The organism is Bowdeniella massiliensis (assembly GCF_023634005.1).
GTDB classification, from domain to species: domain Bacteria; phylum Actinomycetota; class Actinomycetes; order Actinomycetales; family Actinomycetaceae; genus Bowdeniella; species Bowdeniella massiliensis.
This window is the reverse complement of the sequence record NZ_JALIQR010000010.1, coordinates 1-57,671: the sequence shown is the minus strand read 5'-3', so window position 1 is coordinate 57,671 and position 57,671 is coordinate 1. Positions and strand designations below refer to the sequence as shown.

The 57,671-nt window shown below is 62.2% G+C and carries 50 protein-coding genes, 3 tRNA genes and 1 other RNA gene (1 of these 54 running past the window's edge); 28 read left to right on the top strand and 26 right to left on the bottom strand.

The annotated features are described in order from the left end of the window. Positions 1–671 carry the 3' portion of a tRNA dihydrouridine synthase DusB gene (gene dusB / locus MUN85_RS08190; protein WP_250506262.1) on the top strand. Its footprint begins 538 nt before the window's first position, so 671 of the gene's 1,209 nt are visible here — the last part of the coding sequence; its start codon lies beyond the left edge, outside the window; the stop codon is at positions 669–671. On the opposite strand, the gene MUN85_RS08185 is transcribed toward dusB, so the two are convergent. Together MUN85_RS08185 and MUN85_RS08180 are read right to left on the bottom strand one after the other, a co-directional pair. Beyond that, the gene (locus tag MUN85_RS08185; RefSeq protein WP_250506261.1) at positions 668–2,323 is read right to left on the bottom strand and encodes a glycoside hydrolase family 13 protein; all 1,656 of its coding nucleotides are present in this window, start codon (positions 2,321–2,323) and stop codon (positions 668–670) included. The genes dusB and MUN85_RS08185 overlap by 4 nt on opposite strands. A 7-nt stretch (positions 2,324–2,330) precedes the next feature. Continuing rightward, positions 2,331–3,338, bottom strand: coding sequence for a LacI family DNA-binding transcriptional regulator (locus MUN85_RS08180; protein WP_250506260.1), 1,008 nt, complete (start codon positions 3,336–3,338; stop codon positions 2,331–2,333). A 134-nt stretch (positions 3,339–3,472) separates the two neighbouring features. Here MUN85_RS08180 and MUN85_RS08175 point away from each other — a divergent pair, with 134 nt between their 5' ends. The 3 genes from MUN85_RS08175 (at position 3,473) to MUN85_RS08165 (ending at position 7,317) form a co-directional block, all read left to right on the top strand. Further along, a complete protein-coding gene (locus MUN85_RS08175) occupies positions 3,473–4,732 on the top strand; it encodes a sugar ABC transporter substrate-binding protein (RefSeq protein WP_250506259.1) in 1,260 nt (419 codons plus the stop codon). Between the two features lie 61 nt (positions 4,733–4,793). Beyond that, positions 4,794–6,401 (top strand): ABC transporter permease subunit, encoded by a 1,608-nt coding sequence (locus tag MUN85_RS08170; RefSeq protein WP_250506258.1) that lies wholly within the window; start codon positions 4,794–4,796, stop codon positions 6,399–6,401. 1 nt (position 6,402) lies between these two features. Further along, positions 6,403–7,317, top strand: coding sequence for a sugar ABC transporter permease (locus tag MUN85_RS08165; protein WP_092561293.1), 915 nt, complete (start codon positions 6,403–6,405; stop codon positions 7,315–7,317). On the opposite strand, the gene MUN85_RS08160 is transcribed toward MUN85_RS08165, so the two are convergent. After that, complete coding sequence (locus tag MUN85_RS08160) at positions 7,314–8,468, bottom strand: alpha-amylase family protein (RefSeq protein ID WP_250506257.1); 1,155 nt, start codon at positions 8,466–8,468, stop codon at positions 7,314–7,316. The genes MUN85_RS08165 and MUN85_RS08160 overlap by 4 nt on opposite strands. A gap of 95 nt (positions 8,469–8,563) precedes the next feature. On the opposite strand from MUN85_RS08160, the gene MUN85_RS08155 reads away from it, so the two are divergent. The 5 genes from MUN85_RS08155 (at position 8,564) to MUN85_RS08135 (ending at position 16,311) form a co-directional block, all read left to right on the top strand. Further along, entirely contained in the window at positions 8,564–9,853 is a 1,290-nt protein-coding gene (locus tag MUN85_RS08155; protein ID WP_250506256.1) for a deoxyguanosinetriphosphate triphosphohydrolase, read from the top strand. Positions 9,854–9,861: 8 nt separating this feature from the next. Next, positions 9,862–11,763, top strand: a complete 1,902-nt coding sequence (gene dnaG, locus MUN85_RS08150; protein WP_250506255.1) for a DNA primase — start codon at positions 9,862–9,864, stop codon at positions 11,761–11,763. Between the two features lie 108 nt (positions 11,764–11,871). Next, positions 11,872–15,102, top strand: coding sequence for a bifunctional lysylphosphatidylglycerol synthetase/lysine--tRNA ligase LysX (gene lysX, locus MUN85_RS08145; RefSeq protein ID WP_250506254.1), 3,231 nt, complete (start codon positions 11,872–11,874; stop codon positions 15,100–15,102). 28 nt (positions 15,103–15,130) lie between these two features. After that, on the top strand, positions 15,131–15,763 hold the full coding sequence (locus tag MUN85_RS08140) for a DUF998 domain-containing protein (protein WP_250506253.1): 633 nt from the start codon (positions 15,131–15,133) through the stop codon (positions 15,761–15,763). Beyond that, on the top strand, positions 15,676–16,311 hold the full coding sequence (locus MUN85_RS08135) for an alpha/beta fold hydrolase (RefSeq protein WP_250506252.1): 636 nt from the start codon (positions 15,676–15,678) through the stop codon (positions 16,309–16,311). The genes MUN85_RS08140 and MUN85_RS08135 overlap by 88 nt, the downstream gene beginning before the upstream one ends. Here MUN85_RS08135 and MUN85_RS08130 read toward each other — a convergent pair. The 5 genes from MUN85_RS08130 to MUN85_RS08110 form a co-directional block, all read right to left on the bottom strand. Next, complete coding sequence (locus tag MUN85_RS08130; protein WP_250506251.1) at positions 16,308–16,808, bottom strand: DUF3145 domain-containing protein; 501 nt, start codon at positions 16,806–16,808, stop codon at positions 16,308–16,310. The genes MUN85_RS08135 and MUN85_RS08130 overlap by 4 nt on opposite strands. Positions 16,809–16,900: 92 nt before the next feature. After that, a complete protein-coding gene (def, locus tag MUN85_RS08125; protein WP_250506250.1) occupies positions 16,901–17,386 on the bottom strand; it encodes a peptide deformylase in 486 nt (161 codons plus the stop codon). A gap of 2 nt (positions 17,387–17,388) precedes the next feature. Next, entirely contained in the window at positions 17,389–17,673 is a 285-nt protein-coding gene (locus MUN85_RS08120; RefSeq protein WP_250506249.1) for a hypothetical protein, read from the bottom strand. 67 nt (positions 17,674–17,740) lie between these two features. After that, positions 17,741–17,812 (bottom strand) — tRNA-Asn (locus MUN85_RS08115). Between the two features lie 90 nt (positions 17,813–17,902). Beyond that, positions 17,903–18,400: a hypothetical protein gene (locus MUN85_RS08110; protein ID WP_250506248.1), complete on the bottom strand. Its 498-nt coding sequence runs from the start codon at positions 18,398–18,400 to the stop codon at positions 17,903–17,905. A gap of 171 nt (positions 18,401–18,571) precedes the next feature. Here MUN85_RS08110 and MUN85_RS08105 point away from each other — a divergent pair, with 171 nt between their 5' ends. From MUN85_RS08105 to MUN85_RS08095, 3 genes are all read left to right on the top strand, one after another. Continuing rightward, complete coding sequence (locus MUN85_RS08105; protein ID WP_250506247.1) at positions 18,572–19,927, top strand: GntP family permease; 1,356 nt, start codon at positions 18,572–18,574, stop codon at positions 19,925–19,927. A 9-nt stretch (positions 19,928–19,936) separates the two neighbouring features. Further along, positions 19,937–21,418 (top strand): gluconokinase, encoded by a 1,482-nt coding sequence (locus MUN85_RS08100; RefSeq protein ID WP_250506246.1) that lies wholly within the window; start codon positions 19,937–19,939, stop codon positions 21,416–21,418. Positions 21,419–21,570: 152 nt separating this feature from the next. Beyond that, the gene (locus MUN85_RS08095) at positions 21,571–22,248 is read left to right on the top strand and encodes a DUF8692 domain-containing protein (protein ID WP_250506245.1); all 678 of its coding nucleotides are present in this window, start codon (positions 21,571–21,573) and stop codon (positions 22,246–22,248) included. Here MUN85_RS08095 and MUN85_RS08090 read toward each other — a convergent pair. The 6 genes from MUN85_RS08090 to MUN85_RS08065 all read right to left on the bottom strand — a co-directional run bounded on the left by MUN85_RS08090 (position 22,249) and on the right by MUN85_RS08065 (position 27,132). Continuing rightward, positions 22,249–22,322 (bottom strand) — tRNA-Ile (locus tag MUN85_RS08090). Between the two features lie 38 nt (positions 22,323–22,360). After that, positions 22,361–23,599: a beta-ketoacyl-[acyl-carrier-protein] synthase family protein gene (locus MUN85_RS08085; protein WP_250506244.1), complete on the bottom strand. Its 1,239-nt coding sequence runs from the start codon at positions 23,597–23,599 to the stop codon at positions 22,361–22,363. A 26-nt stretch (positions 23,600–23,625) separates the two neighbouring features. Next, the gene (locus tag MUN85_RS08080) at positions 23,626–23,874 is read right to left on the bottom strand and encodes an acyl carrier protein (protein WP_073717535.1); all 249 of its coding nucleotides are present in this window, start codon (positions 23,872–23,874) and stop codon (positions 23,626–23,628) included. Positions 23,875–23,912: 38 nt separating this feature from the next. After that, a complete protein-coding gene (locus MUN85_RS08075; protein WP_250506243.1) occupies positions 23,913–24,926 on the bottom strand; it encodes a beta-ketoacyl-ACP synthase 3 in 1,014 nt (337 codons plus the stop codon). Continuing rightward, positions 24,923–25,858, bottom strand: a complete 936-nt coding sequence (locus MUN85_RS08070; RefSeq protein ID WP_348647967.1) for an ACP S-malonyltransferase — start codon at positions 25,856–25,858, stop codon at positions 24,923–24,925. Before MUN85_RS08070 ends, MUN85_RS08075 begins: the two co-directional genes overlap by 4 nt. 77 nt (positions 25,859–25,935) lie before the next feature. After that, positions 25,936–27,132 (bottom strand): PucR family transcriptional regulator, encoded by a 1,197-nt coding sequence (locus MUN85_RS08065; RefSeq protein ID WP_250506241.1) that lies wholly within the window; start codon positions 27,130–27,132, stop codon positions 25,936–25,938. A 131-nt stretch (positions 27,133–27,263) separates the two neighbouring features. Between MUN85_RS08065 and MUN85_RS08060 the strand changes: the two genes are divergently transcribed. The 6 genes from MUN85_RS08060 (at position 27,264) to MUN85_RS08035 (ending at position 34,585) form a co-directional block, all read left to right on the top strand. Beyond that, positions 27,264–28,031 (top strand): hypothetical protein, encoded by a 768-nt coding sequence (locus MUN85_RS08060; protein WP_250506240.1) that lies wholly within the window; start codon positions 27,264–27,266, stop codon positions 28,029–28,031. A 263-nt stretch (positions 28,032–28,294) separates the two neighbouring features. Then, positions 28,295–28,987, top strand: a complete 693-nt coding sequence (locus MUN85_RS08055) for a succinate dehydrogenase cytochrome b subunit (protein ID WP_250506239.1) — start codon at positions 28,295–28,297, stop codon at positions 28,985–28,987. Next, entirely contained in the window at positions 28,984–30,951 is a 1,968-nt protein-coding gene (locus MUN85_RS08050) for a fumarate reductase/succinate dehydrogenase flavoprotein subunit (RefSeq protein WP_250506238.1), read from the top strand. Before MUN85_RS08055 ends, MUN85_RS08050 begins: the two co-directional genes overlap by 4 nt. Beyond that, entirely contained in the window at positions 30,948–31,697 is a 750-nt protein-coding gene (locus tag MUN85_RS08045) for a succinate dehydrogenase/fumarate reductase iron-sulfur subunit (protein WP_250506237.1), read from the top strand. Before MUN85_RS08050 ends, MUN85_RS08045 begins: the two co-directional genes overlap by 4 nt. A 40-nt stretch (positions 31,698–31,737) precedes the next feature. Next, positions 31,738–33,180: an aspartate ammonia-lyase gene (gene aspA, locus MUN85_RS08040; RefSeq protein WP_250506236.1), complete on the top strand. Its 1,443-nt coding sequence runs from the start codon at positions 31,738–31,740 to the stop codon at positions 33,178–33,180. 100 nt (positions 33,181–33,280) lie between these two features. Continuing rightward, positions 33,281–34,585: an anaerobic C4-dicarboxylate transporter gene (locus tag MUN85_RS08035; protein ID WP_250506235.1), complete on the top strand. Its 1,305-nt coding sequence runs from the start codon at positions 33,281–33,283 to the stop codon at positions 34,583–34,585. Here the strand turns inward: MUN85_RS08035 and MUN85_RS08030 are convergent. Both MUN85_RS08030 and aceE read right to left on the bottom strand, forming a co-directional pair. Further along, positions 34,575–35,711, bottom strand: a complete 1,137-nt coding sequence (locus tag MUN85_RS08030; protein WP_250506234.1) for an LOG family protein — start codon at positions 35,709–35,711, stop codon at positions 34,575–34,577. The two genes, MUN85_RS08035 and MUN85_RS08030, sit on opposite strands and share 11 nt — an antisense overlap. Positions 35,712–35,783: 72 nt before the next feature. After that, entirely contained in the window at positions 35,784–38,534 is a 2,751-nt protein-coding gene (aceE, locus tag MUN85_RS08025) for a pyruvate dehydrogenase (acetyl-transferring), homodimeric type (protein WP_250506233.1), read from the bottom strand. Positions 38,535–38,736: 202 nt separating this feature from the next. Here aceE and MUN85_RS08020 point away from each other — a divergent pair, with 202 nt between their 5' ends. The 4 genes from MUN85_RS08020 (at position 38,737) to MUN85_RS08005 (ending at position 43,311) form a co-directional block, all read left to right on the top strand. After that, positions 38,737–39,159 carry a DUF3052 domain-containing protein gene (locus MUN85_RS08020; protein ID WP_250506232.1) on the top strand — a complete coding sequence of 141 codons (423 nt, stop codon included), beginning with the start codon at positions 38,737–38,739 and terminating at the stop codon, positions 39,157–39,159. Positions 39,160–39,195: 36 nt separating this feature from the next. Then, positions 39,196–39,269: transfer RNA gene (locus MUN85_RS08015), tRNA-Val, on the top strand. Positions 39,270–39,738: 469 nt separating this feature from the next. After that, the gene (locus MUN85_RS08010) at positions 39,739–41,601 is read left to right on the top strand and encodes a DUF2207 domain-containing protein (protein WP_250506231.1); all 1,863 of its coding nucleotides are present in this window, start codon (positions 39,739–39,741) and stop codon (positions 41,599–41,601) included. A 75-nt stretch (positions 41,602–41,676) separates the two neighbouring features. Next, a complete protein-coding gene (locus tag MUN85_RS08005; protein WP_250506230.1) occupies positions 41,677–43,311 on the top strand; it encodes a hypothetical protein in 1,635 nt (544 codons plus the stop codon). Positions 43,312–43,314: 3 nt separating this feature from the next. On the opposite strand, the gene MUN85_RS08000 is transcribed toward MUN85_RS08005, so the two are convergent. The 6 genes from MUN85_RS08000 to MUN85_RS07975 all read right to left on the bottom strand — a co-directional run bounded on the left by MUN85_RS08000 (position 43,315) and on the right by MUN85_RS07975 (position 48,255). Then, on the bottom strand, positions 43,315–44,250 hold the full coding sequence (locus MUN85_RS08000) for an ABC transporter substrate-binding protein (RefSeq protein WP_250506229.1): 936 nt from the start codon (positions 44,248–44,250) through the stop codon (positions 43,315–43,317). Next, on the bottom strand, positions 44,237–44,968 hold the full coding sequence (locus MUN85_RS07995; RefSeq protein ID WP_250506228.1) for an ABC transporter permease: 732 nt from the start codon (positions 44,966–44,968) through the stop codon (positions 44,237–44,239). The genes MUN85_RS08000 and MUN85_RS07995 overlap by 14 nt, the downstream gene beginning before the upstream one ends. Beyond that, the gene (locus MUN85_RS07990; protein WP_250506227.1) at positions 44,965–45,612 is read right to left on the bottom strand and encodes an ABC transporter permease; all 648 of its coding nucleotides are present in this window, start codon (positions 45,610–45,612) and stop codon (positions 44,965–44,967) included. The genes MUN85_RS07995 and MUN85_RS07990 overlap by 4 nt, the downstream gene beginning before the upstream one ends. Then, positions 45,609–46,421: an ABC transporter ATP-binding protein gene (locus MUN85_RS07985; protein ID WP_250506226.1), complete on the bottom strand. Its 813-nt coding sequence runs from the start codon at positions 46,419–46,421 to the stop codon at positions 45,609–45,611. Before MUN85_RS07985 ends, MUN85_RS07990 begins: the two co-directional genes overlap by 4 nt. 71 nt (positions 46,422–46,492) lie before the next feature. Further along, positions 46,493–47,422 carry an acetamidase/formamidase family protein gene (locus MUN85_RS07980; protein ID WP_250506225.1) on the bottom strand — a complete coding sequence of 310 codons (930 nt, stop codon included), beginning with the start codon at positions 47,420–47,422 and terminating at the stop codon, positions 46,493–46,495. 56 nt (positions 47,423–47,478) lie between these two features. Then, a complete protein-coding gene (locus tag MUN85_RS07975) occupies positions 47,479–48,255 on the bottom strand; it encodes a TSUP family transporter (protein WP_250506224.1) in 777 nt (258 codons plus the stop codon). A gap of 41 nt (positions 48,256–48,296) precedes the next feature. Here MUN85_RS07975 and MUN85_RS07970 point away from each other — a divergent pair, with 41 nt between their 5' ends. From MUN85_RS07970 to MUN85_RS07960, 3 genes are read left to right on the top strand one after another with little or no spacing between them, the layout of a single operon-like run. Further along, positions 48,297–49,127, top strand: a complete 831-nt coding sequence (locus MUN85_RS07970; protein ID WP_250506223.1) for a Nif3-like dinuclear metal center hexameric protein — start codon at positions 48,297–48,299, stop codon at positions 49,125–49,127. Beyond that, positions 49,124–49,855 carry a zinc ribbon domain-containing protein gene (locus tag MUN85_RS07965; RefSeq protein ID WP_250506222.1) on the top strand — a complete coding sequence of 244 codons (732 nt, stop codon included), beginning with the start codon at positions 49,124–49,126 and terminating at the stop codon, positions 49,853–49,855. Before MUN85_RS07970 ends, MUN85_RS07965 begins: the two co-directional genes overlap by 4 nt. After that, the gene (locus tag MUN85_RS07960) at positions 49,852–50,694 is read left to right on the top strand and encodes a ribonuclease HI family protein (RefSeq protein ID WP_250506221.1); all 843 of its coding nucleotides are present in this window, start codon (positions 49,852–49,854) and stop codon (positions 50,692–50,694) included. Before MUN85_RS07965 ends, MUN85_RS07960 begins: the two co-directional genes overlap by 4 nt. Here the strand turns inward: MUN85_RS07960 and MUN85_RS07955 are convergent. Continuing rightward, a complete protein-coding gene (locus MUN85_RS07955; protein ID WP_250506220.1) occupies positions 50,691–51,425 on the bottom strand; it encodes a YaaA family protein in 735 nt (244 codons plus the stop codon). The two genes, MUN85_RS07960 and MUN85_RS07955, sit on opposite strands and share 4 nt — an antisense overlap. Before the next feature lie 32 nt (positions 51,426–51,457). Here MUN85_RS07955 and rnpB point away from each other — a divergent pair. Together rnpB and MUN85_RS07945 are read left to right on the top strand one after the other, a co-directional pair. Next, positions 51,458–51,805: RNase P RNA component class A (gene rnpB / locus MUN85_RS07950), an RNA gene on the top strand. Positions 51,806–51,825: 20 nt separating this feature from the next. After that, positions 51,826–54,597: a DEAD/DEAH box helicase family protein gene (locus MUN85_RS07945; protein ID WP_250506219.1), complete on the top strand. Its 2,772-nt coding sequence runs from the start codon at positions 51,826–51,828 to the stop codon at positions 54,595–54,597. Here MUN85_RS07945 and ppgK read toward each other — a convergent pair. Together ppgK and map are read right to left on the bottom strand one after the other, a co-directional pair. Next, positions 54,594–55,346 (bottom strand): polyphosphate--glucose phosphotransferase, encoded by a 753-nt coding sequence (gene ppgK, locus MUN85_RS07940; RefSeq protein ID WP_250506218.1) that lies wholly within the window; start codon positions 55,344–55,346, stop codon positions 54,594–54,596. The two genes, MUN85_RS07945 and ppgK, sit on opposite strands and share 4 nt — an antisense overlap. 8 nt (positions 55,347–55,354) lie before the next feature. Continuing rightward, the gene (gene map, locus MUN85_RS07935; protein ID WP_250506217.1) at positions 55,355–56,230 is read right to left on the bottom strand and encodes a type I methionyl aminopeptidase; all 876 of its coding nucleotides are present in this window, start codon (positions 56,228–56,230) and stop codon (positions 55,355–55,357) included. Positions 56,231–56,283: 53 nt separating this feature from the next. On the opposite strand from map, the gene MUN85_RS07930 reads away from it, so the two are divergent. Then, positions 56,284–56,466 carry a hypothetical protein gene (locus MUN85_RS07930; protein ID WP_092561375.1) on the top strand — a complete coding sequence of 61 codons (183 nt, stop codon included), beginning with the start codon at positions 56,284–56,286 and terminating at the stop codon, positions 56,464–56,466. Between the two features lie 166 nt (positions 56,467–56,632). Here the strand turns inward: MUN85_RS07930 and panB are convergent, their stop codons facing one another. Then, positions 56,633–57,481, bottom strand: a complete 849-nt coding sequence (panB, locus tag MUN85_RS07925; protein WP_284501046.1) for a 3-methyl-2-oxobutanoate hydroxymethyltransferase — start codon at positions 57,479–57,481, stop codon at positions 56,633–56,635. Positions 57,482–57,671: the final 190 nt, after the last annotated feature.

Genomic DNA, 57,671 nt, shown 5'->3' with positions numbered 1-57,671 from the left:
CGTTCCTGCAGGCCGCCAACGCCGCACGCGACGCTGGGATCGCCGCGGTCGGACTGCATGCCCGCACCGCAGCCCAGCACTATTCGGGCACGGCGCGCTGGCCCGAGATCGCGCGCCTGAAGGACGCAATGGGGGACTACCCGGTGCTTGGCAACGGCGACATCTGGTCCGCCGATGACGCGCTCGCGATGATGGAGACGACAGGCTGCGACGGCGTGGTGATCGGTCGCGGCTGTCAGGGGCGACCCTGGCTCTTTACCGACATCGTCGCCGCGTTCAACGGCTCCGAGCTGCGGGTACGCCCCGGAATGAAGGCCGTCACCGACGTCGTGTACCGCCACGCCGAGCTCATGACCGAGCATTTTGGCGACGAGTTCAAGGCCGCCCGCGAGATGCGTAAGCACATGGGTTGGTACTTCAAGGGCTATCCCGTTGGCGGCACGCTGCGCCATGAGCTCGCGATGATTGACTCGCTCGCGGATTTGCGCGCGAAGCTTGACCAGCTCGATGCGAGCGAGCCATATCCCGGGGCAGCCGTCGAGGGCCCGCGGGGGCGGGCCGGGCATCAGCGCCGGCCCCACCTACCCGACGGGTGGCTCGACAGCCAGGAGTTATCCGAGGCGCACCAAAGGGCGCTGCACGAGGCCGAACTCGGGATCTCGGGCGGCTAGGCGCGCGAAGCCCATACCGTCACATCGGCCGGGACCTCGCCGGACTCGGTGAGATCGTCCGTCGCGAGCTCGATCCGCCAGCCCGCTGGCAGCGGCGCCGCCTTGCCGATCGCCGTAAAGACGAGGTGCTCGGCGCCCGTCTGAGTGCGGGCAACGCCGGCGACGACGTGCTCGGGGACGTCGGTGAGGAAGGCGAAATCCGCTTCGCCGAGCTGCCAGGCCTTGCGCAGATGGAGCAGCGCCCGATACAGATACAGCGTCGAGGTCGGATCCGACAGCTGCGTATCGACGGCGTAGATGTCCCAGTCCTCCGGCTGCGGCAGCCACGTCTCGCCACTGGGCGAGAAGCCGTAGCCGGGCTCGTGCGCGCGCCACGGCAGCGGCACGCGGCAGCCGTCGCGGCCCGCCTCCAGGCCGTTGGTGCGGAAGAATGCGGGGTCTTCGCGCACCTCATCGGGCAACGACGTGTGCTCGGGCAGTCCGAGCTCTTCGCCCTGGTAAAGGTAGGCCGAGCCTGGAAGCGCGAGCATGAGCGCCGTGGCCGCGCGGGCACGGCGCAGGCCGAGTTCGCGATCGGGCTGCGGGTCGGTGGCGAAGATGCCGTTGGGGCCCTTGCCGGTTTCGCGCAGTCCGAGTCGGGAGGCGTGGCGCACCACGTCGTGGTTGGACAGCACCCAGGTCGTGGGGGCGCCAACGGCGGCGAAGGTCGCCATGACCTGCTCGGCGACGGCGCGCAGTTCGCGGGCGTCCCACAGGGCCACGAGGTAGTCGAAGTTGAACGCCTGGTGCATCTCGCCGTCGCGCACGTAGCGGGCGAGGCGTTCAGGCGGATCGACCCACGCCTCGGCGACGAGCATCCGATCCCCGTCGTATTCGGCCAGGACCTTATTCCACCGCCGATAAATCTCGTGGACGCCATCCTGATCGAACATGGGCGGACGCTCGCCGTCATCGCCCTGCACCATCTGGACGTGGCCGGCGTAATCCGGCAGCGCGGGATCCTTCACGAGCCCGTGCGCCACGTCGATCCGGAAACCGTCGACGCCTCGCTCGAGCCAAAATCGCAGGATCCTATCGAAGAGGTCCGCGACCTCGGGGTTGTCCCAGTTAAGGTCCGGCTGCGAGGAATCAAACAGGTGGAGGTAGTACTGCTCATCGTCGGCGTAGGAGCTGCCGGGCGCATCTGCGCGATCTTTGACTCGCGTCCAGGCTGAACCGCCGAAGATCGAGAGCCAGTTGTTGGGCTCGTCGCGAAAGTAGTAGCGCTCACGCTCGGGGGAGCCGGGGCCGGCGGCAAGCGCCGCCTGGAACCATTCGTGGTCCTCCGAGGTGTGGTTCGGCACGAGGTCGATGATGACTTTCAAGCCGCGCTCGTGTGCGGCCTGGATCATCTCGTCGGCATCGGCCAAGGTGCCAAAGCGCGGATCGACGTCGAAATAGTCGGCGACATCGTAGCCCGCGTCGTGCTGCGGACTGCGATAAAACGGCGAGAGCCAGATGGCATCAATCCCTAGGTCGCGCAGGTAATCCAGGTTCTTTGTCACGCCGGCCAAGGTCCCGATCGGACCCTTGGACGAGGCAAAGGAGCGCGGATAGATCTGATAAATGACAGCCGAATGCCACCAGGGGTAGGTAGCTGCAGGCTCAGACATGTATCTCCTAACTAGGGGTGAGGACACCGGTCGATGCGCGTACGACCAGTTCGGGTGCGAACACCAGTGACGCCGCCGATGTGGTGCGGCCATCGATCATCTGGATGAGGGTTCCGGCAGCCGCCCGCGCGATGCGGCCAACGGGCTGGCGGATCGTGGTCAGCGGGGGATCGGTGTAGGCGATGAGCGGTGTGTCGTCGTAGCCGACGATAGAAATATCGTCCGGAACTCGCAAACCGAGTTGACGTACCTGGCGCACGGCACCCATCGCCATCATGTCGGAGGCGCAGATGATCGCGGTGCAGCCGGCGCGCAGCAGCTCGGCGGCGGCGGCCTGGCCGCCTTCCATCGTGTAGAGCGAGGACGAAATGTGCGGCTCGGTGTTCAGTCCCGCACGCTGGTGGGCGGCGGTGAAACCTGCGACCTTCCTTTGCGTGGGAATGAACCGTTGTGGGCCGACGGCGAGCCCGATGCGGGTGTGACCGAGCGTGACGAGATGATCGAATGCGCGCGCGGTCGCGTCCTCATCGTCGCAGGAAAACGACGGCGCGCTGACCTCGGGATTCGGGCCATTGATCGTGACAAACGGGGTATCGGCGAGGTTGGTGTAGCGCTCGGGGTCTGCAGCCGAATCGGCGTGCAAACCCGAGACGAAGATAATTCCCGCGACGTGCCGGTCCAGCAACGTGCGCACGTACTCGTCCTCGGTGATTCCGCCGGGCGACTGGGTGCACAGCAGCGGCATGTACCCCTCGGTGGACAGGACTTGTTCGATCTCCTGGGCGTAGAGCGGGAACACCGGATTCGATAGCTCGGGGACAATGAGTCCAATGAGGCCGCTCGACAGTGGGGCCGACTCGGTGGGGCGCTCGTAGCCGAGGACGTCAAGCGCCGCCAAAACCGCGCGCCGCTTGTCCTTAGCGACGCCAGGTCGATCGTTGACGACACGTGAAACTGTGGCCGTGGAAACCTTGGCGTGCCGAGCGACATCGCTCAGCCGAATGCGTGATGACATGCAACGCGCCTTTCCCCGTTATTGAAACGTGACTGTAAGCATAGCTGAAAACGGATGTAAACGCTTGCAAGAATTGCAGGACGGACGTACGCTCAAGGTGACAACACGTTGATACTCTGAATGGGAGACATCAAATGCGACGGAGCATTGCGGGCGTTTCAGCCCTCGCGCTTACCCTCACTCTGGCCGCCTGCGGTGGCGGATCCGGAACCACCGAAACCGCAACGCCAACCGGCGATGCGACGACGACCGAAGCTGGCGGCGACAAGGGCGGCGAAGGCCAGACCCTGACCGTGTGGGTCGACGAGACTCGCACCAAGCCGGTGGAAGCTGCGGCAGCCAAGTTCAAGGAAGACACGGGCGTCGAGGTTCAGGTCGTCCAGAAGAACTTCGATGACATTCGCGCCGAATTCAACAGCCAGGTCCCCTCGGGCAAGGGCCCGGACATCACCGTTGGCGCTCACGACTGGCTCGGCGAAATGGTCAAGAACGGCGTCGTGTCCCCGATCGAAATCGGCGACAAGGCTGGCGAGTTCCAGGACGTGGCGATCGAGGCCTTCACCTCCGACGGCCAGGTCTACGCGGTTCCTTACGCCGTGGAGAACATCGGCCTGATCCGCAACACCGAGCTCGCCTCGGAAGCCCCCGCGACCTTCGACGACATGGTCAAGATGGGCAAGGATGCCGGGACGCAGTACCCCTTCCTCATCCAGGTGGATGAAAAGGGCGATCCCTACACGATGGCTCCCTTCCAGCACTCCTTCGGGGCCTACGTCTTCAAGCAGAATGACGACGGCTCCTACACCAGCGAGCTCGGCCTTGCCGGCGAGCCCGGCCACAACTTCGCCAACTGGCTGAAGGACAATGGCAAGAACGGCACCGGCCTGCTCTCGACCTCCATCACCTACGACATCGCTACCGAGCAGTTTGCCCAGGGCAAAGCGCCGTTCATCATCGGTGGCCCCTGGATGCTGGAGAAGTTCGCGGATCTGAAGCTCGCGATTGACCCGATCCCGACGACTGGCTCCGAGGTTGCCGCACCGTTCGTGGGTGTCCAGGGCTTCTACATCAGCGCCAAGACCCCGAACGCGATCCTCGCGAATAACTTCCTGCTGAACTACATCGGCTCCAAGGACATCCAGGTTGAGATGTACAAGGCCGGCGGCCGCGTTCCCGCGCTGCAGGCTGCTGCCGACGAAGTGAAGTCCGATCCGATCGTGGCGGGCTACGCCAAGGTCGCGGAAAACGGCATCCCGATGCCCTCGGTTCCCGAAATGGGCGCCGTGTGGAACTTCTGGGGCGTGACTGAAGCCCAGATCATCAACGGCGACGTTGAACCCGTCGCCGGCTGGGACAAGATGGTCGGCGACATCGAAGCCGCCATCAAGAAGTAACGTCATCTGCGGGGCGCGGCACTTAGGCCGCGCCCCGTGGTCGTATGCGTAAGGGGTATCGATGTCGGATCACCAGTCGGCTGCCGATACGAAGGTAGCGAAAAAGCGCGCGAAGGCTGCGCGCGAATCTCACGCGACGAGCATCCAGCCTGGCTTCATCGCCAAGCTCGTCGTCATGGCAATTATTAACGCCCTCGGCGTCTACATCCTGCTTTCCGCTTGGCAGGGTGGACACACGATGATCACGGGCATCATGTTGGCGATCCTCATCGTCGTCAACATCATTTATTTCTCCAAGCGCATGCTCCCCATGAAGTATCTTGCGCCGGGCTTGGTCTTCTTGCTCGTTTACCAGATCTTCGTGGTGCTTTACACCGGATACGTGGCCTTCACCAACTACGGCGATGGTCATAACTCCGATAAGTCGGATGCGATCAGCGCGATCCTGGCGCAAAACCAGCGCCGGGTTGAAGGCAGTGCCGCGATGCCACTGACCGTCATCGACAAGGACGGCGAGCTTGGGTTCGCAGTCGTGCAAGATGGCGCAGTCAAGGTCGGAACCTCGGAGGAACCGCTGGCTGATGCGCCTGACGCAAAGGTCGATGGCACCAAAGTCACCGAGGTGCCCGGCTGGCAGGTGCTGAACTTCGGCGATATCGCCAAGCGGCAAAGCGAAATCACCCAACTTCGGGTACCGGTCTCAGACGATCCCAACCAGGGCTCCGTGGGGACCTCGGACGGCATGACGGGCTATGCCTATACGCCCCAGATGACCTACGACGAAGCGAGCGATACCCTCACCGACCTCGCATCGGGCAAGGTCTACAAGCCCAATAACACGGGCAACTTCCAAGCCGAGGACGGCACCACAATCTCGACCGGTTGGCGCGTGCCCGTTGGCTTTGACAACTTCAAGGAAGCCTTCGGAGACTCGCGCTATGCAGGCCCCTTCGTCAAGGTGCTCCTGTGGACCTTCGCCTTCGCGTTGCTGTCGGTTGCAACGACCTTCTTCCTCGGCCTGTTCTTCGCCATCGTGATGAACGATGAGCGCATGAAGGGTCGCAAGATCTATCGCACCCTCATGCTGCTGCCATACGCGTTCCCCGCGTTCTTGACGGCATTGCTGTTTAAGGGCATGTTGAACCGCGACTTCGGCTTCATTAACCAGGTCCTTCTCGGGGGAGTCGGAGTCGAGTGGCTCAACGATCCATGGCTAGCAAAGTTCGCGATCATCTTCGTGAACCTGTGGATGGGCTTCCCCTACATGTTCCTCATCTGCACCGGCGCGCTCCAGGCCATTCCGGACGACGTGATCGAGGCAGCGAAGATCGATGGGGCCTCGCCCTTCAGGATCTTCCGTTCGGTCACGATGCCGCTGCTGCTCGTCGCGGTTGCGCCGCTGCTGATTTCCTCATTCGCATTCAACTTCAACAACTTCAACCTCATCTACATGCTGACGGGCGGTGGGCCACGCTTTACCGACACGTCGGCCCCGATTGGCGCAACCGACATCCTCATCACCATGGTCTACTCCGTAGCCGGTCTGGATGGCGGCGCAGCGAAGAACTACGGCCTGGCCTCGGCCCTGTCGATCGTCATCTTCCTGATCGTCGCAACGATCTCGCTGATCAGCTTCAAGAAGACCAAGACCCTGGAGGAGATCAACTAACATGGCTACCTCAGATGTCACCACGGTCCAGACTCAGACCGGTGAAAAGGTCACGGTCGAAAACAAGATCTCGCGCAAGCGCTGGTTTCGAGAGATCGGCTGGCGCCACATCGTTGGCGTCCTCGCCGTGATCTATTCGGCCTTCCCCATCATCTATATTCTGTCCGCCTCGCTGAACCCGACGGGCACGATGACCGGGTCGAACAAGCTCTTCAACGAGATCACGTTTGAGAACTTTGCCAAGCTCAACGACACCTACTTCTGGCAGTGGGTCCTCAACTCGCTGCTCATTGGTGGCGTGACGGCTATCGGAACGGTGCTTATGGGAGCTGCGGCAGCCTACGCGTTCTCGCGCTTCCGCTTCACCGGCCGCCGGATGGGGCTCATGAGCCTGCTCGTCATCCAGATGTTCCCGCAGCTGCTCGCCTTCGTGGCGATCTTCCTGCTGCTGCTGGCGCTGGGGGATGCGGTTCCGGTGCTGGGGCTGAACAGCCGGCTTGCACTGATCTGTGTCTACCTTGGTGGCGCGCTCGGTGTGAACACGTTCCTGATGTACGGCTTCTTCAACACGATCCCGGCGTCTTTGGATGAGGCGGCGAAGATCGATGGAGCCTCCCATGCGCAGATCTTCTGGACGATCATCTTGCGCCTGGTTGCGCCGATCCTCGCGGTCGTCGGCCTGCTGAGCTTCATCTCAACCTTCTCCGACTTCATTTTGGCGCGCATCTTGCTGCAGTCAGAAAAGAACTGGACGGTCGCGGTGGGGATGTACCAGTGGGTCTCGGACCGCCTCGATGCGAACTGGGGCCTGTTTGCCGCGGGAGCGCTGATCGCCGCGATTCCGATCCTGCTGCTCTTCTTGTTCCTGCAGAAGTACATCGTTTCCGGTCTGACGGCCGGAAGCGTGAAGGGCTAGCCCTCTTCCGACATCGCGAAGGGCGGAAGCTCAATCATCGCCGCCGCGTCCGACGGGACCACCAGCCTCCCGTCGGACAGGCGGCGAATGTCGGTTGAGGCATGCTGGAGTTTGACTGACTCGGGCAGCAGTACCGGCTCGGCGGCCGTATTCAAGACGATGAGCATGCAACGATTGAGCAGCTCAAGGGTGCCTGATGCGCGATGGGCGCCGTCGACCCACGCCACTGTTCCGGTGCCGAGCTGATAGTCATCACGCAGGCGCAGGCTGCGGCGGTAATGCTCGAACATCGACGTCGGGTCATTGGCCTGGGCCAGTTGCGCTTCGCGGACCTGGGCGACGCGCGCGGCCGGATCGTGGTCGAGCGACCAGTCACGCAGTCCCACTTCCTCGCCCTGCAGCAGGTAGCAGGCGCCGGGTAGCGCCATCACCATGAGGGCCGCCGCACGGACGCGGGCGACGGGCATCCGATCGGCTTGCCACGAGTCGCCGGCCGGGCCGGTGCGGTAAAGCGCGTAGGTGGTAGTCCAGGCGGGGGAGGCGCCCAACGCGTCGCGGGTATCGAAGGTCTTGGTGACGGCGTTGCGGATCTCGTCGGCGTTCCACGGCACATCGGTCAGCGAGTCATCGCGCAGGTGGCCGAGCCAATCCTCGGCGAGGTGGCCCGTGAGATCATCGCGTTCGCGCATGGCACCGGCGAGCAGGCCCTCGTGGCAGTGCTCGGCGATCAGGGCGTGAAACGGCCCCGTCGAGGTCACCTGCTTTGCCGCCAGCGCCGAACGTAGATCAATTCCGTCGACGTGCGCGTTGAGCCAGGTTTCGGCGTCAGCAAGAAGGCCGTCTTGGCCGCGCGAGGGCGCGAGCGAGGCAATGACCCGCAAACCTGCGGCCTGATGGGCCGAAACGATCTGGGCGGCGACCTCCGGCGAGATGGCATCCGGTCCCGATGGCACGACAACACCGTCGACGCCAAGGCGCACCGCGTCGGCGATACATTCGGTTGCTAGCTCCGGCTGGGCGCCCGCAGTAAAGGAGTACTCGTAGAGTACGACGGATCGCCACCAGGCCTGTTCGCCGCGGTCTGCTCGGTGCACGAGTGTCATCGTCTGCAGGTCGGGGCGCAGCGTCGTGGTGTGCGGATCAAGGGTCATGCGCCCATTGTTCCCCATAGAGCCGGATTCGTGCAGGTAGACCGGTTATCCACAGTGCGTGAACCCGCTCGCATAACACTGAGTAGGCTTAGGGTGTGAGTGTTTTCCCCGAAGGTATCTCGGCTGATCGCGCCTATAACGCTGCCTCACAGGAACGCTACGAGGCCGAACCACCGAAGTCCTCGGCGCGCACGGCCTTCGAGCGGGACCGGGCGCGCGTCTTGCACAGCGCCGGGCTGCGGCGCCTGGGAGCCAAGACTCAAGTCTTTGGGCCCAGCCAGGACGATTTTGTGCGGACTCGGCTGACGCACTCCTTGGAGGTCGCTCAAATCGGGCGCGAACTCGGCAAAATCCTGGGGTGCAACCCGGACGTCGTGGAAACGGCGTGCCTCGTGCACGACATCGGCCATCCGCCCTTTGGCCATAACGGCGAACGCGCGCTGAACGAGGTCGCGGCCGACATTGGAGGCTTTGAGGGCAATGCGCAAACGCTCCGGCTGCTGACGCGCCTGGAGGCCAAGACGATGAGTGCGACGCGTAGCGTCGGACTGAACCTGACGCGCGCATCGCTCGACGCGACGTGCAAGTACCCCTGGGCGGAAGGCGCCGCACCGCCGCGCCCCGATGGCACGCGCAGCTCCAAGTACGGCGTCTATCACGACGATGCCGACATCTTCGGCTGGATGCGTACGGGAGCACCCTACGGCGAGCGCTGCATCGAGGCCCAGGTGATGGACCTCGCCGATGATGTCGCCTACAGCGTGCACGACGTCGAGGACGCGATCGCCTCCGGCCGGCTAGCCCCGCACGTGCTTGCTGATGATGCCCTCATCTCGCAGGTTATCGATGCCACGGTCGCCTGGTACGGCTCGGAGGTGCGGGCCGATGATCTCTATGACGCGCTTGGCCGGCTCCGTCGCGAACCGTACTGGGTCGCCGATTTTGCTGGGTCCCGCGCGGACCTCGCGGCGTTGAAGAATATGACGAGCCAGCTCATCGGGCGCTTCTGCTTCGCCGTGGAGAGCGCCACCCGCAGCGCGCACGGCCCCGGCCGGCTCGTGCGCTATGACGCGCGACTTGTCATTCCTGCTCACACGCTGGCCGAGATCACCGTGATGAAGGGCATTGCGGTGCATTTTGTCATGGCGCCGCGTGAGGCAGAACCGCTGTATTTGTCGCAGCGAACGATTCTATTTGACCTGGCCGATACGCTGATGACAAGCGGTGGGGAAGGACTGGAGCCAGCCTTTGCTGGCGACTGGGCGGCCGCGCGCACCGAGGCCGAGCGCCTGCGCGTTGTCGTCGATCAGCTGGCCTCCCTCACCGATACATCGGCACACCAGTGGCATGCACGGCTGTGCGGAATGTTCTCAGAACTGAATTAGGACGAAACGTGGCTGGGTTGATCAAACGAGAGGACATCGATCAGGTACGCGAGCGCACCCGCATCGATGACGTCGTCTCTCAACACGTCACGCTACGTCCGGCAGGCGTCGGCTCGCTAAAAGGGTTGTGCCCGTTCCACGACGAAAAGACGCCATCCTTCCACGTGCGCCCGACGGTGGGCAGATGGCACTGCTTCGGCTGCGGGGAGGGCGGAGATGTCATCAACTTCGTGCAGCGCATCAATGGCGTCAGCTTCGTCGAGGCCGTCGAGCATCTGGCCGACCGCCTTGGCATGACGCTGCGTTATGAGGAAGGCTCCGCGCCCGCAAAAGACCAGGCGGCGCCTGGATTGCGGCGGCGGTTGCTTGCAGCCCACGAGGTCGCCGAAGAGTACTATCGCAGCCAACTGCTCTCACCCGAGGCTCGGATCGCCCGCGAGTTTCTCTCCGAGCGAGGTTTTGATCAGGCAGTCGCCGAACGCTTCGGCATTGGCTATGCGCCGAAGGGCTGGGACAACCTCCTGTCCCACCTGCGCGGCCGCGGCTTTACCGAAAAAGAGCTGGCCGCCTCCGGCCTTGTTTCCCAGGGCAATCGCGGCCATTACGACCGCTTTCGCGGCCGCGTCATGTGGCCGATTCGCGACGTTATCGGTTCGACGATTGGGTTTGGAGCGCGCCACCTCTATGAGGACGATAAGGGGCCGAAGTACCTCAATACCCCGGAGACGATGATCTATAAGAAGTCGCAGGTGCTCTACGGACTCGACCTCGCCAAGCGCGAGATCGCCAAGGAACGTCAGATCGTAATCGTCGAGGGTTACACCGACGTCATGGCCTGCCACCTCGCGGGCGTCGGCACCGCCGTCGCGACGTGTGGCACCGCCTTCGGCTCGGACCATGTGCGAATCGTGCGCCGCTTGCTCGGCGATGCCAAGGACGCAGCCTCGGGGCTGCGTCTCGCGTCCGGACAGGTGCGCGGTGGCGAAGTGATCTTCACCTTCGACGGTGATGCGGCCGGACGAAAGGCAGCGCTGAAGGCATTCAACGAGGACCAATCCTTTGGCGCCCAGACGTTCGTCGCGGTCGAGCCGCGCGGGCTGGACCCGTGCGATCTCTGGCTGGCCGACGGGGATGAGGCCGTCTCCCGGCTCATCGCCCAGCGCCAACCGCTGTTCGAGTTCGTCATTCACTCGGCCTTGGCCGAGCTTGATCTCGATACCGCCGAAGGTCGCGTCGCAGGACTCAAGAGCTGCGCCCCCGTCGTTGCCACGATTCGCGATCAGGCGTTGCGGGGTGAGTACACCCGTCAATTGGCGGGTTGGCTCGGCATGGACGTCGCAACTGTCGCCCACGAGGTGCGTACGGCGCCACGGCTCAGCCATCCTGAGCGTGTGAATCCCGCCGAGCGGCCCGTTGCTGGGCGCGCCGATGCGCCCGCGCAGCCCGATCGCTCCGATCCCGTCGTCAAGCTCGAGGCGCAGGCGCTGCAACTCGCATTGCAAGAACCGGCAACCGCCTATGCGTGCGGCTTCGACTCTTTGCAGGGAGCGGCCTTCGTCGTGCCGATCTACCGTGCGCTGTTTGACGCCATCCAGGCTGTTGGCGGGACCGGCAGTGCAACGGAATCAGAATCGCCCTCCCACTGGCTTGAGGCTGTCGTCGAGGAAATTCCCGACCAGCTGCGCTCGGCCGCCGGAGCGCTGTCGGTCTCACCGATCCCGCTGGGGGATGAACCGCTGCGGGCCTACACGATCGAGGTTCTCAACGCGCTACTGCGCATGGACCTCAATCGCAAGATCGCCCACCTGCGCGGCCAACTCTCGCGGGCACAGCCGCAGGACCCGGACTACGTCGAAATCTTCACCCAGCTCGTGGCGCTGGAAACGGAGCGGCGGCGTCGTCAGGGATAACCCCGGCGGGACAGGTGAGGCGAAGGCCGGAAATGTCCGACTGGAGTCGGAGAGAAATCGGCCCTGGAGCAGGATCACTTCGCCTCGGCGAAACCCTAAGGTTGAAACGTGAATTCCTCTGCGCGTTTTAAAGAACGTATTCCGACGTTTTTCGGTTGGCTTTTTACGGCCTATGGGGTGCTCTACCTACTCGGGATGGGCTTTGTCCATATCGGGCGGCCGATGCGCCATTTCTTGAATCACGTCGACCTTTACCTCTTGCCGGTGCCGCGCGCATCGCTGTCCTGGCTCGTTGTATTGTTCTTACTTGCCGGAGCGATGTTTACGCGCAAACGCGTCGTCCTCATTGTCACGGTGCCTGCCCTCGTCTTGATCCTGCTGACCAACATTTTGGGCCTGTCGTCCGGCGAGCGTGTGCCGCTGACCTGGGTGATCCCCGGGATCGCGATCCAGGTTATCTTGCTGGCGCTGCTGCTTTATGCCCGCAAGGAATTCGTCGTACGGATCCGGCGAGCCAACTTTGTTGGCGCCATCATGGTGCTCGTCGTGGGTCTAATTCTTGCCATCGGCGTCGGCTGGCTCATCGTCATGGCCTTCCCATCCGACGTCCCGAGCTCCCAACGCCTGATCTACACGATCCAGCACATCCTGTCGCTCGGGGCGATGGACTCCATTCGGGAACTTGGCCATGGCACCATCCACCTGCGCGCCACCCTGGGCGTGCTCGGGGCCCTGCCGATCATCGTGGCCGTCGTCACGCTACTGCGCTCTCAGCGGATCAGCAACACTCTCACCGAGGAAGACGAAGATCTCATCCGGACGCTGCTTTCGCACTATGGCGCCAACGACTCTCTGGGCTATTTTGCGACGCGGCGCGATAAGTCCGTCGTGTTCTCGCCGGATGGCCGCGCAGCTATCACTTACCGCCAGGAAGCGGGCAACGCTCTGGCCTCCTCGGATCCCGTGGGCGATCCCGACTCATGGCCGGCCGCCATTGCGCAGTGGCGCGAGGTGTGCCGACGCTATGGCTGGAGCGCGTCCGTCCTGGGCGCTTCCAGCGCTGGCGCCGCGGCATACGCGAAGGCCGGTTTGAAGGTGCTGCGCGTTGGCGACGAGGCCGTCGTCCACCTCACGAACCGATCCGCGCTGCGTTCTCCGGAGGTACGGCGCCACGTTAACGCCAGCCGTAAGCGCGGCATGAGCGTGCGGATTCGTCGGCACAGCGCGATCAGTGAAGCCGAGATGGCGGAGATCGTCGCCGATGCTGACCGGTGGCGCACGGGCGGCGCCGAGCGCGGCTTTTCGATGGCGCTCTCCCGCCTCGGGGACCCGGCCGACGGCAACTGCCTGCTCGCCGAAGTCCTCGATGCGGACGGCACGCGCGTAGCAATGCACTCCTACGTGCCGTGGGGGCCGAACGGGATCTCGCTCGATCTCATGCGGCGAAGCCCCGATGCGCCCGCTGGCGTTAACGAGTTCCTCGTTGCCTCGATCGTGGAGAATGCGGACGGCTTGGGCCTTACCCGGATGTCGCTGAACTTCGCTGTCTTCCGCGAAATCTTCGAAGCCGGGGCAGCCCTCGGCGCGGGATCGATTCTGCGCCTGACGCGACGCATCTTGCTCTTCGCTTCGCGCTTTTGGCAACTCGAGTCCCTCTATCGCGCCAATGAGAAATACGCGCCCGAGTGGTTCCCGCGTTACGTCGCCTACGAAGAAACGCGCACCCTGGGTAGTGCGCTCGTCGCCATGGGGCACGCGGAAGGCTATCTGCCTCGCATCCCGCTGAAGGGGCTGCCATCCAAGGTCACTGGCGCCTACCCCCAGGCCCACCTGGTAGAAACCCCGACCTTCGACACCGAGGTAATCGTTCGGCGGGTACCGGAGCAGGTGCGGGTGCGCACCGATAAGGCGCGCGCACTCATCGACGAGGGAATCAACCCGTGGCCCGTAGGCGCGTCGAGCCCGCAGCACGCGGCGGAACTGCTGGAGGCTGCAGACGGAGCGAGTCTCACGATCTCGGGCCGCGTCATTCGGCAACGAAACTTCGGTTCGGTCGTCTTCCTCGTCGTACGCGACTGGAGTGGACAGTGCCAGGTGATCGTCGATGCTGGCGCGCCCGAAGCGCTCGACTTCATTCGAAGCAACGTCGACCTCGGCGACCTCATCGAGGTGTCAGGTAGTCGCGGTGAATCCCGCACCGGAGAGCCGTCGCTGCTCGCCACCGACGTACGGATGATCGCCAAGTGCCTGCGACCGCTGCCGGATAAGTACCACGGCCTGACTGATCCCGAGGCCCAGGTTCGTCAGCGCCACGTCGACCTCGCGATCAACGATGAGGCTCGCCGGACGCTGGCTGCCCGGTCCGCGATCCTGAACTCGCTGCGCGCCAGCCTGCTTGCCGAAGGTTACCTGGAAGTCGAAACGCCCATATTGCAGCCGATCCACGGTGGCGCAAACGCGCGTCCATTCACGACGCACATCAATGCCTATGACCTCGACCTGTACCTGCGCATCGCGCCCGAGCTCTATCTCAAGCGGCTGTGTGTGGGCGGCGTTGAGCGAGTCTTCGAGCTCGGCCGCACCTTCCGTAACGAAGGCGTGGACTTCTCCCACAACCCGGAGTTCACGATCCTGGAGGCCTACCGCGCGCACGCCGATTACATCGACATGCTCCACACTATTCGTCGCCTCATTCAAAATGCGGCGATCGCCGTCCACGGCGAGTGTGTCGTTCCCGGGCCCGACGGTCAGATGGTCGATATTTCGGGGGAGTGGCCCATCGTACCGATCTACGACGGCATCTCCGACGCACTAGCGGGCACGAGCGTTGCTCATCTCGCACCGATCACGACGGAAACGAGCGTCGAGGATCTGCAGCAGGTATGCGAAGGGCTCGACATCGCCTACCGTCCCGACTGGGATCACGGCGAACTCGTCCTTGAGCTCTACGAACACCTGATTGAGGAACGCACGACGACGCCACAGTTCAACATCGATTTTCCGCTTTCGGTTTCGCCGTTGACCGGGACGCACCGCCACAACCCAAAGCTCGCTGAGCGGTGGGACCTCGTCGCGTGGGGCGTCGAACTCGGCACGGCGTATTCCGAACTCACCAACCCGATCGACCAGCGCGACCGGCTGACCGAGCAGTCGGTCAAGGCCGCCGGCGGCGATCCGGAGGCGATGGAGTTGGACGAGGACTTCCTATCCGCGCTCGAGTTCGGCATGGCGCCGTCAGGCGGACTCGGCATGGGCGTCGATCGAGTCGTCATGCTCATCACCGGCAAGTCGCTGCGAGAAACGCTGCCCTTCCCGCTCGTCAAGCCCGCGGGTGCATAACGTGCGCAAGTCAGCTGCTCTCGCCCTCGTGGGCGCCGCGCTGGCCTATGCCACCTGGGTGATCTCGCCTTGGCTCGTGCCCGAACTCAGCGTCGTCGAAAGCTATGCCTCGGAGCTCGCGGCCGACGGGCTCGGGCATGCCGAGATCTTCCGGTGGGGCGATCGCATCGCAAGCGTCTTCCTGCTCATTGCGGCAGCCCTGCTACGCGGGCCGCGGATCACCTGGCTACGGGCGCTGCTCGCCGTGTGGGCAAGCGCCACGCTCATCGATTCGTTCTTCCCCATGTCGTGTGCGCAATCGCTTGATACCGGTTGCGTCCTGCGTCATTCAACATTCCCGACGGTGCAAGACACGATCCACGTCCTATCATCCTCGACGGCAACGATTGCCTCGGTCCTCGCGGTCGCCGCCGGAACGTGGCTGCGTCCCGCGGCCCGCTCCACCCGGGTCATGGCGTGGATCTGCGTGGGCACCACGATTCTTGTCATCATCGCCTCGGGCGCTGTCGAGATCTTCCACGTCAATGCGGGACTCGGGTTAGTGCAGCGCCTCCAGCTCGCTACGCTATCGGCATGGCTGATCGCATTTGGAAGGCAGCTATGGACCAGCTGGTCTACGTCGCAGGCCTTGGACGGCCCGCGGCTGACGCGCAGCCGCTAGCTCGGGCCCTAGGAGCTCGGATCGTCGATGCCTTTGGCGTGGGCGATCCACTCTTTGAAGATCTCGCTGCAGGAGCCGACCTCGTCGCGGCGGCAGCGGGAACGAGCCGCCCGGTGTTGATCGGTCATTCAATGGGGGCTTTCGTCACCGAGTGCGCCGCCTACCGCCATCCTGCGGCCTTCAGCGCACTGGTGCTGCTCGATCCATCCATCGCCCGGCCACAGCGGGACGGATTACCACCCGCTCTACACGATGCACTGCGCCAACTTCTCGTCGGCCAATCGCGCCTGTTCACTGCAGCTCGTGACAACCTCAATTATCGCCGATTCGCGACGCTGACAGCTGCCGCGCGGCAGCGCTACGAGCTGTCGATACCGGCGCTCATCGTGACGGCGACACTCTGCCTGGAAAGTTCCTGGAGCCACCAGCACTCAGCGATGGCGAGCCAGCTGGGCGCGAGCCACATCGTGCGCGCGCCCGCCTCCCATCTATTGGCGACAAAACACCCGGATGATGTCGCCGCCATCATCCGCGCCTGGCAACGTTAACCGACGCGATGCAGCCAGCGAACCGGAGCACCGGCACCGGCGTAGCGGAAGGGTTCTAGTTCGTCATCCCACGCCTGACCAAGGGCGAGGTTGAGTTCGGCGCGCAGCGCACGTGCATCGGTATGGGATTCCATCGCCGCGCGGATGCGGTCTTCCGGCACAAGCATGTTTCCAACCGAGTCGATGTGGGCGTGGAAAATACCAAGGTCCGGTGTGTGCGACCAGCGTGAGCCATCGACGCCAAGGGAGGCTTCCTCCGTGACTTCGTAGCGCAGATGCTCCCAGCCGCGAATAGCGGAGGCGAGCTGGGCGCCAGCGCCAACGGGACCCACCCAGGAGTACTCGGCACGGAGCATTCCCGACAGGGCAGGCTGATCGGTCCATTGCATTTGAACGGGCATGTTTAAGACCGCACCGAGTGCCCACTCCACATGGGGAGCGAGGACTTTCGGTGCGGAGTGCACGAAAACCACGCCGCGCGTTGGGGCGCTAGCCATGTTGACCTCCAGTTACTCGACAGGGCGTCTTCCCCAACGACCGCCAAGAAACAGAGGTTATCTTCAGTATGGCACGAAACAGCGCCAGGCGGCTACATCGCGCGGATCGCGCGCATGGCCTTCTTTCGGTTAGCTCGATCTAACCGATCGATGTAGAGCATGCCATCGAGGTGATCGCATTCGTGTTGGATGCACCGCGCCATCAGCTCTTCGCCCTCGACGACGACCTTCTTGCCATCCAGATCAGTTCCCTCGGCGCGGGCATACCAGGCGCGTTCGGTGGGGAACCACAGGCCGGGCACCGAAAGGCACCCCTCATCTCCGTCTTGGAACTCGTCGCTGGACATTTCCACGATGACGGGGTTGAGGATATAGCCGATTTCGCCCTCGATATTCCACGAGAACGCCCGCAAGCTCACACCGATCTGATTCGCCGCTAGCCCGGCCCGGCCATCGTCATCGACGGTTTGCAACAGGTCCTCCACGAGGGCCTTCACACCGTCATCGATGGTCGTGATCGGATCGCACACGGTGCGCAAGACAGGGTCTCCGACGATGCGAATATCGCGATATGCCATGGCTAGTTGACATCCTTCATGTCGTTAGCTGCGAGCCACGTGGCGGCTTCTTGCAGCGCGTCGTCTACAGACTTTCCGGCCGCGAGAGCATCAAAGAATGCCAGGGCGGCGATGTCGTTAACGGGCGGGAAGACATCAAGCCGGGACAGTTCGATTGCCAGGCCCTCGTCGGTGGGGGACATGACCGTCTGAAACCCGAGACGAGCCGCGGCCTCGCACAGGAGGCCAGCTTCCTTGCTATCGCGAACACGATCGATGCGCAGTGCCGCGCGGGAGAGGATTCGCATGGCCATCCTTTCGGTTCGGGCTGTGATAAATAATAGCCGCGATCCGAAGCGGATCGCGGCATATTTGCTCCCGCGACTGGATTCGAACCAGTAACCGTCCGATTAACAGTCGGATGCTCTGCCGTTGAGCTACGCGGGAAGGTGCGGATACAGACTAACAGGTCAACGCGGGGCGGCAAAAACGAAAACGGTCTTAGGGGCCCCGCCCGACAGTGATGTCTACCACCTGTTAACCGGGCAGGCCGGCGGCTTCCCGCGCGGAGCGCTCGAGCTCATCGATAACCTTCCGATTCGCGGTAACCACCTCGGGCGAGCCGGCGACGATTGTTTGGGAGAACAACTGGCCATCTCGGCCGCGTCTAATGAGGATTTGGACCATTCCTTCGTCACCGAATTCGCGTGTCCTGTCATGGACGATTGAAGCCTCGATTCGTTCCCGCACGGCGGTAGTGAAGGTGAACACATTGTCGTTGAGGGTTTCAAAGACGCAATCCCCCCGTTCGGTGACGACCGGCGAGATGGTGAGGAGTCGAGAATCCCCGTTCCAGTGCGCGGAGCGGAAATCAGTCCAGGGCATTTCCTCGGTGCCCTCAGCGCTGGCGATCAGTAGTGCGCCGGGAGTGATCGCAAGCGCTCGAGAGTCGGCGAGTTCGATCGCCGTGGAACGGGCAGCCCGCGGCAGATGCGCGGCGAGAGTGGCAGGAATTTTAGCGCGCGAAGTGAACATGACGTAACCGTAACCCGCTATCTGGAGATCCGACATATCCGACTCCCGCAGGGTTATGGTGAGGGTGTCCTACAGACCATAAAGAAGTGAGTCGCCATGTCATATCTATCGTTGCTCCAACGCCTACCCGCGGAAGTACCAGACTGGGAACAGACGCTAGGAACCGGGCCGTTGCTCGGAATCGCTATCGGCGCGATCGCTTTGATCCTCGTGCTGATTATTGCTTTCCGCATCCACGCATTCGTCACATTGGTATTGGTCTCGCTCCTGACTGCGCTTGTTGCCGGAATCCCGGCGAGCGCCGTCGTGAAGGAAATGACGACTGGTTTTGGTGGCACGCTTGCTTCTGTTGCCCTCCTTGTGGCGTTAGGTGCCATGTTGGGGCGGCTCATTGAATCCTCGGGAGGCGCTCGGGTACTCGCTGAGGCAATGATCCGTACGTTTGGGGAGAAACGAGCCCCCTTTGCGCTTGGTATCGCTTCTCTCATCATGGGCTTCCCGATCTTCTTTGATGCGGGCCTGATCGTCATGCTTCCGATCATCTTCGCGATCGCGCGACGGATGAATGAACCGGTCCTGCGCTACGGGTTCCCCGCGGCTGCCGCATTCTCCGTGATGCACGTATTCCTGCCCCCGCACCCGGGTCCGGTTGCGGCCTCGGAGTTCTTTAACGCCAACGTTGGCTACATCGTCATCGTCGGCCTGTTGATTGCCTTCCCTCTGTGGTACGTCTCGGGTTATCTGTGGGGCCTTTACGTCGGTAAGAAGTACCCCCTGCCGGTGCCGACACTGCTCGGTGAGCTCGACGAGGACCAACCGAAGAATCCGCCGAGCGTCGGCACAATCATCGGGCTGCTGCTCGTTCCGCTGTTCTTGATTTTCCTCAACACCGGATTGTCCACCCTGGAGAAGACCGGCCACGTGGACGGCAGCCAGCTGTGGGTACAGGTCCTGAAGATGATCGGCGAAACCCCGATCGCGCTGCTCATCGCGCTACTGGTCGCGATGATCGTGCTGGGCTTCGCACGCGGCGAGGACAAGACGGCACTGGAAAAGCTGCTGGATTCGTCTCTCGGTCCGATCTGTTCGGTCGTTCTCATTACCGGTGCCGGTGGCATGTTCGGTGGCGTGCTGCGCGCCTCCGGCATCGGCGATGCGATGGCGGATTCCATGTCCGGCCTCGGATTGCCGCTGATCTTTGCGATCTACGTCGTTGCTGTCTTGTTGCGGCTCGCGCAGGGCTCGGCCACGGTCGCACTCGTCACGACGGCAGGCCTGTTCGCCCCGGCGGTTGTGGCCGCAGCCGGCAACATGAACGAGGTCCAGCTGGCGTGTTTGACCCTCGCTGCTGCGGCGGGTTCCGTCTTCTGCTCCCATGTCAACGACTCGGGCTTCTGGCTCGTCGGCCGACTCATGGGCATGGACGTCAAGACAACCCTGAAGACCTGGACCGTGCAGCAGGGCATCGAATCCGTTCTGGGATTCGTGCTCGTCTACGCGATCTACCTGGTCGCAGGAGCATTCTAGGAGTGAGCTATGGCTTCCTTTGAGGTATCCGAAAAGGACGCAGTCGTTCCGTTCATTGTGGCCCTGGACGTGGGCTCGTCAGGAACCCGCTGCTGTCTCTACGATGCGACCGGCACGCCGATTACCGGTCGGCGGCTCAAGGTTCCGCACGATTTCACGACGAAGTCCGACGGCGAAGTCTCAATCGATCCCGACCTCGTCGTAAGCGAAGTTGAAGAGCTTCTCGACACGGTCGTGGGCAAGGATTTTGTTGGTCAGATTGGCGGCGTGGCGATCGATACCTTCGCCGCCAGCGTCCTCGGCGTCGATGAGGAGGATCGCGCGGTAACGACGTGCTTCACCTATGCCGACTCGCGCGGCGCGGAGTTCGTCGATCAGTTGCGTGGCGCGCTCGATGTCGACGCATCGCATGAACGGACCGGCGCCTTCCTGCACACCTCCTACGTTCCGGCGCGCCTTCGCTGGTGGCGAGATGCCACCGGGAAGGATCCGCGCCGAGTAGCGAAGTGGATGTCGCTGGGGGAGTACATCTACCTCCGGCTCCTTGGGAAGACTGTCGCGGGGACGGCGACCGCGTCGTGGACCGGAATGATCAACCGCCTCACCGGTCAGTGGGACGAATCGATGGTTCGCGCAGCTGGCATCGAGATCGAGCAGCTCAGCTCGATCGCCGATCCGGACGAACCATTAGTGGACGTCAACCCCGATACCGAGCGCTGGCCGGGGTTGCGCGATGTGGCGTGGTATCCCGTCATTGCCGATGGTCTCGCGTCCAATATTGGCCCGGTCCCACCCGGGGTCTCGGCCTGCGTCATGGGCGCGTCGACCTCGGGCGCGATGCGGGTGCTGTTGCCGAAACACCCGACCCAGGTTCCGGCTGGACTGTGGTGTTACCGGATTGATCGCAATCGCTCGCTGCTCGGTGGGGCAATTAACGACGCGGGCCGAGTACCGGCGTGGCTTGCGACGCTCCTGCAGCTGCCCGACCAAGAGGAAATCGATCGCTGGTGTCGCGCAGCTCCCGAGCCCGGCACCCCGCTCTTCCTGCCGTATCTGACGGGGGAGCGAGCAACCGGCTGGCGCGCGGACGCGCGTGGCGTGTTTGCTGGGCTTTTTGCTGGGCACACCGTGCGCGATATCTATCGCGGCAGCCTCGAGGGCCTCACCCAGGCCTATGGACGCGTTGCTCGCGAGCTCTTCGCGGTCGATCCCGCAATCGACCACGTCGTCGCAACTGGCGGCATGTCGCAAGGGCTGCCGGCGTGGCTGCACATGGTTGCTGATGCGTTTGGTAAGCCCGTCGTGCCCGCGACGTTCAAACGCTCGACACTTCGTGGCACTGCGCTCCTGGCGCTCGAGCATGCCGCTCCGGACGTGACTCCAGCAGAGCCACCCGTCGGTACCGCGATTCAACCCCGAGTGGAACATCGCGATTACTACCGGGCACAGGCGCTGGAATACGAACGGATCTATCGAGGAGTGATTGCGTAACGCGCGGCGAGGGCAGTGAGCCCAAAGCAAGGGAGAGGGTTAAAATCGGGGGACGGATTTCACTTGCCCGTCCCGAGCGAAAGACCTCTTCCATGTCTCAAGCGACGCCCCAGGCCTCAGCACGCTCACTGCCTTCCAAAGCAGGAGTGTGGGTGTTCTGTGTTATCACCGCCCTCGCCGCAATCCTCGTCATCACCTCCGGACTGCTCTATCTCCAGGTCGTAAAAACCGACTTTGAACAGACCCGCTGGTTTACCCTGTGGGAATTTTTCAACGTCGACCGTGAATTTAATATCCCCACGTGGCTGGCATCGTCCATGTGGTTAGTGCTGGGAATTGTTGCGGCGGTTGTCGGGGTGGTCGCGCCGCGGCTGAAGTGGCTGTGGTTTATCTTTGCCGCGGTCGGCATCTACGCCTCGGCTGATGAGGCCGCGATGCTGCACGAACAGCTCTACCGGTTGGGCTCGATCCTCACGCCCTACCTGCCTTTCGACCCGTTCTACTACCGGTGGGTGATCGGCGGGATTGTTGTCGCGATTGGGGTCATCGCGGTGTTGTTGCCACTCGTATGGCGATTGCCGCTACCTATCATGTTGATGCTCGTTGCGGCCGGAACAATCTTCCTCTCGGGTGCTGTCGTCATGGAGACCCTCGGTGGTCGGATGATCGAGTTCCATGGCAAGACGACCTGGCACACAATGCTGCTAATCCATATAGAAGAGTCCCTCGAGTTCCTAGGGGTCGCCCTTGCGATCTGGGCGGTTTTCGAGATGCTTATCGTCAGGCGCACCGACGAGGGCCTTAGCATCGGGTTTCGGGGATATCGCTAGTGCCCCCGCCGGGGCTTGAACCCGGGACCGACGGATTATGAGTCCGCTGCTCTAACCGGCTGAGCTACAGGGGCCACGGACAACCTTACCGGCGCCGTGATGTTCTAAGAAACTACGCGCTGGTGATCACGAGCGCGACGTTGTGGCCGCCGAATCCGAACGCATTGTTGACGACCGCTCCCGCAGGAAGTTCGACCGGCTCGTTGCGGGTCACGTTGATCGGCAGATCCGGTTCGGGGTTGTCGAGGTTGATCGTTGGCGGGGCGACGCGGTGGTGGGCAGCTAGGACGGAGAACACGGCCTCCATGGCGCCGGCGCCTCCCAGCAGATGCCCGGTCATCGACTTCGTGCCGCTGACAATAGCATCCGGAGAGACCCGCGAGATTGCCGCAGCTTCGATGCCATCACCCAGGGGAGTCGAGGTCGCATGCGCATTGACATGCACAATGTCGCTGCCGCTGAGGTCGGCGTCGGCAAGGGCAAGTCGCATGGCGTGTTCTTGCCCGGCGCCCGTCGGGTCGGGCGGTGCGACGTCGAATGCGTCAGCACTCATCCCGGTTCCCGCGATGCTCGCGTAAACCTTCGCGCCGCGGGCGGCGGCATGCTCGGCGGATTCAAGGACGACGATGCCGGCGCCTTCGCCCATGACGAAACCATCTCGGTCCACGTCGTAGGGACGAGACGCGGCCTGCGGATCGTCATTGCGGGTCGACAGCGCCATCATGCGGGCAAAGGCTGCGATCGGCATGGGATGGATGGCGGCTTCGGTTCCGCCGGCAAGCACAATATCCGCACGGCCATTACGTATCATCTCCACGCCCATTGCAATAGCCTCCGCGCCGGATGCACAGGCAGACGTTGGGGCGTGTGCGCCTGCCTTGGCTCCCAGGCGCACGGAGATGATCGCGGCCGAGGAGTTCGGCATGAGCATGGGCACGGTCATCGGCAGAACTCGCCGTGCGCCCTTCTCCTTCATCGTGTCCCAGGCGTTGAGGGTTGTGTGGATGCCGCCAATGCCGGAGGCGACGGCGACACCAAATCGCTCGCCGTCGACCTCCGGGCTACCGGCATCTGCCCACGCCTCCTCGGCTGCCACAGCGGCGAGTCGAGAAGACGGGTCCATCTTTCGAGCCTGGGGGCCAGGAAGCACCGTGGCTGGGTCGACGGCGGCGGTTCCGGCAAAACGCACGGGCAATTCGAACTGGTCAAGCCAGTCGGCCTCGAGGCTACGGATTCCGGAGGTGCCTGCTAACAGAGCCTGCCAGGTTTCGGCGGTGGTGCCGGCTAGCGGGTTCGTCGTCCCAAGGCCGGTCACCACGACATCGGGTCGGGGTGTGGTCGTGTGGGCCATGATGCGTCCTATCCAGGTGGGGGTACTTAGTTCTGGGCGCCTTCGATGAAGGACACCGCGTCGTTTACGGTCACGAGGTTTTGCAGTTCCTCGTCGGGAATGCGTACGTCGAACTTCTCTTCTGCGAAGGTGCAGATCGACATCATCGACAGCGAGTCGATGTCCAGGTCATCGGAGAAGGACTTGTCCAGCTGGACATCCTCCGTCGGAACACCCGTTTCTTCGTTGACGATTTCGGCGAGGCCAGCGAGGATCTCATCCTTGTTCAGTGCCATGGTTTCTCCTTGGTTTTTTCTAGATGGACCTGATGCCGTCAGGCGCGGTGCGGCAGGCGAATGACCTGCCCGGCGTAAACGAGCCCGGCTCCAAAACCAATCTGGAGGGCGAGCTCACCGCCACGTACTTCACTATCCCGGTACAGACGCTCGGTTGCCAGCGGGATTGAGGCCGCCGAGGTGTTGCCGGTATCGACAATGTCGCGCGCAATCACGACGTCGTCACGCAGACCAACGGACTTCGCCATTTGGTCGATGATTCGAATGTTTGCCTGGTGCGGAATGAAAACATCGATGTCCTCGGGAGCAAGACCCGCAGCGGCGACGATCTCCTTAGCCACTTCCGCCATCGAGAATGCGGCCCACTTAAAGACGGTGGGGCCCTCTTGCCGGAGAGTTGGCCACGACATATCCGAGCCATCACGGATGGTGAGCCACGAATGGGTCTGCCGAATGGCCTGGGCCTGGCCGCCATCGGAGCCCCATACGGTACGCGAGACGCCGGGGGAATCAGCGGGACCCAGGATAGCGGCACCCGCACCGTCACCGAGGATGAAGGAAATCGAGCGGTCGGTCGGATCGATGAAGTCGGAGAACTTCTCGGCGCCAATGACGAGGACGTGGGTAGCCTCGCCCGAGCGAATTAGGGAGTCGGCCATCGCGATGCCGTAGCAGTAGCCGGCGCAGGCCGCCGAGATATCGAAGGCAGCTGCAGGGGTCGCTCCAATGGCATCCGCAACGATCGCGGCGGCAGCCGGGGTCTGGTCGAAATGTGTCACAGTCGAGACAATGACGGTGTCGACATCGGAGCCCTGAAGGCCGGCTTTCGTCAGCGCATCCGTCGCCGCAGCGGTTGCTAGGGAGACCGCGGTATCGGCTGCCGTCCCGTAGCGCCGGGTGACGATACCGGTGCGACGCCGAATCCATTCATCGGAGGAATCGATCGGCTCGACGATGTCATCATTTGGCACAATGCGTTCGCCGCGAACGGCTCCAAACGCGAGCACCTGCGAGCCGGCGCGCGCCTCAGCAATCGATAGTTGGCGGCTCATGCGTTGTCCTCCTGGCCTAAGAATCCGGGCAGTTCGGCGACGTTGTCAGGCGCTAGGGAGAGCGTGGCAACCCCCTTGAGGTCACGGCGTGCCAGGCCCGCCAGCACACCCGCGGGAGCGAGTTCGATCGCGTGGGTGACGCCCTTCGAGAGCAATTGCTCTTGGCATAGGTCCCAGCGCACCGGTGAGGTAATCTGCTGGACGATCCGCCACACGGCCTGAGAGCCCGCGTGGAGTGGGGCGCCGTCATGGTTCGACAGGAGCGTGCAATTGGGATTGCTGACGACGAGATTCTCGGCAGCATCGCGTACGGCCGGAACTGCGTCAGCCATGTAATGGGTGTGGAAGGCTCCGGCGACGGACAGGGGGATGAGCCGTGCACCACGCGGGAGGTTTTCGCCAAGCGCGGTGATCGCTTCGGTGGAGCCGGCGGCGACGACCTGCGTTGTGCCATTGATGTTCGCGGGAGCGACGTTGTGGGCATCGAGTGCGGCAAGAACGTCGGGACGCTTGCCGCCGACAATGGCGGCCATCGTCGTCTCGTTCTTGGCGGCAGCCTGCGCCATCGCGCGGCCACGGATTGCCGCGAGCCGCACGGCATCGCCATCGGAGATGACGCCCGCGATGGCTAGTGCCGCGATCTCTCCAACGCTGTGGCCAGCCACAACCTGCGGGATCCGCGCCCCACGTGTCTGGGCGATCCGCCAACTCAAGATAGACAGGGCGACAATCAGCGGCTGGGCGTTCTTTGTGTCGCGAAGGGTCTCGTCATCGGCATGCGAACCGAGCTCGACAAGGTCGAGGTCGGCGGCCTGCGACCATGACTCGATGTGCGAGGCGGCGGTGAAATCCGACTCGTCGGCAAACTCTAGCCACTGGGTGAGCATGCCGGGTCGTTGCGAACCCTGGCCAGGACATAAAACTGCGAGCACTGCTCCACTTTCCCAGGTTTCGTTTCATCTGCCGCCTGTGTGGGCCACCAAGTCGACCCACCTCGTTTGTGGATGGTCTACAAAGCGGCAGTCCCTGGCAGCGTCCCGCCGCTCAGTCGGCCCACAGTGAGCGCAATCTGCAGAATCTGGCCCTCACGAGCCTCGGTCGGATCCCACCCGATGACCTGCGCAATGCGGCGCAGGCGATAGCGAACCGTGTTGGGGTGGACGTAGAGGTCACGCGCGGCCGCTTCCAGGGAGCGTCCCTGGCCAAGATATGAATCCAGGGTCTCAACGAGCACAGGGCCGGCGCTGACGAGCGGAATATAGATCTCGTCGATCAGGGTATTGCGGGCGAGCTGATCGCCATCGAGGACTCGCTCCGGGAGCAGGTCGTCTGCCTGCATAATTCGAGCGGGCGCTGATAGCGCTCGAATCACTTGGTGAGCGGCGATGGCGGCACGTGCGGAGGTGCCAGCCTTGACGATGTCGTCGACGCTCGGGCCAATGATGATGGTGCCGTCACCGAAGTGGTGCTCGATGAGGGATGCAATCTTGCTTGGATTCTCATCCGCGCCGAGGACAGCGATGATCCGATCACCCTGAATCCCGACGAGGGCATCCGAGGTCGCGCGTAGACATGCCTCCCGGAGTTCGGCTGTTGTCGATTCGGTGAGTTGATGCGGCGCAGGTCCGACGATGACGAACGTGTGGTTTCGGCCTTTCCACCCGACCGTAGCGACACGTGAGCGCATCACCGCCGGGGAAGTGCCGCGCACAATGGCATCAATCGCGGCAGCTTCTAGGCGTGCATCCCATTGGCCCCTGGACTCAGCGGCGCGCGCATAGATACCGGCGGCAGAGAATGCCACTTCACGCGAATAGATGAGGGCAGCCTCGTACAGATCTCGCCGGTAATCCGGTGCGACGTGCTGCTGGCTGTGCTCCTCGACGACTTCGGCAATGAGTCGAACAACCTGCAAGGTGCGCTGCAGGGAGATCGTACGGGTGAGCTCTGGGGGAGCGACGCGGAAAATATCCTGTGGCCGCGCCGCATCGTCCTCGAGCTGCATCCAGGCCACGAATCGGTTGATGCCTTCATGCGCGACGAGTCCCAGCCACGACCTATCTTCACTCGACAGATCACGCCACCACTGCAGATCGCGTTCCATTCGCGCTACCGCCGTGAGCTTGAGTTCATCGGAGCCCTTGCGAAGCGCCGAAATGACGTGCTCGGGCAGATCCGTTGGCGCGCGAGAAGGAAGTGTCGTCATGGCGGGAAGCATACCGCCTCACGGGAACCTCAGGCAGACGTGTCATGCTCTGTGGCCCAGTGAATCCTACGGATTAACCTACTAGTGCGCTGATACCCTAGCCCGCGATAGTGTGAGAGCAGAACGCTGCTATGCCGGAGGAAGAAATGCACGACGAGGATGACGCGATGGTTCACGAAGCCATCGAAACCAATCCCACACTCAAAGAGACGCTCGAATCTGATGTGCCAGTAGACGCTTCGAGCCCTGAGGACTCCGAACCGGCTGACCTTCGCGGCGCGGTCACTCGCCCCGTTCAGGAAGCAGAAAACCCGCTTGAAGAGGGACTGCGCCAGGCGGAAGAGGCATTGCGCCAGCGGCTGCTCGATGATCCCAACGACCAGCAGGCCTTTGCCACCTTGGCGCGACTCGTCTCGGTGGGCGCGAGGTATGAGGAAATGCCCGATCCGTTGACGGCCGATGAACTTCCTGCCGACCAGCGCGAACGCATCAACACCGCCGTTTGGGCCCTTGCCGACGAATACGTTGGGAACTCCCGCGCGTGGTATCCGCTCATCCAGCTCGCTCGCCTCTCGCTGAATGAAGACCGCGAAAGCGCCATTCGGCGATTGAAGACTGCCTGCGAACGCGAGGACACCGGCGTCGCGCTTTTCGAATCACTGCAAATGCTGCGTCGCGCCAATCTGCCGGGCGAGGCAGTCCAGTTGGGTGTCGGAAACTGGGACCCGACCACGCACGTCACGGATGCCGGTCGCCAGCTGGTCCGTGCCGCCTGTGAGGCCGGTCGCCCTGCCGAGGCCGAACGGTTGCTGAAATCGCTGCGGGATGCCAGCGACGAGTCGGAGGACTTTACCGATCTCGATGTGGCGATTCAAGACGCCTATGCGGCGCGAGGTTAAGGGACCCATCACCGCCCTTGCTTGAGGGAGCGGAGTTCGTAATAACGAATGCTGAACTGGGTCGGCAACATTCTGCACATTCGTGCAAACAGGTAGACATCGGTCGAACACTCGTCGGTACTATGCAGCCCACTGCTGTAAGGTGTTAGCCTCGAAGTGGTTATCAAGGGGGATGCTGCATGAGTTCGTCTATGACATCGCACAAACGCGCGTTGCCTCGTCAAACTGATAGTTCGACAATCAAGGTCCGCGATGGACGAATCATGGTTGCGGCGCGCCCACAGACGGGACCGCAGTCATGGCTCCTGAAACTTGCCGCAGCGCTGACCGGAGCAATTCTTGCGGCCTTCGTGGCGATCCATATGGTCGGCAACATCAAAGCGTATTTTGGGCCCGCGCATTTCAATGACTATGCGCACTGGTTGCGCGTTGCGGGCGAGCCGCTACTACCGGAGATGGGCTTGCTGTGGGCCTTTCGCGTGGTCCTGCTGATTTCGATCATCATCCATATCGCTGCGACACTAGCGCTGACGTTCCGTTCGAGGTCCGCTCGGGGACCACATCGCGCGCGCGGCCTGAGGGCTGAGTCATGGGTCTCGCGAACGATGCTTATCACCGGGATCGCACTGCTCGGTTTCATCATCATTCACATTCTGGATCTCACAACCGGGCACCTTAACGGCGCTTTCCAGGCGCCGACGCATACCGGTTCGTTTGCCTACGAAAACCTCATCGCGTCATTCTCCCGGCCACTGTTTTCGCTGATCTATCTCGTCGCGATGGGGGCGCTTGCCGTGCACCTTATCCATGGCCTGTGGCTGCTGGCGACCGACTTTGCTGTGACCGGTCCCCGGACGCGGCGAGTTTGGAAGCTGATCGCATATGCGGCCGGAATCGTCATCGCACTCGTCAATATGAGTGTGCCGCTCGCAGTGCTGACGGGAGTGCTGTCATGATCGAGAAGGCGGAATCAACACCCCTCGACATTGAGGTGGGAACGACCCTGTCAGCGCACAGTCCCGACGGGGATCCCGCAACTGCGTGGCAGCGTGCGAAGGACAGCTATCGGTTAGTCTCCGCGCTCAATCGCCGAAAGTTCTCGATCGTTGTCATCGGTACGGGGCTTGCCGGCTCGGGAGCTGCGGCAGCATTAGCCGATCTGGGATACCAGGTCACTGCGGTGACCTATCACGATGCGCCAAGGAGGGCGCACTCGGTTGCTGCTCAAGGCGGAATCAATGCCGCGCGAGGACGGAAAGTCGACAATGACTCTCTTGGCCGCTTCGTCAAAGACACCGTTAAAGGTGGCGACTACCGCGGTCGTGAACGTGAGGTCTTTCGGTTGGCTGAAGAATCAGCCCGAGTAATCGACCACATGAATGCACTCGGGGCTCCTTTTGCCCGCGAGTATGGCGGCTCGTTAGATACGCGGTCCTTCGGCGGTGTACAGGTCTCACGGACGTACTACACCCGCGGGCAGACTGGTCAACAACTTCAAATAGCGGGTGCCGCAGCGCTCGGACAGCAGGTTGCTCGCGGCGCGCTCCGGTTACTCGTCCGTCACGAGATGGTTGATCTCATCGTGAAAGACGGTCGTGCCCAGGGAGTCATCGTTCGGAATCTTCTCACGGGTGAATTGCAGCCGATCACCGCCCACGCGGTCGTGCTGGCGACCGGCGGGTACGGCAATATTTTTTATCATTCCACCCTGGCAAAGAACTCCAACGCCTCGGCGTCATGGCGCGCCCACCGTCGCGGCGCATACCTCGCGATGCCGTCATTCATCCAGTTCCATCCGACAGCCCTACCCATCTCGACACACTGGCAATCGAAATCGATCCTGATGAGTGAATCCCTTCGCAACGATGGACGGATCTGGGTACCGAAAACTGCGGGCGATACCCGGGAGCCGAACGACATCCCCGAGGATGAGCGCGACTATTACTTGGAGCGGAGATACCCCGCATTCGGGAACCTCACACCGCGGGATGTTGCCTCCCGTGCAGCGCGCGAACGAATTGATGTCGGCCATGGAGTAGGCCCGCTCAAGAACTCGGTCTACCTCGATTTCCGCGACGCACTGCAGCGTTTCGGCAAGGAGACGATTAGCGCCCGATACGGGAACCTCTTCCACATGTATGAAGATGCCACCGGTGAAAACCCGTATGAGGTGCCGATGAGGATCGCTCCGGTAGCCCATTTCACCATGGGAGGACTCTGGGCCGACTACCAGCTCATGACTTCAATACCCGGACTGTTTGTCGCGGGTGAAGCCGGATCGAGCTATCACGGCGCCAACCGACTAGGTGCAAACTCCCTGCTGTCCGCCTGCGTGGATGGCTGGTTCACGATTCCATTCACCGTGCCAAACTACCTAGCCGACCACCTCGGGACGGAACCATTGGATGAGGATGACGAAGTCGTCCAGAACACCCTTAACGATGCCTATGAACGCTTCGATCGTCTCCTCAACATCGGGGGGACCAAGCCACCGCGCTCATTCCACCGCGCTTTGGGAGAGATCCTCTACCGCGGGTGCGGAGTGAGTCGAGACCGAGAAGGATTAATTGAGGCAATTGCCCAAATTCGCACGCTGCGAGAGAACTTCTATCAGGACTTGAGGATCGCTGGATCAGCTAGCCGCATTAACCAGGAGCTCGAGTACGCCGGGCGGGTTGAAGACTACCTTCAACTTGCGGAAGTGATGTGTGTCGATGCGCTCGATCGCGAAGAGTCCTGCGGCGCCCATTTCCGCATCGAGTATCAGCATGACGATGGCGAAGCGAAGCGTGACGACGAAAACTGGGCTCTCATCTCGGCGTGGCAAACGGGGAATTGGGAGGGCAGCGCGAGGTTCACTCGCCACGTGGAGCCGCTGGAATTTAGCGCCGTGCCACTGCAAGTGAGGGATTACCGATGAAACTCATCGTGAGAGTGTGGCGACAAGAGGGCCCCGAGGCCGCGGGTCAGTTCGAAAGCCATGAGGTCAACGGCCTCGAACCGTCGATGTCGATCCTTGAGCTTCTCGACAAGATGAATGATGACATCATCACGGCGGGAGGCGATCCGGTCGTGTTCGAATCGGACTGCCGTGAAGGGATCTGCGGAGCGTGTGGGATCACGATCGATCGCCGTCCTCATGGCCCCGTGCCGCGGACCCCCGCCTGCCACCAACGCCTCGCATCGTTTGACGACGGCCAGACGATCACTCTGGAACCATTTCGGTCCGCTGCCTATCCCGTCATCGCCGATCTCATGGTTGAACGCGGCTACCTCACCGATGTTCTCAATGTCGGTGGTGCCCCCAGTGTCGCTCCGGGAACTGCGCCAGACGCAGACAGCGACCGCATCACGCACGAAGATTCGGAACGCGCACTCGATTTTGCTGCGTGTATCGGTTGCGGAGCGTGCGTTGCCGCATGTCCCAACGGTTCCGCCAATCTCTACGTCGGCGCCAAACTTGCCCATCTGTCCCTACTACCGATTCCCGCGAGCGAGCGAGGACGCAGAGCTCGCGACATGATCGCCGAAATGGATCAACATTTTGGCCCATGCTCCCTGCACGGGGAGTGTGCCGAAGTTTGCCCGGCGGATATTCCGCTGCTCGCGGTAAGTTACGTGAATCGCGAGCGGCTGCGTGCAGCAGTCCGGCAACACGATGATTAGAAGACACCTGTCAATGACGACACGAGGGAGTTCACCACACATGACCACACGGATCGAAGAAGATCTGCTCGGTACCCGCGAAGTTCCCAGCGACGCCTACTACGGGATCCACACCCTCAGGGCGATCGAGAACTTCCCTATTTCCGGACGCCTCGTCCAAAGCGTGCCAGAGTTCGTTCGCGCGATGGCGCAGGTCAAGAAGGCCTCAGCGCTGGCAAACAAAGAGCTGGGCGCACTGCCCTATGACATCGCGGACGCGATCATCGCGGGCTGTGACCAGCTGCTTGAGCACGACCGCTGCCTCGACCAGTTTCCCATCGACCTGTTCCAAGGTGGCGCTGGCACCAGCGTCAATATGAACACGAACGAAGTCATCGCCAACCTTGCCTTGGAGCACCTCGGCTATGACAAAGGCCGTTACGAGATCATTAACCCCAACGATCACGTCAACAAGTCGCAGTCGACGAACGATGCGTATCCGACGGGGCTGCGGCTCGCCATGTACGGCATGGTGCATGATCTCATGGGCCATATCCGTGAGCTCGCCAACTCCTTCTTGGACAAATCGAAAGAGTTTGAGCGGGTGTTGAAGATGGGGCACACCCAGCTCCAAGACGCTGTTCCCATGACCTTGGGACAGGAGTTCAAGGGGTTTGCGACAAACCTGGAAGAAGAGCTCGTTACACTGGAGCGCTGCTCCAGCTACCTTCTCGGTGTCAACCTCGGAGCGACGGCGATCGGCACCGGATTGAACACGCCCGATGGCTACGCGCACGTGGCAGCCGAGAAGCTGTCGGAGGTTACGGGACTGCCGATCACCTCGGCGCCCGATCTTGTGGAGGCCACCAGCGATAATGGCGATTACGTTCTCGTTCATGCGTGCTTGAAGCGGCTAGCTCACAAGCTGTCGAAGATCTCTAACGACCTTCGCCTGCTGTCCTCCGGCCCTCGGGCTGGCCTTAACGAGATCAATCTCCCGGAGATGCAAGCCGGTTCCTCCATCATGCCGGCCAAGGTCAACCCGGTGATCCCGGAGGTCGTCAACCAGGTGTGCTTCAAGGTGATTGGCAACGACATGACGGTCACCATGGCGGCCGAGGCAGGCCAGCTGCAGCTCAATGTCATGGAACCCGCGATGGCAGAAGCGATGTTTGAGTCGCTTCGGCTCCTTTCCGCAGCGAGTGACACACTGCGGGAGCGCTGCGTCGACGGCATTACGGCCAATGAGGACAAGTGCCGTGCCTACGTCGAACAATCGATCGGTATCGTCACCTATCTCAACCCCATCATCGGACACCACAATGGTGACCGCGTTGGTCGAGAGTGCGCGAAGACCGGCAAGTCGGTGAAGGAGGTTGTCGTGGAGATGGGCCTGCTCACCGAGGAGCAGGTCGATGAGATTCTCACGACAGAGGCCTTCATGAAGCCGAAATACACCGGCAAGATCTACGCGCCTGACGAGCGCGGCTTGCCGACGACCTAACTACCACATCCGCGGTAGCGGGCCCCAGCCCCTGGGCAATGACGCTCAGCGGGTCGGCCCGTCACCGATTTCACCACTGACCACGTGAGGATTCACTGTCATGATTTGGGTACACCTACTCATTGTTTTGGCTGCCATTTTTCTGGGTGCCAGGTACGGCTCGATCGCAATCGGCGCTGCCGGTGGCCTGGGAGTCATCCTGCTTGGCGCCACGGGGGCGCCCGTTTCCCGAGAAGACATTCCCTTCGACGTCATCGGCATCATCATGTCGGTGATCGCCGCGATTGCCGCCATGCAAGCGGCCGGCGGCATGGACTGGCTCGTCGCGCTCACCGACCGTCTGTTGCGAAAGAAACCGAAGCGCATCACGCTGCTCGCGCCGATCGTCACCTATCTGTTGACGTTGTTCGCAGGGACGGGGCATACCGCATTTGCGGCGTTGCCCGTCATTACCGAGGTAGCGAAGGAGAACGACATTCGCCCCTCCCGGCCGTTATCAATTGCTGTCGTCGCCTCACAGATGGCCATTACCGCGAGCCCAATCTCGGCGGCCGTCGTCTTCATGGCCTCTGTCGTCGAGCCGTTGGGGGTGGGCTACCTGACCCTGCTCGCCATCGCCATCCCGTCGACCTTCTTAGCTACGGTTGCCACGAGTTTTCTGGCGAATATGCTCGGCAAACCGTTGAGCTCGGATCCGGTCTACCTGGAGCGTAAGAAACAGGGGCTTATCGAGTTGCGGGGAGCGCATGAGTACGAAGAACGCCCGGGGGCTAAGCGCTCGGTCCTCATCTTTCTCATCGCGATCATCGCTGTGGTGACCTATGCGGCGCTCATTTCGGAAAACCTCCACATCATTTCCGATCCAACGCTGCCTCGGACCGAGGCGATCATGTCGATCATGCTCGCGGCGGCGATGGCTATTACGATCCTGTGCCGCATCGACCCGTCCGAGATTCTTGGAATGCAGACCTTCCGCTCCGGCATGTCGGCGTGTGTCTGTGTCCTTGGGGTGGCGTGGCTCGGAACGACGTTCGTCTCAACGCATATGGAGGCCATTACTGCCTTAGCCGGCTCGGCCCTAACGGCCTATCCCTGGTTGCTTGCCGTCGTGCTGTTCTTCGCAGCGGCGCTGCTGTACTCCCAGGCCGCGACCACCAAGGCGCTTATGCCAACGGCAATTGCGCTCGGCGCGAGCCCGATTGCGGCGATCGCGGCCTTCCCTGCGGTCTCGGCGCTGTTCGTCCTACCGACGTATCCGACGTTGCTGGCTGCCGTCGAGATGGACGATACCGGCTCTACTCGCGTTGGACGTGCGATCTTTAATCACCCGTTCATGATTCCGGGCATTGTCAATATTGCCTTGGCCGTAGGACTCGGTTTCCTCTTCGGCTCGCTTATGCTCTGAGCGCGTGATCGGAAAGGATCTCAGCGGCTTCATCCACGGAATCCACTAGGAAGATGGATGAGGCCGCTGGGCCCGACGATACGACGGCATACAGCAGCGGCCAGGCGGGCAGGACTCGGGTCCAGTAGTCGCGGTCGATGAGGACCATCGGGGCTACGGCCTCGGGCGGCGAGTAGTGGTTTTCGCACGCGTCCTGGAAGATTTCCTGGACAGTGCCGGCGTGGCCTGGCAGGAACGCGATTCCGGCGTCACAGATCTCGAGCAGGATTGACTCGCGCAGGGCATTGGTGAAGTACTTCGCGGTATGGGTAGCAAACAGGTTGGGCGGCTCATGGCCATAGAACCAGGTCGGAATTCCAAGACTTGGCGTGCCCTCATAGTCGCGAATGAGGTCGAACGCGACGCGCGCCCAGGCCGTGGCATCGGGCACGAAGCTTGGCACGCTTGCCAAGGACTCCAGCGCACTGTGCAGGCGGGTGCCGTCGGCGGAGAAGAATGCGCCGAGATTAACGGCCTCCATTGCGCCCGGACCGCCGCCGGTGGCGACAGTGAGGCCTTGCCGGTCGAGGACCTGACCGAATCGGGCTGCTTTCGCGTACTGGTCGGAGCCGCGCTGCAATGCATGGCCGCCCATGACCCCGGCGATGTGGGGCGCGAAGATGCCCCGGCTACGGATATCGGCCAGGGCATCGGAGATACCGTGATCGTGCAGCGCTGTCGCGAGCGTGACTCGAACGTCTCCGCGGGTGTCTTGGCGCTCGGTCCACGCATAAACTTGCGCATCGAAAGTAGCCTCGTAGCCGCCTTCGTCTAGCCCGGCGTAGAGCTGTTGCGGGGTGTAGAGGCTCGCCCGGTACATGTTGAAAGGGATATCGCGGATCCGCGGGAAAACGAGGCCGCCGCGAGCCCTCAGGGATTCTTCGTCCGCCTTGGTGAGCGCGCAGCCGAGAAAGAGTGCGCCCGTCGGGTCAAGCGCCCGCAGGTCGGGGGAGCGTTCGCGTAGATCGACTCCTTGGATGTGCCATCCCGACATTTTCTTGGCGCCTCGAGCGACGAGTTCGTCGAACTTCTCGAGGGTTTCGATATCGGTGGCGCGTGGCTGGCGGGAGTAGAGCGACTGGGACATGGTGGCCTTTCTATGCGGCAAGCGGCCTGCGGACCGTGAGGTCGGCAGGCCGCTGTGCGCTAGGGGCGCGCTTTATGCGTCGCCGCCAGCGTTGCCGGATTCGCCGGCGTTGACGTTGAACAGGTCGTACTTCTCGATGGCCTGGCGGGCGGCATCACCGTCCACCTGACCGGACTTGCCCAGCGCCTGCAGGGCGCGCGCCACCATCGAGTGCGAGTCGATGAAGAAGTGACGACGTGCAGCGGCGCGGGTATCGGAGAAGCCGAAACCGTCGGCACCAAGGACGTAGTAGTCGCCCGGTACCCACGCACGAATCTGATCGGGCAGCATGTGGTCGTAATCGCTCGTGGCGATGAAGGGACCTTCACTGTCAGACAGCTTAGCGGTGACGTAGGGCGTCCAGGCTTCCTCCTCAGGGTGCAGGAAGTTGTGCTGCTCGGCTGCGATCGCGTCGCGACGCAGCTCGTTCCAGCTCGTGACGGACCATACAGCCGCGTCGACTCCCCAGTCCTCGGCGAGGATTTCCTTGGCATGCATCGCCCACGGCACGCCAACGCCAGAAGCCAGCAGCTGGACCTTGGGGCCGTTGCCGGAGTGGTCGGCGATGCGGTGGATGCCCTTGATAATGCCGTCGACGTCAACATCTTCCGGCTCGGCAGGCTGCTGGTACGGCTCGTTGTACACGGTGAGGTAGTACATGACGTTTTGGTCGCGATCGTCCTTGCCATACATCCGCTGCAGACCGTCTCGCACAATGTGGCGGATTTCGTAGGCGTATGCCGGGTCGTAGTGGACCATGGCTTCGTTAGTTGCAGCAAGGATGGGGGAGTGCCCGTCCATGTGCTGGGTGCCTTCACCTGCGAGAGTGGTCTTACCGGCGGTCGCACCGATGATGAAGCCACGGGCAAGCTGGTCGCCTGCCGCCCAGAACTGATCGCCAGTGCGCTGGAAGCCAAACATCGAGTAGAAGATGTAGACCGGGATGAGCGGTTCACCCTGCGTGGCGTAGGAGGTGCCGACGACCTGGAACGCCGCGGCGGAACCGGCCTCGTTGATACCAGTGTGCAGGATCTGGCCCTGCTCGGACTCCTTGTAGCTCAGCATCAGGTCGTGATCGACCGCGGTGTAGTTCTGGCCGTGGACGTTGAAGATCTTCGCCGTGGGGAAGATCGAATCCAGGCCAAAGGTACGTGCTTCGTCGGGGATGATCGGAACGATGCGGCGCCCGATCTCCTTATCCTTCATGAGCTCCTTCAGAAGCCGGACAAATCCCATCGTCGTCGCCACATTCTGCTTGCCTGAGCCCTTGGCCAGGATCTCGAACGGCTTGTCGCCCGGCAGAGTGAGCTCCGTGGACTTCGGGGCCTTGCGCTCCGGAATGAAGCCGCCGAGGGCGCGGCGACGCTCCAGCATGTACTGCAGCGCCGGATCGTCATCCGATGGGCGGTAGTACGGGGGTGTGAAGGGGTTTTCCTCAATCTGCTCGTCAGTCACCGGGATGTTGAGAAGATCGCGCAGGGCCTTGAGGTCCTTAATCTTCATGTTCTTCATCTGGTGGGTGGCGTTACGACCGGCGAACGAGGGACCCAGACCGTAGCCCTTAATGGTGTGGGCGAGGATGACGGTCGGCTGGCCGGTGTGTTCAACGGCAGCCTTGTAGGCGGCGTAGACCTTCCGGTAGTCGTGGCCGCCACGCTTCAGCGCCCAAATCTGCTCATCGGTCCAGTTCGCGACCAGGGCCTTGGTCCGCGGGTCGCGGCCGAAGAAGTGCTCGCGCACATAAGCGCCGTCGTTGGCCTTGAAGGTCTGGTAATCGCCGTCGACTGTGTTGTTCATGAGGTGGACAAGCGCGCGATCCTTATCAGCGTTCAGCAGGGTGTCCCACTCGCGGCCCCAAATGACCTTGATGACGTTCCAGCCGGCGCCGCGGAAGAAGGATTCAAGTTCCTGGATGATCTTGCCGTTGCCACGCACCGGGCCATCGAGGCGCTGCAGGTTGCAGTTGACGACGAATGTGAGGTTGTCGAGCTGCTGTTGGCCGGCAAGCTGCAGCATGCCGCGCGATTCTGGCTCGTCCATTTCGCCGTCGCCAAGGAACGCCCACACGTGCTGTTCGCTCGTGTCCTTGATGCCCCGCTCGTGCATGTAGCGATTGACCCAGGCGTTGTAAATCGCCTGCGCGGGTCCAAGACCCATGGAGACCGTCGGGAATTCCCAGAAATCTTCCATCCGGCGCGGGTGCGGGTAACTTGGCAGGCCGCGCCCACCAGCTGGCCGGGAGTATTCCTGGCGGAACCCGTCCATGTCTGCTTCGGACAGTCGACCTTCGACAAAAGCACGTGCGTAATTGCCGGGAGCCGCGTGGCCCTGGAAGTAGACCTGGTCGCCGCCTCCGGGGTGGTTCTTGCCACGGAAGAAGTGGTTAAAGCCCACCTCATAAAGTGTCGCGATCGAGGCGTAGGTGGAGATATGGCCACCGACTCCAACGCCCTCGCGCTGTGCGCGGGTCACCATCACGGCGGCATTCCATCGCAGCCACCGGCGATAGGTGCGCTCCATGGCTTCATCGCCGGGGAAGTAGGGCTCTTCGTGAACACCAATGGTGTTGACGTAAGGGGTGTTGAGCGATGAGGGGATGGTGACGTTGCGCTCGCGAGCGCGCTTCAGCATCGATAGCAGAACATAGCGTGCGCGAGGACCACCCCGATCGTCGATGAGTGCGTCGAGCGAATCAAGCCATTCTTCGGTTTCTTCTGAATCGATGTCACCGATTTGGCTCAGTAGCCCGTTAATTAGCGGTTGGGACTCATCACGTAGCGGCACGGAGAACCTCGCTCTCGTCTTCGTTTGTCGTCGTTTCGCGCGTCTGCGCGCGTTGGCCGGATGTCACTCCATTGTCCGACAGAACCGGGACTTTTGTCATGTTTGCTCGATCACCGTGGCGAACGCCACCGAGTCTCGCTACTGTAGGGATATGCTCAACGCAACATCCGCGGCGAGCCTCGAAAATGATAGGAGTGCATCAGTGCCTACCAGCACTGAATCCGAGGCAGCGCGTAAGTTCGGATTCACCCACGGTCAAGTCATCCAGGAGTTTTACTACGACGAGGACGTCGATATGGCGCTCCGCGAATCGATAGAGGCTCTTACGGGCGAAGAACTCGCCGATGAAGAATTCTCAGACACCACCGATGCCGCCATGATTTGGTGGCGCTCGGAGGACGCCGACGAAGACGATCTCGTCGACCTCCTCATGGATGCATCGGCCAACCTCGATGATGGCGGCGATATTTGGGTCATGACCCCGAAGGCAGGCCGGTCCGGTCACGTCGCGGTGGCAGACGTTGAAGATGCCGCGACGACAGCTGGCATGCATGCGTCGGCAAGTGTCGACGCCGCTAAGGACTGGATCGCGATGCGATTAGTCGTGCGAGCCCCAGGCGTGTAAAGTTTCCCTTCGTAGCCGGCACGGTTGTGTCGGTCCGGGCCTGTAGCTCAGTTGGTTAGAGTAGCTGGTTTACACCCAGTTGGTCGGGGGTTCGAGTCCCTCCGGGCCCACTTTTCGGAACACCAGTTCCATGTCAGCCTCGCGTCGCGTTTGTATCTTCGGTGAGTCTCGGTCTTGGATCGTTCTTGCCTTTTCTACGTGCTTGAGGGTCCCACTAGCCAAACCCACGACCATGTTCGTGGTGCCGCCGATGACCGAACTGAAACAGATGCAGCCTCTGCTTGTTTTCATTCCCACCTTTTCGAAACGGATGGCAGGGTGTCACGTTCGTAGAACTTAGCTATGGGGCCAATACTTAACCGTAACGTGAAGACGGTGAATGCTTAGTCAAGTGGTCATCGTTACCGGCTACACGAGATCTTCCGATACGATGACCGCGACGCATTGACCGCCCACGGAAGGACCCTCGTGCATCGATTGATACGCGTCCTCTTCGCTGCCCTGGGCGCCTTGGCTCTGACGTCTGGCATCGCAGCTGGGGCGGCTGCGCAGCCGTTACGTCCGCACGAGTCGGTAGTAGTGAGCCTGCCCGTCTCCAATGGCAGCCCCGCTGACGATGCCATCGATCACCTCGACGTCGAAATCCAGCTCAACAGAAGTGGTGATGCCAATATCCGGGAGACGTACCGGTGGGATTTCGGCCAGCGCCGGGGACTTGGGTTCTACCGAACCCTTGTCACGAAAATGGGTTACTCGCCAGACCCGGACAAGATCCGCGTCTATGAGGTCAGTGGCGAGCACGTGAGCTCATCGTCGGGGGCGCCGGCTGGCGTCTGGCGTGAAAGCGAGTCTCGAGGTCTGCTGAAACTCTCGATCGGGGCCCCCGATGGGTCCAACGACCGAGTTACCGGAATTCAAACCTACACTTTGACCTACCAGGTCAAAGGAGCGATCAACGCGATCAAAGAAGGAGATAACGCAGGTCTGGAGGAGTTCTATTGGAACATCTTCGACAGTCTTGACGTGCCGGCACGTTCGATCGACGTCACGGTGTCGGGACCAGCGGAAGTCAAAGATATCTCCTGTTTTGTCGGCTCTTCAGGATCTGATACCCCCTGCAACTCCTACAATTCCTCGTTGAATCGGTCGACCTACAGTTTTTCTGACGTTCAGAAGCGCGATGCTGTAACCATCATGGCCGCATTCCCCTCCGGCACTTTTGCCTCAACGGCTCCAATCCTGGTCGACGCTCCGCCCGATAGATCTCGGCAGTTTAGGGACATGTTGCCCAGGATCGCTGGCGTGCTCGCCGCCGTTGTGGGGGTCGTCGTTGCGGGCAGCTTTGGGCTGCGGAAGATCCGTCGTCGGCGAGAGCGCGATGAGGCGTGGATGGGAGTACCGCCCGGTGTCATCTCTCCGGGAGCGCCAGTTGGGCCCGCAGAGGAAACTCCAATTGCCGTTCGTTTCACACCGCCCGAGAATATAACTCCAGCCGAAACTGTCGTTCTCATGAATAAAGCCCGGACTGATAAAAGTCTCGGTGTCATGTTGGTCGATCTCGCCATCAAGGGATACCTATGGGTATCTGAGGTTTCGTGGTCCCTCTCAGGGAAAAAACCCAACGATTGGGCGCTCACGCTTACTGACCAGGTGCCGGAGGGACTTCCCAGCTACGAGAACCGAACGCTGTCAGCGCTGCGCGTATTCGCAAACCCCGGCGAGCATGGTCCACAAGTCTATATATCCCGCCTGAAACGAAAGTTTCATATCTCAGCCGCAACGATTGACGACGATCTCATGAGAGAGATCGAGCGCAAACAGCTGTTCAAGTCTCAACCGAAGAAGCGCTCAAAATCATCAGCGAGAATGATTATTTTCGTCATTGTTTTTAGTTACTTCATGTTGAACATGCTCGGGACCGGCGTGTCAATCACCGCGGCAACGCAGAGGTTCAGCGTGATGTCGTGGCTGCCCTTCGCCTTTGTCTTGGTCATCTTCTGCTCGATCATGATCTCCGCCTTTGGTTCAAGCAAGAAGACTGCTCGTACGGCCTACGGTCACGCGTTGTTCAAGCAAGCTGAAGGGTTCAAGGAATACCTTGAGAAGGCAGAGGCCGACCAGATCATTCACGAATCGAAGCAGGCCGAGTTTTCCCGCTGGCTGCCCTGGGCGATGGCTTTCGGAATCGAAGACCGCTGGGGCGTAGTCATGGACCAGATTGTCCAACGTAGCGGGAATACCGGGTACAGCAGCTGGTACCAAGGCCGAAATATCACTACGTTTAGTGACCTGTCGAGGTCCGTCTCCCAATTTGGATCATCTTCTTCCACGTCAATGGTCTCTCAACCTTCGACGTCTGGATCATCGGGCGGATCGGGTGGATTCAGCGGTGGCGGATCCTCCGGTGGAGGCGGCGGCGGTGGTAGTGCCGGCGGGCGCTGACGTTCGCATTGGACGCACAAAGGTGTCTACGATGGCCAGGTTGCCTCCAGACAGGCGATCGTGGAAGGAAAACTCGTGTCTCGCTCAACCCGGACCATCACCGCACTATTTGCCGCCGCAGCATTAGCTCTAAGCGCGTGTACATCGAGCGGTAACAATGCCGATGCAGGCGCCTCGACAGAAGAGGAATCCGCCAACGTCACATATCTCGAGGTAGCAAAACCCGCTACTTTCAAAGGAGATGCTCAGGCGCAGTCGATTGCTGCATCCTCCGCGCTTTTCGGGTCATCGGGCCTCGCTGTCCTCGCCCCTGAAGGATCACCGAAGGAAACGATTCGCGCCGCATCTATTGGACGAGCCCTGGGTATTCCCACCCTTGCTGTCTCAACTGATACCGCAGGCGTTGTTGAGGAACTCAAGCGACTCGGTGCCGAAGCGGTCATTGTTGCCGGTGACGTTAGCCTTCCCGATGATTCGGGGGTTGACGTTTATCGAGCTCCTGCGAATGCGGCAGACCTCACCGCCGCCACCGGTATTGAGGTTAAGGGGAGCCCGCTGCCTGAATCCGCTGATGCCCAGGCATTGCGTGCACTGCCGGAACGTACCATTTTCGAAACAACTGACGCGTCCTCGCCGGATGACGGCGTCCAGGTGCCTAAAAAGGGCTCGCTAACCCTACGAGCCGACAAGACGCCAGGCGGCACGTTAGCTCTCGTGAGTAAGGATCCGGCGACTGTCGCTGCCGAGGCTACTGCCGCCGCCGCCGGAGTGAAGACGAGTCCGAGCGAAGGCGATTTCAGGGGCTCGGGAGAACTGATCAAACAGGTAAAGGAAGCGGGATCAGTCATCGGCATTGGCGATGTCTTCCCTGACGCAGAGGACTTTGCGTGGGAGGTCGAGGTTGCCAAATCCGGTCAGGAATTACCCGGCGGCGGCCAACTCGTCTTCGCCGGAAAAAGGTACGTGGCACTCTACGGCACTCCTGTCACCCACAGTCTTGGTGTCCTTGGTGAACAAGACGGACCTGCCACCATTGATCGCGCGGCGAAATTGGCAGCCGAGTATCAGGAGCTCGCGGAGGACAAGGTCATTCCCGCTCTGGAGATCATTGTGACGGTGGCGTCTGGAAAGGCCGGCGATGACGGCAACTATTCCAACGAATGGGCGATCGAGCACTTCACCCCGCTGATTGAAGCAGCTGGTGAGGCCGGCCAGTACGTGGTGATTGACTTCCAGCCTGGCCGAGCGGATTTTCTCTCCCAAGTTAAGCAGTACGAGGAGCTCCTGAAGTACCCGCACGTCGGGATTGCTCTTGATCCCGAATGGCGGCTTGGTCCCAACGAGCGCCCATTGACGCGTATCGGGCATGTGGAAATCGATGAAGTTAACCAGGTAATTGACTACCTCGCGCAGTACACCAAGGAGAACAAGCTGCCGCAGAAAATGGTGATTCTGCACCAGTTCCAAATCCAGATGCTGCGCGATCGGGCACAGGTTAATACCTCACATCCTGAGGTTGCTGTCCTCATCCATGCCGATGGACAAGGCACTCAGCCACAGAAGAACGACACCTGGCGAGCGCTGTTGAAGGATGCGCCCGAGGGTGTGCACTGGGGTTGGAAGAACTTCATTGATGAAGACCACCCCATGCTCACCCCCGAGCAGACCTATCGCATCGAGCCGCAACCGGACTTCGTGAGCTATCAGTAGTTGTTACTTCCCGATGAGGCCCTTTTCGGTCAACCAGTCCTTAGCGATGGTGGCCGCAGAAGCTTTTTCGTCACCCGAGCTGCGGCCATTCATCTCGATGAGGGCATCGGTCGTTAACTCCGCCGAAACCTTATTGATGACGGCCTTAATGTCGTCGGTCATCGCCTCGGTACGCACGAACGGAATGACGTGCTGAGCCGCAATGAGGTTCTCGGGGTCGTCCAGCGTGACGAGGTTGTTGTCCTTGATTGCTGGCGTGGTCGAGTAGATATCGGCCACGATCACGTCGCCATCAAGTAGTGCCTTGACGGTTGCGGGGCCACCGCCGTCGTTGATCGGCACGAACTTGACACCGGTGATGCCGTAGACGCGTTCCAATCCCGGAATACCGTAGGAACGTTCAGCGAATTCCGGATTCGCAGCAAGTGAGATTCCCTCGACGTTCTTCAGGTCAGCGATCGAGGCGAGGGAGTGCTCTTCGGCCGTCGCCTGCGTGACGTTCAGTGAGTCCTTGTTCTCAGCGGGAGAAGCCTCCAGCACTTCGGTGCCGTCGGGCAGCGCGTCAGGAAGCGCCGCCATGATGCCCGCAGGATCGGTCTTGTCTGTCTCCGGATCAAAATATGCCAGGAGGTTTCCGGTGTAGTCGGGCACGAGATCGATCTCGCCGTTTTCCAATGCCGGTGCATAGACTTCGCGAGCACCGATCTGCATCGAACGCTTGACCTGCACGCCGGCATCTTCGAGTGCCTGGGCATACAGCTCGCCGATGATTTCGGATTCCGGGAACTGCGCCGAACCGACGGTGATGGAGCTTGCTGTACCGCCGTCACCTGTCGGGGACGTCGTCTTCTTGGCATCGTCCGCATTGGGGTCGGAACAGCCGGCGAGGGCCAGGGCGCTGGCAAGTAGTGCGGGGAGAATGAGATTACGTCGCTTCATGGGAAACCTCCACGTCAATATCGGGACTAAGCGAACGAGATGGTTGCGGCGTACGCGCCGCAGGATTGGCGACACGCGCGGCGTATCGCTGAACGAGAGCAAAAAGCATGTCGATGAGGAAGGCAAGCGCTACCACGATGAGGGAGCCGCCCATCACTCGCGGCAGATCGCGCACCGCCAGACCATCGATGATGTAGCGGCCAAGTCCTCCGAGGGGCACGAACGCAGCGACGGTCGCCGTCGCGATGACCTGGAGCACCGCGGAGCGAAGACCACCGACGATGATGGGGGAGGCAAGCGGAAGCTCGACGCGCGAAAGGATCTGCCACTCTGTCATTCCCTGAGCGCGCGAGGCATCGATGACCGCACGCGGCACGGATTCGATTCCCGAGTAGATCCCGGCCAAGAGAGGCGGGATACACAGGATGGCAAGCACAAGGATCGGTGGGGTGAGCCCGATTCCCGTCAAGAGGACGAGGAAGGTCAAGAGACCAAGTGTTGGGATGGCGCGCAGGGCGCCCGTGAAAGTCACGGCAAGGGTATGGAAGCGGCCTGTGTGGCCGATGTAGAGGCCGAGCGGTACTGCCACCAGCGCGGCAATCCCAACCGCGAGGGCGGTATAGCCCAGGTGCTCGCCAAGGCGCACCGGGATTCCTGCCGGTCCGCTCCATGACTCGGGACGGGAGAACCACTCGATGGTGTCGGAAATAATGCTCATGCGCGGGCACCTGCCTTTGCCGTCCATGGCAGCAGGAGGCGACCAGCGAGCACGATAAGCCGATCAAAGATGAAGGCGACCGCGACAATGAGCACGATCCCGATGATGATCTCGTCGATAAATGAGCGTTGGAAGCCGTCAGTAAAGAGCGAGCCGAGGTTAGAGATCCCGATGAGTGCCGCAATGGACAGCAGTGAGACGGTCGAGACAGCAACGACGCGCAGCGAGGCGAGCATGACCGGTCCGGCAAGCGGGAGCGTGACGCGCAGTGCACGTTGGGTGCTGGAGTAGCCGCAGGCTTCGGCAGCATTCAGGACATCCGAGGGTACCGAGTCCAGGGCGTCCGCGACGGAGCGAACCATGATCGCAAAGGCGTAGATCGTAAGCGCGACGAGGGCGTTGATGGCGGAGAGGTAACCCTGGCCAAGGAGGGTGGGGAGGATGACGAACAGCGGCAGGGAGGGAATCGTGTACAGGAGCGAGCCGGCACCCAAGATGAGGCCACGCACCGGTTTGACGGAATAGGCGAGCCAGCCGGCCGGCAGCGCGAGGAGGAAACCCAATGCGATGGGGATCGCTGACAGGTAGACGTGCCGCCAGGTGAGAAGGGCCAGGTAATCTGCGTTCGCGAGTGCCCAGTTCATGAGTCCAACACACCCGCGACGCGGCCGTCGGCGGTGACCACGATCTGCTCACCATCCCGCTCTTCAATGCGAAGGTGCCGCCGCTTGGTATCAAGGCCCACAAACTGCTCAACGAAGTCGTCGGCGGGATTGGCTAGGATCTCGGCGGGAGAGCCGATCTGGGCGACCTGGCCAGCGGATTTCATGATGACGACGGTGTCGGCGAGGGCAAAGGCTTCGTCGATATCGTGCGTGACGAAGACGACCGTCTTGTCCAATTCCCGGTGGAGCCGGCGAGTTTCGGCCTGGAGTTCGGCGCGGACGATCGGGTCGACGGCGCCGAAGGGCTCGTCCATGAGCAAGATATTGGGGTCGGCCGCGAGGGCGCGGGCAACACCCACGCGCTGGGCTTGACCGCCGGACAGCTGGCTGGGATAGCGCTCAAACATCGAGGGTGCGATGCCCACCACGTCAAGCACCTCCCGCGCCCGTGCGTGCGCTTCCTTCTTCGGTTGACCGTTCAGGCGGAGCACCGTGGCAACATTGTCGATGACCTTGCGGTGGGGCAGGAGGCCCGACTGTTGCATGACATAGCCGATGGAACGACGCAGCTGGACTGCGGGCCGGTCAGCGACGTTTTCCCCGTCGATGAGGATGGCGCCCGACGTCGGGTCAACCATGCGATTGATGCAGCGCAACAGCGTCGTCTTGCCAGATCCGGAGGATCCGACGAGCGCCGTCAGTGAGCCGGAGGGGATGTGTAACGAGAAATCGCGTACCGCTTCGGTGCCGTCGGGATACCTCTTGGTGACAGCTTCGAAGTCGATCATGTCTCTTCCCGCCGGTAGCTTCCCTAATGCTCCATCGTCTCAACGAGCCACGAGCGCGGCAACCGGAGGCTTTAGTCCACGAGTTCCTTCGGAAGCCGGTGGACCGTGACGGCACCGATAGCGGTGAAAGGGTGGAGCGGATCAGGCGTCTTTGAGCCCGTGGGACCACCGAGTTCCGAGTGCACCAGGGCAGACATGACGACGTAGGCGTCCTCGCGGCTGTATCCGGCCTCTAGGAGGAAATCGAAGCAGTCCTCGTAGCCACGCTTGATCGAGTCTTGGACGGGATCGCCGATACCGATAAAACACCATTCGGACTCGGTCTCCACACGCGGGGCCCGCAAGTTGGCGCCCTTGACCAAGTCGATGCTGATCACGGCGGTGCCCTCGGCTTCGATGGCGACGAAGGATGATTCACCGCGCGCCATGACGGCGTGGATATCGCCGAGAGACAACAGTCCGCCGGAAACTTCGACGGGCAGGTAGACGATCGAGCCCGGGCTAGCGTCGGTCAGGTCCATGTTGCCGCCGGAGCCGAAGGAGGGCATCACCGTCGAGCCTGGCTCGCCTGCCGGGGCGGTGCCGATACAGCCGATCATGGGACGCAGCTTCGCGGTGATGGACTCAGTGAGCCGGGCAGCGTCGTTCGTGAGCGGGATCTTGCGGGAGAAGAGCTCATCTCCCATGCGTTCGGTTAGAGCGCCCGCGCCGGGCAGGTAGACGGACCAGCCGTGATCGCCCAGGACGATGTCGTGGATCGTGACCCGCAGCGCGTCGCCGGGTTCGGCGCCGTCAACGTAGATGGGGCCTGTGACTGGGTTGATCGGCGCGGTCACGGCTTCGAGGCTGCCACGCTCATGCAGCTGCACAAACAGTTCGCCGTCGGTTTGCATCGCGATCGTCTCGCCGGTGCCGGGCGTGATCGTGAGGACCGGAGCGATAGAGCGATCGAAACTCGTTTGGCCATGGGACTTATCGAGGACGTGGTCGTAGCGAGTCATGCCTTAAGGACTATCAGGACTGGGCGCGCGCCGGGCAGCGTTAGGCGCGAGTCTCACTACGCGAACTGATCGATGAGGAGTTTGACGCTCAACGCGACAACGATTGCCAGGAGCGCCACGCGCACGAGTGCCGTGCCTTTGGACAGCACGAGCCGAGAGCCCAGCAACGAGCCTGCGATATTCGCGACCGCGAGCACGAGGCCAAGGGACCACCAGATGTGTCCGCCAAGCCCGAAGACCAGGAGCGCTCCCGCGTTGGTCGCAACGTTCACCACTTTGGCGGCTGCGGCCGATTGCAGGAAGGAGGTGCCAAGGATTGAGGTGAACGCGATGATGAGGAACATCCCCGTGCCGGGCCCAAAAACTCCGTCGTAGTATCCGATAACGGCAACCGCGATGAGGGCGACGATGTACCACTTCGGGGTGGCTCGTGGCATCGAGCGGCCTTCTTTACCGAAATTTGGCCGCAGCGCGACGTAGGTTCCGACGGCGAGCACCGCAACGATAATGACGGGACGCATGATGTTGGGATTGACGAGGGTAGCGGTCAGCGCGCCGAGCGCCGCTAGGAAAAAGGCCGTCACGGCCGCGACCGCCAGCGGACGCTTCGGGAGGGGGATCGAACGCAGGTAGGAAACAGCCGCCGCGACCGTGCCGGATAGCGCCGCTACCTTATTCGTACCAAGCGCCGTGGCGGGGGCGAGGCCTGGGACTGCGACGAGCATGGCCGGGATAAGAATAAGACCGCCCCCGCCGATGACGGCGTCGATGAAGCCCGCAAGGAGGGAGGCCCCCAGCAGCAGCGTGAGGGTCATAGGATCGGGCAGAGCCATAGGCGGGCATCCTGTTCTAGTGGCGCAGGTAGGCTTGGTGTGTGGCAACTTTATCGCTTGCAGACGTCCTGAACCTCATGGAGCGCGCGTTTCCCTCTGGCCTTGCCGAACCGTGGGATTCTGTCGGCCTGATCTGCGGGGACCCAGCCCAAAGTGTGCGGCATGTGCATTTTGCGCTCGACCCCGTCGCCGCGACGGTTGATGAAGCCATTGCGGCGGGCGCCGACCTGCTCATCACCCACCACCCGCTCTACCTCAAAGGGACCTCCACGGTTGCCGCCAATACTCCCAAGGGTGCGCTCATCCACCGGCTCATTAGCTCACAAACCGCGCTGTTTAACGCGCACACGAACGCGGATTCGGCGGCCGAGGGCACGGCCGTCGTGCTGTCCGAGCTGCTGGAATTGACCGGGATCAAGCCTGTCGATCCTGCGCAGGACGATCCGTCACTTGGCCTTGGCCGCTACGGCCGGCTGCCAACAGCGGTGACGGCGGATGAGCTCGGGCAGCACCTGGCCGAGCTCTTGCCCGCCACGGCGCGCGGCGTCGCGATCGGAGGCGATCGCAGTGCACGAATCGAGACGATCGCGCTGTGCCCGGGTGCGGGGGACAGCTATCTCGATCGCGTACGCGACCTGGGCGTCGATGCCATGCTGACCTCCGACCTGAGACACCACCCTGCCTCTGAGGCACTCGAACACGATGATGCCCCCATCCTGTTTGACGCCGCCCACTTCGCAACGGAATCGCCCTGGATGACGCGCGCTGCCCAGGTCCTCTCGCGCGCCGCCAGCGACGAACTCACGGTGAGCGTCTCGCAGCTCAATACCGACCCCTGGACCACGATCTATGTGAAGAAGGATGCGCTATGACGACCGCTCAGCCCGCTGACCAGCAACTCCTGATCGCCCTGCAGGAGCAGGACCGGCTTCTCGCCCGCCTCGCGGCAGAACGCCGCAAGCTGCCGATCCTTGCCAAGCTCGATGAGCTGCGGGAGGCGGAGGGCCAGCTGGGACGTGAACGCATTGCTGCAGAGACGGCGCTCGCGGACGCCCGGCGTGAGGTGTCATTCGCCGAGGGCGAGGTCCAGATCGTGCGCACCCGCCGCGAGCGTCAGCAAAAGGTCTTGGACTCCGGCGCTCTGGCACCGAAGGACTTGGGCAACCTGCAATCCGAACTCTCGAACCTTGCAGCCCGTCAAAGCGAGCTGGAAGACGCGGAGCTTGCCGCAATGGAAAACCTCGAGGCGCGCCAATCGGAACTCGATGCCGTAGGCGAACGCGCCACAACGATCGCCTCCGAGATCGCCGCCGCGAGCGAACAGGCGGAGCGCGAAGGCGGCGAGGTCGAAAGCCGCATCGCCAAGGCTGAGGCCGACCGCGAAACGATTGCCGGAAAGATCCCCGCCGACGTCCTATCGCTCTACGACGAGGTGCGTGCGCGCACTGGCGGACTCGCCGTCGTCGAACTGCACGGCCAGGTCACCTCGCCGGTGACGCTGGATTTCTCGCTCGCTGAACTTGATGCGATCCGCTCCACCCCGGCGGATGAGGTCTATGTTTCAGACGAGCACGAGTACATCATTGTGCGGATGTCGTGAGCTGGGTTATCCACACCGACGGGGGTTCGCGCGGTAACCCGGGGCCTGCGGCGCTCGGCTTCGTCATCCTTCGCGATGGCGTTGAGCGCCTGGCCTACGGCGAGTTCCTTGGCACTGCCACGAATAACGTCGCGGAATATACCGCGGTGTTGCGTGCCCTGCAGCGCTTTTCCGAGCTGGCAGCGCCCGGCGACCGGGTCGAGGTTCGAGCCGATTCGAAACTCGTCGTCGAACAGCTCAGCGGACGCTGGAAGATTAAACACGCGGACATGCGAGACCTCGCCCTGAAGGTTAAGCGTGCCTACGATCCAGAGCTCGTGAGCTATACCTGGGTCGCGCGTGAGCACAATGCGCGCGCCGATGAGATGGCGAATAAGTCGATGGATCAGCGCGGCACAGTGGAATCCGGAATCGAAGCTCACGAGGTGACTGAGCCCGCGGCGCCTCCCAACGGACCGGTGCGCGTGGTCGTCGTTGCCGCACCGATGACCGATCGGACTCTCACTATGGTCGATCGGTTAAAGATCGGGGCCGACGCGCGGTTCTTGCCCGTGCGAATCGCGCACCGCTCGGATGCCCCGAGCCAAGACGGCGCGATTCGACTCGCGCGTCACCTGCGCTCGCTCGGCGCCGAGGTTCAGATTGAGGAGAGCCGGGAGACCCTCACCCAGGCGGCTCACAGTACCGGCACGGTCGTCCTCGTTGCCTCCGATGCGGGCGCAATCCTGCAGCCCTTGAGTGGTTCGCGGTTTTCCATCGCGCCCGCGCCCGGCTCGGTGAGCGTCATCGACTCCGATGAGGGCGCTCTCACCGTGCGCGCGCTCGGCGTCTTCCTCTAATCACGAATCACGAGCGTCAGCATTGCGACATCCGCGCTGCGTGACTCGACTTCAACCCCGAGGCCCGTTCGCTTCGCAATCCGAGCGACGTCGGCAATGCTTGCCACCTTCGCTCGGGTCGTCGTGAGTTCGTGCGTCAACAGGCCGCGATAGTGCTTGGCCATGTGGGAGACGATGCTGCGCACCCCATCGCGCTCGCGAACTGCCTGGACACTCACGTGCGCGACGCCCGCCGGCACCTGCCACATGCGCTGATAGGGGCCAGAGCGGCAATCGACCACCAACCCGTCTCGGCGAGCAGCCTCGTCCAGGGTGGCGCTCAGCCGCGGCTTCCAGTACGAGGCGAGGATACCCAGCCCAGGCAGCTTTGACCCAGCGGGTAGTCGATAGGGGGCAATGACGTCGCTGGGGCGGACGACGCCATACTTACCGGAAAAGATCCAGACATCGCGATCGGGACGCGCAGCCCTGAGTTGGGCGGCATCAAACAGCACCCCGGAGTAGATCTCGTACGCAAACCCAGCTCTGCCCGGTGAGACATTCCAGGCCAGGTCCGCGCGCGATTTCGGTCCGACCTTCAGCGCCGCGGCGGCCGCGTCCGAGGAACCGAAGGCGGCCAGCGCGGCCGCGACCTGGGCACGCGCCTCATCCAGTTGAGGGAAACTGACGTGGGCCTCGGCAGCAATATCGGGCTCAGACTTACCTTCAGAGGGTGGAAGGGCGATAATCACGCAGCCCAGCCTAGCGGTAGAATGATGACGGATGAGCCGGCTAGGTGACCGCGGCAGATGTCGAGGAACGTCCGGGCACCGCAGGGCAGAACGGTGGGTAACGCCCACCCGGGGTGACCCGCGGGAAAGTGCAACAGAAAGTAGACCGCCTGGCAACAGGTAAGGGTGAAAGGGTGGTGTAAGAGACCACCGGCGCTTTCGGTGACGGAGGCGGCCAGGTAAACCCCGTTCGGTGCAAGACCGCGCAGCAGGCGAGCGGCCCGCTCAACGCCTGCGGGTAGGTTGCTAGAGCCGCACGGCAACGTGTGGCCAAGATAGATGGTCACCACCGGTTCCTTTGGGAACCGGCACAGAACCCGGCGTATCGGCCGGCTCATCCGCCCCGGGCTAGCATGGCCCTATGACGATGCCCGATGTCAATGCATCAGACCTCGCCGACCACCACCAGTGGGGGTTTTCTGGAACGTTCCGCTCCTATCAGCAGCGGATCCTTGATCGCTACGAGGATCTCGTAGCAGATCAGCGCATCCATATCGTTGCGGCTCCCGGCTCCGGAAAGACGATCCTCGGTCTCGAACTCATCTGCCGGCTCGAAGCCCCCGCCCTCGTGCTAGCACCCACGATCACCATCAGAGACCAGTGGATCGATCGGTTTGCTACCCACTTCGAAAACGCGGCCGACCCGCAGGCAGATCCCCGAGCTTGGTGCTCCACCTCGCTGCACCATCCCGCACACATCACGGTCATTACCTATCAAGCGCTGTTCTCGGCCTATACCCGCGCACTCGATGAGGAAACCGGCGAGGACTTCGCCGACGTCGATGTTCTCGCCGCCGTCACCGAACGCGGTATCACGACGATCTGTATGGATGAGGCTCACCATCTGCGGGCCCAGTGGCATCGCGCGCTGACGGCTTTCATGGACTCGATGCGCACCGCCTGTCCGGAGCTCACGACCATCGCCCTGACAGCGACCCCGCCGTATGACTCGACGCCCGCCCAGTGGGAACGCTATGAAGAGCTGTGCGGACCGATCGACGAAGAGATATTCGCCCCAGAGCTCGTTGCGACCGGTGACCTGTGCCCGCACCAGGACTATGTCTATGTCACGGAGCCGAACCGGCAGGAGCGCGCCGAGATCGCCCAATTGCGTGAGCGTGGAGCCGGCGTCATTGCCTCGCTCGTTGCATCGGGCAGTCTGCGCCAGGTCGCGGCAGACCTCGTGCGGCTCACCGATACCCAGGTGCAAGAAGCGCTCGATGATGAGGATTCCTTCTACGCCTTGATCCGGCTCCTGACGGCGACGGACCAGGATGTGCCGGGCAGTATCCGGGCGCTGTTCACTCAGCGCCGACCAGAACTTGCAGACGAACTCGGGTTGCAGTTCATCCTCGATCACTGCGACATGTTCACTTCTAGCGCAGTGGACGAGATCCGCGGCGAGCTTGTGAGCGCTAACCTCCTCGACGGGAACAAGATTTCGGTGACGGGCGAACTCAAGGTCAATCGCCTTCTGACCCAGTCAGCCGGGAAGATCCGTGCCGTCAGCGATATCGCCGAAGAAGAAGTTAACGGGATGGGCGAGCGCCTCCGGATGGTCGTTCTCGCCGATCACGTGCGACGCGAATACCTGAGCAGCCTCGGGCGGGAGGATTCCATCGTCCATATGGGGGTTATTCCGCTCTTTGAAGCCTTGCGTCGCCGCGTCGGGCACGCCGCCCGCATCGCGGCCCTCACCGGGTCGGTCATCGTCATCCCTCGCACCGCTCTGAACGAGATCACGCAATACGTAGCAGAGCTTGGCGGCGAGGTCACCCAGGCCAAGGACGTCACCGATGACTACCTCCACGTGGCGTTTTCCGGCGGCACTCGGGTCTCAGTGCCGGTGATGACGAAGGCATTTGAGGAGGGCCTATTCACGGTCCTGGTCGGCACGGCTGCACTGCTGGGGGAAGGGTGGGATTCCCCGCGAGCCAACGCTCTCATCATGGCGAGTTCCGTGCGTGCCTTCATGCTGACGAACCAAATGCGCGGCCGGGTCATTCGCATTGACCCGCTGGATCCCGACAAGACTGCCAATATTTGGCACATCGCCACGTGTGATGTCGTGGAAGAAGGTCTCATCGCCGATCACCTCAATCGGCGTGCTGGCGAGGGAGCCCGAGTCCTTGCCTCTCACGATGTTCGCTCCTTGATGACACGTTTTGAAGCATTCGTCGCACCCCGAGCGGATATTCCTGTGATCGAAAACGGGTTCGAGCGATGTTTCGATAAGCCTCCCGAGGAGGCCTACCACCGCATAGCTGACGCCAATGAGACCATGATGAACCGTGCCTATCGGCGCGATGAGATGCGTGCGCAGTGGGCGGCGGCCCTCGCTGACGGCAACTATCCCGATAGCCAACCGTTCGAAATGCAGCTCAAGGTGGAAACCGAGCAGGACGTGTCCGCTGGAGTCTTTCCCTACCTTGATGTCATTGTCTTCGCGGTGCTCGTCGTCCTGTTCTCCCTAGGGATTGGCGCGACCGAGGCGGGGACCCGACTGGTCTCCGGCCCCCTTGCCCAAACGCTCGTGATCGCTGGCACGCTGCTCGTCGGCGGTCTTGCCACCTGGGTGCGGATGCGTTCAGTCGCTCAGATCACGGGCAGCGAACGCCGCCTGCGTGCCGAGGCTATCGCCGTTGCTCGAACCCTGAAGGAACTGGGGATCATCTCTTCGGAGACCTTAGCGATCGAGGTCGACATGCCCGAGTATGACCCAACGAGACGGACGCGCCTACGCCTGTCAGGCGGCACTTTTTCCGATCGTCAGCAGTTCGCGACCGCCATGCGCCAACTGTGTGGGCCTATCACGAATGCCCGCTATCTGATCACCCCGGCGCATCGGATCAAAATCCGGGGCATCTTCTTCGCTCAATCGGTACCAGACGCGATCGGACTGCGCAGGCAGAGTGTGGACATCTTTATCTCCGAGCTGGAGAAGATGAAGCTGCCGATGCAGGCGATTTACACCCGCAATCCCGAAGGCCGCGACTTCTTGCTCAAAGCCCGCCGGCGCAGCGGCTCGAATATCGCCGCTCGCATCACGCGCCAATCCCGACGCTATGCGCGGCAGCTGTCAGCCGTCACGAAACTCTTCGGCGAGGGCGGCGGTTTCGAGGGCGGCGACTAACCCTCGTAGCCTTCGCTGGCGAGCGCAGCCGCGCCCACAATACCCGCCTGGTTACGCAATGTGGCCGGAACGATCGGGCAGCGAACCGAAATGAGGGGCAGGAATTGGTCATGGTCTTTGGAAACGCCGCCACCGACCACGATGAGGTCGGGGGAGAAGAGCATGTCGAGATGTGAGTAGTACTTCTGGAGCTTTTTCGCCCACTTCTTGAAGTTCCACTCGTTTCGCTCACGCACGCCCGCCGATGCCCGATGCTCAGCGACGTGCCCGTCGAGCTCGAGATGGCCGAGTTCTGTGTTCGGAATGAGCTGACCGTTATAGATAAAGGCCGAGCCGATCCCCGTACCGAGGGTGGTGACGATGACGAGACCTTCCTGGCCAACTGCCGCACCAAATTTCGCTTCGGCGTAGCCCGCAGCGTCCGCGTCATTAACCGCAACAACGGTGCGACCGAGGCGCTCGGAAAAGAGCTCGGGGACGTTGACACCCTTCCAGGACTGGTCGAGATTGGCAATGAAACCGACCGTGCCGTGCTTGATGGGGGCCGGAAAGGTGATTCCTACCGGGACGTCATCGGCCGGCTTGAAGTGTTTGATGAGCTCTTCGCAGGTATCGGCTACCGCGTCCGGGGTGGAGGGGTGCGGGGTCGGGATCCGGTAGCGGTCAGCCGCGAAGCTGCCCGTGTCCAAGTCGACCGGAGCGCCTTTGATTCCCGATCCACCAATGTCGATTCCGAATGCGTCACTCATGTCTCTCCTCAAGGCAGTGTCAGGATATCTGCGCCGGTTGGCGTTACGGCGATCGTATGTTCGAACTGCGCGGTCCGCGAATGATCCTTCGTCACCACAGTCCATCCGTCATCCCACTGATATGACTCGGCCGTGCCCAAGGTGAGCATCGGTTCGATCGTAAAGACCATGCCGACCTCGATGACCGTGTCATACATGGGAGCCGCGTCGTAGTGCGGAATGATCAAGCCCGAGTGGAAGGCCTCACCGACTCCGTGGCCGGTGTACTCGCGCACCACACCGTAGCCAAAGCGCTTGGCATACTTTTCGATGACGCGGCCAATGACGTTGACCTCGCGTCCGGGCTTGACGGCCTTAATGCCGCGCTCCATCGCGAGTTTGGTGCGTTCCACGAGCAGGCGCGCTTCCTCATCAACGTCGCCGACGAGAAACGTCGTATTGGTATCACCGTGGACGCCGTCGAGGTAAGCCGTGACGTCGACGTTGACGATATCGCCGTCAGCCAGGGCGGTGTCGTCAGGGATGCCGTGACAGATGACCTCGTTGATGGAGGTGCATAGCGATTTGGGGAAGCCCTGGTAGTCCAGGCACGAGGGATAGGCGCCGTGGTCGAGTAGGTAGGCGTGACCGACCGCGTCGATCTCATCGGTAGTGACGCCGGGCGCAATCATCTTTTCGATCTCCGCCAACGCGCCGGCCGCGACCTTGCCGGCGGCGCGGATCTTTTCGATTGTTTCAGCCGATTTAATCTCGCTAGCCGTCACGCGCTCCGGGCCGGTTCGGCCGACGTATTCCGGGCGCGCGATGTGGCCGGGAACGGTACGTTTGGGAGAGAGAGTGCCGGGGGTCAGTACTCCGCGAGGAGCGCGATCGATCGAGGTCATGCTTCGATCCTAAAGCCCCGGCTCCCCGCACGTGAAAAGGAGAAGGAGTAGCCATGGCTGCTGAGTATTACTACGTCATCGCAACCGGTGAGGTCGAAGAGGGCCGTCAGTCGGGCGCGAGTGGACGAATGGGGCCCTATCCCACGCGCGAGGCTGCCGAGCACGCGATGCAGATCGCCAAGGAACGCAACGAGAAGTGGGAAGAAGAAGACCGGGAGTGGAACGAGGAGGACTAGCCTCCTCTTCGCGCTTGTGAGCGTCAGACCTAACCGGCGGCATCATTCCAATGGTCCGCGGCGACGCTGTAGCGAAGTTGTGCGGCTGGTCGGAGACGAATGAAGGCCCGCCGACACGAACGGTTGACATGTCATCGCCAGCTATCGCTGAGACTCACATGCCCCACTATTCCTGGTAGGAGTGTTCAGCGGCGGGGAAGGTCCCCTCGCACACCTCGTACTTATAGGCCCGCGCAGCGTTGTAGAGCTCAGCGCCCACGTTGCCGAACTGCTTGGCAAAGCGCGGTGACCAGCTCGTCATGCCCGCCATGTCCGTCCAGACCAGGACCTGACCATCGCAGTTGACGCCCGCGCCGATTCCGATGGTCGGAATATCGAGAACCTCGGTGATGCGTTCGGCAAGCGGGGCGGGCACCATTTCGAGCACGATCATGATGGCGCCGGCATCTTGCAGGGCGATAGCGTCCTCGACGAGAGTCTCGGCGGCATCGCCGCGGCCCTGGACTCGCTTTCCGCCGAGCACGTTTTCTGCCTGCGGCGTGAATCCTAGGTGGCCAACGACGGGGATCCCGGCGCGCGTCAGCAGCTCGACGTGGCCTGCGAGGTGGTCTCCGCCTTCGAACTTCACGGCGTGCGCGTTGGCTTCCTTTAGCATCCGGACAGCCGTTGCCAAGGCCTGTTCGGGGGAGGCTTCGTAGGAACCGAAGGGCAGATCCGCAATGACCAAGGCACGCTGGGTGGCGCGGGTGACGGCTCGCACAGCGGGGATCATCTCGTCGACCGTCACCGGGATGGTCGAGGGGTAGCCCAGCATGTTGTCGCCAATGGAATCGCCCACGAGGATCGTGTCGATGCCGGCCTCATCGAAGATGCGAGCGGTCACGGCGTCGTAGGCGGTCAGCATCGTGATGCGTTCGTGGCGTTCCTTCATCGCGCGCAGGTGGTGGACTCGCACCCGGCCGGGCACCGGCACGCCCTTCTTGCCGTCTTTGGGTTGGCCCTGGCCAACGGCCAGACCGATCGGGGGAGTGGCGGGGGCGGTGCGGGGGCGGAGCGCGGGGAGTGGCGGGCGGGGCGCGGCGGACGAGAACGGGTGGCAGGCGGGGTGGCCGCGCGCGCCGGTCAGGCCGGGGCCGGCCCAGAGGGCGGCGTCCGTCGCCAGCTGCCAGGCGGCGGCGCGTCCGGCGATGGCGGCGGACTCAGCG

What these genes read in the sequence shown, in the direction of transcription:
- MUN85_RS08185 (WP_250506261.1), bottom strand. Translation starts at nt 2,323, where the DNA reads ATGTCTGAGCCTGCAGCTACCTACCCCTGGTGGCATTCGGCTGTCATT.
- MUN85_RS08180 (WP_250506260.1), bottom strand. Translation starts at nt 3,338, where the DNA reads ATGTCATCACGCATTCGGCTGAGCGATGTCGCTCGGCACGCCAAGGTT.
- MUN85_RS08175 (WP_250506259.1), top strand. Translation starts at nt 3,473, where the DNA reads ATGCGACGGAGCATTGCGGGCGTTTCAGCCCTCGCGCTTACCCTCACT.
- MUN85_RS08170 (WP_250506258.1), top strand. Translation starts at nt 4,794, where the DNA reads ATGTCGGATCACCAGTCGGCTGCCGATACGAAGGTAGCGAAAAAGCGC.
- MUN85_RS08165 (WP_092561293.1), top strand. Translation starts at nt 6,403, where the DNA reads ATGGCTACCTCAGATGTCACCACGGTCCAGACTCAGACCGGTGAAAAG.
- MUN85_RS08160 (WP_250506257.1), bottom strand. Translation starts at nt 8,468, where the DNA reads ATGACCCTTGATCCGCACACCACGACGCTGCGCCCCGACCTGCAGACG.
- MUN85_RS08135 (WP_250506252.1), top strand. Translation starts at nt 15,676, where the DNA reads ATGGCTGATCGCATTTGGAAGGCAGCTATGGACCAGCTGGTCTACGTC.
- MUN85_RS08130 (WP_250506251.1), bottom strand. Translation starts at nt 16,808, where the DNA reads ATGGCTAGCGCCCCAACGCGCGGCGTGGTTTTCGTGCACTCCGCACCG.
- def (WP_250506250.1), bottom strand. Translation starts at nt 17,386, where the DNA reads ATGGCATATCGCGATATTCGCATCGTCGGAGACCCTGTCTTGCGCACC.
- MUN85_RS08120 (WP_250506249.1), bottom strand. Translation starts at nt 17,673, where the DNA reads ATGCGAATCCTCTCCCGCGCGGCACTGCGCATCGATCGTGTTCGCGAT.
- MUN85_RS08110 (WP_250506248.1), bottom strand. Translation starts at nt 18,400, where the DNA reads ATGTTCACTTCGCGCGCTAAAATTCCTGCCACTCTCGCCGCGCATCTG.
- MUN85_RS08100 (WP_250506246.1), top strand. Translation starts at nt 19,937, where the DNA reads ATGGCTTCCTTTGAGGTATCCGAAAAGGACGCAGTCGTTCCGTTCATT.
- MUN85_RS08085 (WP_250506244.1), bottom strand. Translation starts at nt 23,599, where the DNA reads ATGGCCCACACGACCACACCCCGACCCGATGTCGTGGTGACCGGCCTT.
- MUN85_RS08080 (WP_073717535.1), bottom strand. Translation starts at nt 23,874, where the DNA reads ATGGCACTGAACAAGGATGAGATCCTCGCTGGCCTCGCCGAAATCGTC.
- MUN85_RS08075 (WP_250506243.1), bottom strand. Translation starts at nt 24,926, where the DNA reads ATGAGCCGCCAACTATCGATTGCTGAGGCGCGCGCCGGCTCGCAGGTG.
- MUN85_RS08065 (WP_250506241.1), bottom strand. Translation starts at nt 27,132, where the DNA reads ATGACGACACTTCCTTCTCGCGCGCCAACGGATCTGCCCGAGCACGTC.
- MUN85_RS08060 (WP_250506240.1), top strand. Translation starts at nt 27,264, where the DNA reads ATGCCGGAGGAAGAAATGCACGACGAGGATGACGCGATGGTTCACGAA.
- MUN85_RS08055 (WP_250506239.1), top strand. Translation starts at nt 28,295, where the DNA reads ATGGTTGCGGCGCGCCCACAGACGGGACCGCAGTCATGGCTCCTGAAA.
- MUN85_RS08050 (WP_250506238.1), top strand. Translation starts at nt 28,984, where the DNA reads ATGATCGAGAAGGCGGAATCAACACCCCTCGACATTGAGGTGGGAACG.
- MUN85_RS08045 (WP_250506237.1), top strand. Translation starts at nt 30,948, where the DNA reads ATGAAACTCATCGTGAGAGTGTGGCGACAAGAGGGCCCCGAGGCCGCG.
- aspA (WP_250506236.1), top strand. Translation starts at nt 31,738, where the DNA reads ATGACCACACGGATCGAAGAAGATCTGCTCGGTACCCGCGAAGTTCCC.
- MUN85_RS08035 (WP_250506235.1), top strand. Translation starts at nt 33,281, where the DNA reads ATGATTTGGGTACACCTACTCATTGTTTTGGCTGCCATTTTTCTGGGT.
- MUN85_RS08030 (WP_250506234.1), bottom strand. Translation starts at nt 35,711, where the DNA reads ATGTCCCAGTCGCTCTACTCCCGCCAGCCACGCGCCACCGATATCGAA.
- MUN85_RS08000 (WP_250506229.1), bottom strand. Translation starts at nt 44,250, where the DNA reads ATGAAGCGACGTAATCTCATTCTCCCCGCACTACTTGCCAGCGCCCTG.
- MUN85_RS07995 (WP_250506228.1), bottom strand. Translation starts at nt 44,968, where the DNA reads ATGAGCATTATTTCCGACACCATCGAGTGGTTCTCCCGTCCCGAGTCA.
- MUN85_RS07990 (WP_250506227.1), bottom strand. Translation starts at nt 45,612, where the DNA reads ATGAACTGGGCACTCGCGAACGCAGATTACCTGGCCCTTCTCACCTGG.
- MUN85_RS07985 (WP_250506226.1), bottom strand. Translation starts at nt 46,421, where the DNA reads ATGATCGACTTCGAAGCTGTCACCAAGAGGTATCCCGACGGCACCGAA.
- MUN85_RS07980 (WP_250506225.1), bottom strand. Translation starts at nt 47,422, where the DNA reads ATGACTCGCTACGACCACGTCCTCGATAAGTCCCATGGCCAAACGAGT.
- MUN85_RS07975 (WP_250506224.1), bottom strand. Translation starts at nt 48,255, where the DNA reads ATGGCTCTGCCCGATCCTATGACCCTCACGCTGCTGCTGGGGGCCTCC.
- MUN85_RS07965 (WP_250506222.1), top strand. Translation starts at nt 49,124, where the DNA reads ATGACGACCGCTCAGCCCGCTGACCAGCAACTCCTGATCGCCCTGCAG.
- MUN85_RS07945 (WP_250506219.1), top strand. Translation starts at nt 51,826, where the DNA reads ATGACGATGCCCGATGTCAATGCATCAGACCTCGCCGACCACCACCAG.
- ppgK (WP_250506218.1), bottom strand. Translation starts at nt 55,346, where the DNA reads ATGAGTGACGCATTCGGAATCGACATTGGTGGATCGGGAATCAAAGGC.
- map (WP_250506217.1), bottom strand. Translation starts at nt 56,230, where the DNA reads ATGACCTCGATCGATCGCGCTCCTCGCGGAGTACTGACCCCCGGCACT.
- MUN85_RS07930 (WP_092561375.1), top strand. Translation starts at nt 56,284, where the DNA reads ATGGCTGCTGAGTATTACTACGTCATCGCAACCGGTGAGGTCGAAGAG.